The sequence below is a fragment of the Geminisphaera colitermitum TAV2 genome (assembly GCF_000171235.2).
Taxonomy (GTDB): Bacteria; Verrucomicrobiota; Verrucomicrobiia; order Opitutales; family Opitutaceae; genus Geminisphaera; species Geminisphaera colitermitum.
This window is the reverse complement of sequence record NZ_ABEA03000007.1, coordinates 1-40,602: the sequence shown is the minus strand read 5'-3', so window position 1 is coordinate 40,602 and position 40,602 is coordinate 1. Positions and strand designations below refer to the sequence as shown.

The following is a 40,602-nucleotide window of genomic DNA, read 5'->3' as shown; positions in this document are numbered from 1 at the left end:
AACATCCTCCCTCCCCCCCCCCCCGCTGTCGTGCCTGCGTCCGCCGCCAGTGGATTTTTGGAAATCGCCATCACCTCCATCGCCCCGAGTCCGTATCAAGCGCGCAAGGACATCGCGCCCGAACAACTCCAGGAACTCGCCGAAAGCATCCGTGCGGAAGGACTCCTGCAACCCGTCGTCGTGCGCAAAACCGGTGAAGGCAAATACCAGCTCATCGCTGGCGAACGCCGCTGGCGCGCCTTCCAACTCCTCAAAATCAAGACCATCCCCGCGCGCCTCGTCGTGGCCAAGGACGCCTCCGCCGCCACCCTCGGCCTCATCGAAAACCTCCAGCGCGAAAGCCTCAACCCGCTCGAAGAAGCCTTTGGCTACGCCAGCCTCATCCGCGACTTCGACCTCACGCAAGAAGCCGTGGCCGAGCGCGTCGGCAAGAGCCGCGCCGGCGTCGCCAACGCGCTGCGCCTGCTCTCGCTCGACGAAGAGTTGCGCGGATTTGTCGCCAAGGGACTGGTCTCCGTCGGCCACGCCAAAGTCCTCCTCGGCGTCGAAGACTCCGCGCAACGCGCCGTCCTCGCCCGCCGCGTCATCGAAGGCGGCCTCAGCGTCCGTGCCACGGAAAAACTCGTGCAGACCCATAAGGCCGCCGCCTCGCCCGTCCCCCCCGTGGCCGGCGCCAGGACCGGCAGCAAACTCCCCCCCGTCGAAGCCGCCGCCGTGGCCAGCATCGAGAAGCGCCTCATCTCCCACCTCGGAGCGCGCGTCGCGCTCCAACACACGCCCAAGCGCGGCAAGATTGTGATCGAATACGCAGGCAACGACGACCTGCAACGCATCCTCGAAAAACTCGGCGTCGAGGCATGAGCAACGCCACGATGGACAGCGCTGGTGGCACGACGGCTTTCCAGCCGTTGCGACGAGGAGATGCGAAGCACCTCGCCCGCCCGGCGTCCGGGTTGCGTTATTTTCCAAACGGGCGACGTTGTGCGTCGTCGCGACGGCTGAAAAACCGTTGCTCCACTGCATGAGCGCTCCGCTGATTTCATCGCAAACCCGCCAGGCCGCCGCCTCCGTCGCCCGCAGTTCCGGGCAGTGGCTGCGCGACCGCTTTCCGCTCGGCGCCGAACTCCGCAAATACTCCTGGGACAAACTCCGCGCCGACGGACTCGCCGCCGCCACTGTATCGCTCGTTTCAATACCGCAGGCCATCGGCTTCGCCCTCATCGCCGGACTGCCGCCGCTCATGGTCATCATGTCCGTGATCGTCGGCGGCTTCGTCGCCGCGCTCTTCACCTCCTCCCACCACCTTGTTTTTGGCCCCAGCAACTCGCTCAGCATCGTGCTCGCGGCCACCATCTATTCGTTCACCAGCACCGACCTCACCCCGGCCCAGATCACGATCGTCCTGGCTGCGCTCATCGGCATATTTCAACTCACCGCCGGCCTGGCCCAGTTTGGCAAAATCACCCAGTTCATCTCGCGCTCCGTCATCATCGGTTACGGCACCGCCATCGGCATCCTGCTCGCCGCGGGGCAGGTTTCCCACTTCTTCGGCATCATCGATGTCGGTTCGCGCGGCAGCTTCATTGGCACCCTCTGGGCGGCGCTCGATCGCATCGTCCACCTCCAGTTCAACGGCTGGGCTCTCGCCATCGGCGTGCTCACTCTCGTCATCTTCGAAGTCTGCGAACACTACATCCGCCGCATCCCCGCCGAATTGATCGGCCTCGTCATCATCGCGCTCATTACCAAATACGGACACCTCAACGAACTCATCGGCCTGCGCACCATTGCCGACGAAGGCGTGCTCTCCGTCACCATTCCCTCCTTCATCGGCATGCCCCTCGGTCCCGAGACCTGGGGCATCGTCCCTTCGCTGCTTGGCGCCGCCCTCGCCATCTCGATCCTCGGCATGCTCGAAGCCGTCTCCATCGCCAAGACCATGGCGGCCAAGTCGGGCCAGCAGATCGACGTCAACCAGGAACTCATCTCCATGGGCACGGCCAACATCGTCACCAGCGCCTACGGAGCCATGCCCGGCTCCGCCTCGTTCGCGCGCAGCGGAGCCAATTACCAAAGCGGCGCGCGCACCCAGATGTCGGCCCTCATGAGCAGTTCGATCGTGCTCGCCGCGCTGTTTTTTGTCGGGCCGTTGATCAATTACATTCCCGTTGCCAGTCTGGCCGCGCACCTCATCCGCATCGGCCTGCGCATGATCAACCGCGAACAGTTGCGACTCGCCTGGCGTGCCACGCGCTCGGACGCCTTCGTGCTCGTCACCACATTTGCCTCGGCGTTTTTCCTCAAGCTCGACGTCGCCATCTACGTCGGCGTCGGACTCTCGCTCGTGCTCTTCCTGCGCAAAGCCGGCGCGCCCTCGCTCGTTGAATACACCTTTGACGACGCCGGACAACTCTCGCAACTCGACGAGGACGCCGCGCGCAAGAACTCCGCCATCTCCATCGTTCACGTGGAAGGCGAATTGTTTTTTGGCGCCGCCGACTTGTTTCAGGAACAGGTGCGCCAACTCGCCTCGGATTCCAAAATGCGCGTCGTCATCCTGCGCATGAAAAACGCGCGCCACCTCGACGCCACCTCTGTCATGTCGCTGCTCCAGCTTCACGACTACATGAAAGGCTCCGGCCGCCATCTCCTTGTCAGCGGCATCAATCCCGACGTCGAACGCGTGCTTCGTCGCAGCGGTGCATGGGCCGCCATCGGCAGCGACAACATTTTCCCTGCCGAGGCCAATCTCACCATGAGCACGAAACGCGCCCTGCTGCGCGCCTCACGCCTGCTCCAGCAGGATGGGGAGAAAGCTCGTGCGGCATCCGGAATCCGCATCTTTTACGACAAAAACAAAACCCAGGAAACCGCCGCCCCCTTTGGCGATTCGCGCGAGCGCGACCGCCCCGGCGATTTCCAGATCTGAAGCTCAATAATGAGGGAAAAAAACAACGGCGCGGAAACGCCTGGGACCGCCGGCATCCTGCCGGCGGTCAGAAAAGTGGCGCGGGCGTCCCGCCCGCAGGTAGGGGCGTCGCTTGCGACGCCCGCGCACGCCATTCGAGGCCACGTCCTGCATACGCGGGCTTCGCAAGCGAAGCCCCTACTTATGCCCCTGTTCTCTGTAGTTAAAAACTGGATATTCAGGCATCTCCTTGGGGTCGATTTTGGGGCCGGTAAAAAAAAGAATATGATATCTCCATGTTATTCATGGGAATCGCAATTTTTACAGGGGTTTGCCTAGCTTTTCAAAAGCATAAAAAACTGGCAGAATGTGTGTCTGACGCATCCAGCACCGCATTCACGCCACATGAGCACCAGCAACCACAACTTCATCACGACAACCGGGGCCACTGCTTCGGTCAAGGTCGATTCTGAGATGCAAGTGGACGTTCGCCTGATGTTCGCAAGCGGAGCGAGGAACGCCCAAGGAACGCCCAAAGAGTGGCGCGGGCGTCCCGCCCGCTGTAGGGGCGTCGCTTGCGACGCCCGCGCACGCCATTTGAGGCCACGTCCTGCATACGCGGGCTTCGCAAGCGAAGCCCCTACATGTGGCGCGGGCGTCTCGCCCGCTGTAGGGGCGTCGCTTGCGACGCCCGCATTCCGATGTAGCGCAGGCGTCCCGCCTGCCATCCAGCCTGCTGCGCGAAGCGCCGCACTCCATAAAAGTCACCGCGCTTCGCGCTATAGACAAGATGGCAGGCGTCCCGCCTGCGCTACGCACGGAGCGGGCGTCCCGCCCGCATCTGCTGCGACAGGACTTTTTTTTAGACAAAATTAACAGAATTTTCAGAATCAACAGAATTATTTTAGAGCATTATAAATTCAATTTTTCGCAAGATTTAAGAGATCACGCAGAGACACAGAGACGCAGAGAAAACCCATATTATAAGTATAAATAAATTAAAAACATTACATTTCCATTCCTCTGCGTTCTCCGCGCCTCCGCGTGAGACAAAATAAACCGAAATCATTCCAACAACAAATCATCAACTCAGCCAACTCAACCCATTCCGTTAATTCAGCAAATTCTGTTAATTCTGTTAATTCTGTCTAAAAACAAGAATCCTTAATATTAACCCCCGACTCCCGACTCCTGATTTTACAGGCGCTACTTGTCATTTTTATGAAAACAAAACCAACAAATAATACAGGCACGCTCCGACGGGTGCTCCTCACCCTCGGCATTGGCCTGCTCACCGGCCTGCCCGCCTTCGCCACCGCCACCTGGATCAACACAGCCGGCGGCACTTGGGACGGCGGCGACTGGATGGACAGCGCCAACTGGAGCGGAGGCACCCCGTGGGCTGACCCGGAGGGCGTTGTCATCAATAACGGGGCGACTGCACAACTCCGCGCCAACGCGTCGAATCCTGTCCGCACGAGCACTCCGGGGCCGGTGACGATCTCCGGTGCCAGCACTCTGCAACTCGGCGGGCAACTGACCGTAGGGGGTGACCTCATTATCGGCGCGGGTGACAGCAATAATACAGTGAATTTTACTGGCGAAACTCTCATTGGCACAGGGGCTGTTACAGGCAGTCTGATCGCGGGGGATATCATCATCGGCCAGGGAGCCGGTTCCACCAATAATACCCTGTCCATACCCTCCATCGGAAGCGGCCCGGTCTCCCTCACGGCGAACAACATCTACGTGGGCACAGCGGGCGCGGCCGGCAACCACCTTGCCATCTTTTCCCCGGCCAGCGCGATCCTGAACATCGGCACGGTCTGGCTGGCGCAGGACAACGGCATCATATTCCTGGGCTCCCAGAGTTTCGAGGGCATGCAAGCCTTCTTTAAGGACAGGAACATCGACCTCTTCGGAGGCACCACGCTGGTGAACGGACTCGATGTTTCCGACTGCGCCGCCCTCTTCACACGGACCGAGATGTACGAGGGGCTCATTACCGCCTTCATCTACACCCCCTCCTCCTCCGTGCCCGAACCCGCCACGTATGCCGCCCTCGCTGGGCTCGCGCTGCTCGCCTTTGCCGTCATGCGGAAACGAAATAAATAATAAAATCCACACTCTTTAGTCTCTAGAGCATTGTCGGTTCAATTTTTCGCAAGATTTAAGAGATCACGCAGAGACGCAGAGGCGCAGAGAAAACTCATATTATAAGTATAAATAAATTAAAAATATTGCATTTCCCTTCCTCTGCGTTCTCCGCGCCTCCGCGTGAGACAAAATAAACCGAAATCATTCCAATAACAAATCATCAATTCAGCCAACTCAACCCATTCCGTTAATTCAGCAAATTCTGTTAATTCTGTTAATTCTGTCTAAAAACAAGATCTTTAGTCTCTAGCTTCAACTCTCAACTTCCGAATATCAATCACCGCCTCACTGCCGGGCGCAGCCCTTGTGTGCCCATATAATCAACCATACCAACATATAGACGCTGTACAGGATATTATACCGCGTGTCTATTATGCCTAACAAACATCACGCCCTCCGGCACCACCCTCTCTCTGTCTGAAACCTGAAATCCCAAATTTATCATTCCTATGAAAATAAAATCAAACGATAACTCAGGCACGCTCCGGCGCGCCTTCCTTACACTCGGAGCACCCGGCGCCCTCGGCCTCGCACTCCTCGCTCTCGCCGCTCCCCACGCCCGCGCCTCCAACCTCACCGCCTCCGACGGCGCGCAGAGTGACAACTTCGGCATTTCGGTGAGCGCGTCGGGCGACAGCGCCTTGGCCGGGGCTAGTCTCGCCGATGGCAACGTGGGTTACTCGGGTGCGGCGTATTATTTCAGGGGGCTGGGCAACGAAACCGGCCCCACGGTGACCGAGTTCGTGAAGCTCCTCGCCTCCGACGCCGCGGCGCAGGACCGGTTTGGCTATTCGGTGAGTCTATCGGGCGACAGCGCCTTGACCGGGGCTAATTCTCATGACGCCAATGGGGAAGGTTCGGGAGCGGCGTATTATTACAAAGGGCTGAACAACGCGGTCGGCCCCACGGTGACCGAGGACGTGAAGCTCCTCGCCTCCGACGGCGCGGTGAGCGACACCTTCGGCGAGTCGGTGAGCTTGTCGGGCACCCGCGCCTTGGTCGGGGCGTGGGGGGATGACGACAAGGGGCTCCAGTCTGGCTCGGCCTATTATTTTAAGGGGCTGGACGGCAAAGCAACCGGCTCCACGGTGACCGAGGACGTGAAGCTCCTCGCCAGCGACGGCGCGGGGAATGACTACTTCGGCAAGTCGGTGAGTCTATCGGGCGACCGCGCCTTGGCCGGGGCTTATTGGGATGACGACATGGGGGGCAATTCCGGCTCGGCGTATTATTTTAAGGGGCTGGACAGTAAGACGGGCCGCCCGGAGGGCTACACCGGTCCTGCCAGCGTCACCACCGCCACCTACGAGAACGTGAAGCTCCTCGCCAGCGACGGCGCGGCGAGTGACCTCTTTGGCCGTTCGGTGAGCCTATCGGGCGACAGCGCCTTGGCCGGGGCTCAAAATGGTGATGGCAACGTGGCCAATACGGGTGCGGCGTATTATTACAAGGGGCTGGACAGTAAGACGGGCCGCCCGGAGGGCTACACCGGACCTGCCAGTATCACCACCGCCACCTACGAGAACGTGAAGCTCATCGCCTCCGACGGCGCGGCGAGTCACTACTTCGGCGGTGATTCGGTGAGCCTGTCGGGCGAGTGCGCCTTGGTCGGGGCTACCAGAGGTGACGGCAAGGAGGCCACTACGGGAGCGGCGTATTATTATGTGCAGCTCTCCGGTAAGAGCGGCACGGTGACCGAGGCCGTGAAGCTCTTCGCCTCCGACGGCGCGAAGAATGACGCCTTCGGCTATTCGGTGGGCCTGTCGGACAACCGTTTCGTGGTCGGTGCGTATAACGCCGATCCCAACGGCGTGCTTAACGCCGGCAAAGCCTACGCGGGCGACATCCGGGCGTTCACGACGCTGGATAACTACTATGGCACCCCGCTGGCGACCGACGGTTTGAGCTTCGAGTCGCAAGACGACTGGATCATCGGCGTGAACACCGCCGGCAATAAGGTCACGCTCAGTGCAGGCGACACGGCGACCGTCTCCACCGTTTACATCGGCCAGGATTCGGGATACAACAACACCCTCGTCGTCCAAGGCACGCTGAATGCTGGCAACGTCCAAGTCGGCAACCCACACGGCGCAGTCAACAAGCTCCAGATCGACAGCACCGGCACCATCGGCAGCACCGGCACGATTGCCCTGTATCGTGGCAACATCATCGCCGTTGAAGGTGACTACACCGCCGATGTCTCCAGTCTGCTCACCCGCATTGGCGCAATGATCATCGCCTACGATGCGCTTGATGTTTTTCAGCCGGTCAACATCGAAAGCTACCCCTATCTCATCACCATCAGTTATGAGGATGGCTATACGGTGATAAACACGAATAATATCGTCCCCGGCACCGTGACCCCCGCGACGCTGGGTGAACCGGTCATCAGCGGCAGCACGATTACGATCAATGCACTCGGTACCGCAGGCAACTATTATGCCCTGTATGCCTCGCAAAACCTTCTCGGCAATGCCGCCTCATGGGGTTTTGTGGCCGGCACCGCCAGCCAGTTCGACGAGAGTGGCACCGCTACGATCACCTTCACCAAGAGCGCGGCCACCGCCGAGTTCTACCGCCTCGTCACCAGCGCCACCGCGCTTGATGGAGTGACGATCAACGACGACGCCAAGTATTCGACCAATGTGGACGGACGCTATGATGTGACGATCCCGGCCAACGGTGCAGCCCTTGTGTCCCATCTTCTGGAAAGCAGCGCCGGTAATCTCGTTACCAGCCTGTTCGCCAACGTGCGGGCCAATACCCGAATCAACGTGCAACAACCGGATGGTTCATTTGCATCTGTCTCAAAGGGGGTTGTCGGTTGGGCTGGGACGACCACCTTGGAGCTTCCGTTGGGACAAGCCGCCTATGTAGTCAATGGTGGCGCGGCCACGACCTTGACCTTTGCCGGGTTGGTGCAGACAGGGAACCGGAGTTACAGCCTCCAGAATAATGTCAAGACCCTGCTGGCATCCAGTCTGCCTATCGCCGTCGCCGATCCCGTTGATATTGGCTATACACGTGCCACGAACGAATTGTTCAATTGGTATAACACGAGCGGGGCAGCCGTTTCTGGCACAGTCCCGTTCATCGGCAGCGGATGGACTGGAACGCAACCTTCCTTTGCCATCGGCCAAGGATTCTATCTTACGCCCAGAAGCAACAAGACTTGGGTGCAGCCGGGCGTGGCTGTCAGCACTGATAATTTGGAGATTACCCAATAATCACCAATCCGTAAAATCGAAACCAAACATTGATTAATAATATTATGAAAAAGACATTAATTGGACTCGGAGCAGCCTTGGCGCTCTCCTTTCAGCTACATGCTGAACCGCTAAGTTTATCCATTGATGGGGGTGTAAACCTCATCATGGATAACACTGGCGCACCAGTATCCGGCAATGATGGATATATTATCACATTCTGGTATGGAGCCTCAGATACCGGGCCGTTGACGTTGGCCGAGTGTGCCGCGGGCTTTCTTGATGCAGATTATGGTTCGGAATACATCGGTCTCTTCAATACGCAGATGTTCCTTACACAGGGGCTGACTCGTAATACTCCGTTCTATGCAGAGGCACGGATATTTCAGTATGAGATTGGAACACCGATTGGTGAAACTTATGTCGAGGGTCTGGGAAGTTCCGATTTCACGGCTTTGGCTGAGTATTGGGATCTGATTCAGGGCACGCAGGTGTCTAAGGGCGTGCTGACCTTCTCCGGTATGCTTGATCCAGATGGTGGCGCGACTGGCGTCACGTTTGGTCCTGCCGAGTTGCAGCTTAGCGGTATCAAGGACACGCCCGCACCCAGCGGAGTCCCCGAGCCGAGCACGTATGCCGCACTCGCAGGCTTGGCGATCCTCGCCTACGCCGCCGTGCGTCGCCGCCGGTGACGGAGCCGTGGAGGGCGGGTTTTTATTGCCAATCCCCGCCAGACGCGGCGCAAGCCGCGCCCATCCGAAAAAAAACGGAAGGGCGGTGCTTCGCACCGTCGGCGGGTCGGGAGACCCGCCCTCCTTAGAGAATTACCACGGAGGCAACGGAGAGCCGGGTCGCAGTAGTAAATACATAATGAAAAATTAGAGAAGGGTTCCCTGCTCTCTGTGCCTCTCGTGGTTCCTTGGCGACAGATGATAGCGGAGGGCGGGGTTTGGTGGAAATAAACCCCCGCCCTCCAATGTTCTTTCACACTTTTTCGGAGGATGCACCGCGTCTCGCCCGACTCAAAATAAACCGCATCCCTCGAAATACTGGACGGGGGGCGGGGCTTGCTGGCGTGTAATGACTGACGAGGGTTCTTGTTTCTTGTGTTTGTTGAACCTTCGAGTCCTGAAACTGGCAAACCGTTCCCTGTCCTTTTACCTATTGGAGGGCGGGTCTCCCGACCCGCCGACGGCGTGCAACGCCGCCCTTCCGATTCCGGATGGGCGCGGCTTGCGCCGCGTCTGGCGGGTCAGGAGACCCGCCCTCCAATATTTTTCTCCGCGCCTCCGCGTCTCCGCGTGAGACATTTCTGATCTTATGTCCGATGCACAGACTTTTGCTGATAATCCTGCCGGTGCTTGTCGCGTTCGGCTGTTCCTCATCAGGATACAAGAAGGAGGCGAATATAATAACAGAACGCCATCCCTATGCGCTGGTGTTCCGTGCGCCGTATGGAGCCAAAAACACCTTCAACATCATTCTACCGAGCGGCGAGCGCCGCCGCATCACTTTTAATGGATACCAAATCATCAAAGACGAACTACGTTAATTTTCACAAGCCAACAAACCAACCGCGAATGGACGCTAATGGACGCTAATAAAGGCAGAGTTTTCCGCTGCGGCGCAACGAGCGCAACGCTGAGAGGCAAAGAAAATCTCACGCAGAGTCGCAGAGGCGCAGAGAAAACAGATGGTTCTAAAAATTGCACAAAAGGTAACGAAGAAAACGAAGACAACCAATTGAAATGGAGCTTTTGTTTTTAACGACCTATTGAAAATAAATAAATTAAATCAAATTACACTCCCTGTCTTTATCTTCGTTTTCTTGGTTATCTTCTGTGCAATTTCCGGAACCACCCTTTATTATGTTTTTCAATCCAACAAACCAACCGCTAATGAACGCTAATGGACGCTAATAAAGGCAGAGTTTCACGCTACGGCGCAACGAGCGCAACGCTGAGAGGCAGAGAAAATCTCACGCAGAGTCGCAGAGGCGCAGAGAAAACAATTATAAATAAAAATTACAAACATTGTATTTTTCGGCTCTGCGTTTTCTGCGTCTCCGCGTGAGACAAAATAAACCGATTTAGAATGAATAAATTAACATACGGGCACTTTGGAAAAGTCATTTTTTGAACAGCGAAGACGCAAAGTCGCAAAGCACAAGCCGTGACATTTAATTCATAATTCATTGTTTTCCATGAGAATAAAATTTCATTCATTTTTCCGACCTTTGCGACTTCGCGCCTTTGCTGTTCAAAATCTTGTTTTGGGGAGTTTTTCAAAGTGCCCATACATTCCCTTCTCCTGTCTTTGTCTTCGTTATCTTCGTTTCCTTCTGTGCAATTTCCAAAGCCACCCTTTATTGTGTTTTTATTCGCGTCTATTCGCGTCCATTCGCGGTTAAAAATGTATTTAATCTCCCTAGTATAAGAATACAACAATGACCCATTCCCATTCCAAGCCGAGGCGGACGTTTGAGGAGCTTTATTGCGAACAGAGGGAAATCCCGAGAGGGGATTTTGCCCGGCATGTGCTGCTGGAGTCGTTGCACCCGACGGCGCGGGTGTTGTATCCGCTGATCGTGCGGATGTCGCCCGACTACTTCGAGGCGGATTTAGAGTTGGTGGAGTCGGCGGGGGAACTGCGGAGCATGAGGGGCTTCGGAGTGGAGGTGGCGAGGTTGTTGTGTCATCCGGGGCACCGGGGGCTTTGGAGGGGCCTGCTGGATTTGAGGATTTCGGTGAGCCGGTTGCAGCGTCTGATGCGGCGCACGCTGTATCCCGAATTGTTTAATGTGAATGTCAGATTTGGCGGGGAGTGGAGCGAAACGGTGGTGAGCCTTGCGGCCCAAAAAACCCGGAGGTCCTCCGGTGAGGATGGGAGGCTGACGCAGATGGAGCAGAGGCAGGAATGTCACCGCTCCGACAAGACTTAGGAGAACAAAACCAATGAGAACCACGAACAATGAAGGGACAGGAGCGGTCATCGCCGCGCCGGAAGCGCCGGAGAAGGACTGGATGGGAGCGGTGAGGAAGAGGATGGCGATGCTCAAGAAGAGGGAGGAGAAGGAGAGGCATTGGCGTGGGGGGGTGGCGATGCCGGTGGAGCCGGAGGTGGCGGCGCTGGCGGTGAAACTGGCGGCAAGGCCGAAGAAGATAAAGTTCAAGGAAATCCGGGACGAGTTGACGAGGAGGTTCGGGAGGGAGCTTTCGACAGCGACGGTGGTGAACATTCTGACGAGGCATGGGGTGAGGGGGTATTGTGACATGAAGCGGACGCTGGCGATGGAGGAGCGTATTTTGGAGGGGGAGGTGTTGGCACCACGCACGTTGGCGAAGGCGTTGAAGCTTAATCCTGTATTGTGCGAGCGGGGGGGGCCGGGAGAGGGCAGGGAACCGGGAGAGGTGCTGACGCAGACGATTTTTCCCGTGGAGCCTGTAGCGGGGGAGGGAAAGTTGCAGGTGCATGCGGTGGTGGATACGTATGGGGTGCTGGGTTTCGCCGAATTGTATGAGGATGCGACGACGGAGACGGCGGTGAGTTTTTTGGATAAGCGAGTGCTGCCGTGGTATGAGGAGCGGGGTGTGAGGGTGAGGAGGATGGAGACGAGCCGACTGCAGGTTTTTAGCGGGTGTGAGGGTGAGCATGTGTATGGGGTGTATTTGGATTTGCATGGGATAGAGCAGCAGGTGATCCCGATGGGGCGTCCGTCGATGAATGGGAGCATGGCGAGGTTCAAGCAGGTGTTCACGAGCGAATGGTTGCTGCCGTTGCGTCTGAACCGGGGAGTGCCGCCGGGCCAGTCGAGGCAGGGTCGCAAGCCGAATACGCCGGGGGATTTTGCGCGTCGGTTGGAGAGGTTGCGCGAGTATCTGGCGCAGTGGCTGGATTACTACAACCGCGAGTATCTGTTGCACGGATACCGCAATGAGGGGAAAACGCCGATGGATTTTTGGGAGGGGTGAGTGGTCTCACGTGGAGGCGCGGGGACGCAGAGAAACAAACGAAGCAGACAAACCAACCGCTAATAGACGCTAATGGACGCTAATAAAGGCAGAGTTTCACGCTACGGCGCAACGGGCGCAACGCTGAGAGGCAGAGAGAATCTCACGCAGAGTCGCAGAGGCGCAGAGAAAACAGATGGTTCTAAAAATTGCACAGAAGATAACGAAGAAAACGAAGACAACCAATTGAAATGGAGCTTTTGTTTTTAACGACCTATTGAAAATAAATAAATTAAATCAAATTATACTCCCTGTCTTTATCTTCGTTATCTTCGTTGCCTTCTGTGCAATTTCCGGAACCACACTTTATTATGTTTTTCAATCCAACAAACCAACCGCTAATGAACGCTAATGGACGCTAATAAAGGCAGAGTTTTCCGCTACGGCGCAACGAGCGCAACGCTGAGAGGCAGAGAGAATCTCACGCAGAGTCGCAGAGGCGCAGAGAAAATAATTATAAATAAACATTACAAACATTGTATTTTTCCGGCTCTGCGTTCTCTGCGTCTCTGCGTGAGACAAAATAAACCGATTTAGAATGAATAAATTAACATGCATTCCCTTCTCCTGTCTTTGTCTTCGTTATCTTCGTTTCCTTCTGTGCAATTTCCGGGATCACCCTTTATTGTGTTTTTCAATCCAACAAACCAACCGCTAATAGACGCTAATGGACGCTAATAAAGGCAGAGTTTCACGCTACGGCGCAACGGGCGCCACGCTGAGAGGCAGAGAAAATCTCACGCAGAGTCGCAGAGGCGCAGAGAAAATAATTATAAATAAAAATTACAAACATTGTATTTTTCCGGCTCTGCGTCTCTGCGTGAGATTCTTTCTGCTTCTGCGTGAGACTTCTCTTTGCCTCTCAGCGTGGCGTCCGTCGCGCCGTGGCGGGAAATCCTGCCTTACTGTCCTTTTTTCAATGAATTAAAAAATCAAAGATTTACCCATGAACACAAAATCAAAAAACAACTACGGCAGCCTGCTATTGCGGGTGTTGCCCATCCTCGTGCTGGCGCTGTCTGTTTCCACCCCTGCCGGAGCCTATACCGCATGGACTAACAGCGGTCGCGGCGACTGGTCCGATCCCGGCAACTGGAGCAATGGCGTGCCCGGACCTGCCGAAGACAACGTGAATCTCACCATGGGCACCGCCGTCATGACGAACCAAATCGTCACCACCCTCGTGGTTAAGGATTCCGTTTGTCTTGGCGTGAGTGGCGGTCTGGAACTCCATAATTCCACCCTGACCGCCTATGGCCTGCACACCTTTAATGGGGGCAGTATCACGCTCTACGCCGGGTCCGTGCTGGATACGGATATTCTTCAGGTCAGCGAATATGGCGGAGGGACGTTTTCCCTGCTGGAGTCATCCACCCTGCATGCCTCCGATTACTTCCAGCAAAATCAGGAAGGCATCCTCACGCTCGATCTGACCGGCTGGCGCGGCAGCACCGCTGCCCTCATTACAGCGGACTCGACCCTCCTGAACGGCGGCACGCTCAATCTGCTCTCGCTGGAAAACCTCCAGCAGGACGACAGGCTGGTGCTGATCGACAGCAACACTTTCAACGTCGGCCACTGGCAGACGCTGAAGGTCGGTGGCGTGGAGCAAACCCTGAGCGAGATAGCCGATGGCATGTGGCGGTTCGCCTACGATGGCGGGCTGTATGAACTCGACTATAACTACGGCGGGAATGACATTACCCTCTCGGCCCTCATCGTGCCGCGCTCCGCTCCCTCCGTGCCCGAGCCTGCCACGTATGCCGCCCTCGCCGGTCTGGCGATGCTGGCGTGGGCAATCATCCGCCGCAGTCGCGGCGCCTGATAGAGCATTGTCGGTTCAATTTATCACAAGGTTTATGAGATCACGCAGAGGCGCAGAGAAACAAACGAAGCCAACAAACCAACCGCTAATGAACGCTAATGGACGCTAATAAAGGCAGGGTTTCACGCCACGGCGCAACGGGCGCAACGCTGAGAGGCAGAGAAAATCTCACGCAGAGTCGCAGAGGCGCAGAGAAAATAATTATAAATAAACATTACAAACATTGTATTTTCCCTGCTCTGCGTTCTCTGCGTCTCTGCGTGAGACAAAATAAACCGATTTAGAATGAATAAATTAACATACATTCCCTTCTCCTGTCTTTGTCTTCGTTATCTTCGTTTCCTTCTGTGCAATTTCCAAAACCACCCTTTATTGTGTTTTTTAATCCAACAAACCAACCGCTAATAGACGCTAATGGACGCTAATAAAGGCAGGGTTTCACGCCACGGCGCAACGAGCGCAACGTTGAGAGGCAGAGAAAATCTCACGCAGAGTCGCAGAGGCGCAGAGAAAATAATTATAAATAAACATTACAAACATTGTATTTTTCCGGCTCTGCGTTCTCTGCGTCTCTGCGTGAGACAAAATAAACCGATTTAGAATGAATAAATTAACATACATTCCCTTCTCCTGTCTTTGTCTTCGTTATCTTCGTTTCCTTCTGTGCAATTTCCGGAACCACCCTTTATTGTGTTTTTCAATCCAACAAACCAACCGCTAATAGACGCTAATGGACGCTAATAAAGGCAGAGTTTCACGCTACGGCGCAACGGGCGCCACGCTGAGAGGCAGAGAAAATCTCACGCAGAGTCGCAGAGGCGCAGAGAAAATAATTATAAATAAAAATTACAAACATTGTATTTTTCCGGCTCTGCGTTCTCTGCGTCTCTGCGTGAGACTTCTCTCTGCCTCTCAGCCGTTGCGTCCGTCGCGCCGTGGCGAGAAATGCGGCCTTACTGATAGCTGAAATGAAAACCGTGTCATCACACCAGCAGCCTGGGAGGTCGTTCAGGGAGCTTTATTGCGAGCAAAGGGGCATCTCTGAAAGGGTGTTCGTGGAGGTGGTGTTCAAGAAGTCGTCGTATGTGATGGCGCGGGTGCTGTATCCGTTGATCGTACGGATGCAGCCGGATTTTTTCAGGGTGGATATTGATTTGGTGGCGTCGGCGGGAGAGTTGCGGAGTATGCGGGGCTATGGGATGGTGATGATGAGATATAATTATCTATCGCCTGAAGATGGTTTTGGGCGGGAGTGGTTGAGGTTGAGAATTTCGAGGGGGCGTTTGCGGGAGTTGTTGCAGCAGACGTTTGAGATGGAGCGCAGCAGGGAGGCGAGAATTCAGGCGCTGTTGGGAGCGGGGGAAAAAATCGCCACGCCATGCGAAATCCAATTACCATGAAAACAACGACAACAACAGGATACGATAAAGCGGAGGCGAGGCAGGGGTGGCAGAAGGCGGTGCGGGAGAGGATGGAGTTGCACAAGAGGATGGCGGCGAGGGAGAGGCAGCAGAGGAATCGGAGATGGAGGGCGGCGTCGGTGGAGCCGGAGGTGGCGGCGCTGACGGTGGAGTTGGCGAAGAGGTCGGAGAAGCTAAGTGTTGACGAAATCCGTGTTGGGTTGGAGGAGGGGTTGGGGAAGGTGTGTTCGCGGACGACGGTGAGCAGCATTCTGGCAAAGCATGGGGTGCGGAAGCAGCGTGACAGGGAGCGGGCGCTGGAGGTGGAGTCGAGGATAGTGGAGGGGCTGGAGGTAGGGCCGCGAATGTTGGCAAGGGCGTTGAGGCTGAACGCTGCCTTGGGTGAGCGGGGTGGGTCGGGAGAGGGGAATGAACCGGGTGAGGTGCTGACGCAGACGTTATTCCCGATAGAGCCGGTGGAGGGAAAGAAGAGGTGGCATGTGCATGCGGTGGTGGATACGTATGGGGTGGTGGGTTTCGCGGAGTTGCATGAAGATGCGAGGATGGAGACGGCGGTGGAATTATTGGATCGTCGTGTGCTGCCGTGGTATGCGGAGCGGGGTGTGAGGGTGGGGAGGATGTTGACGAACCGGCAGAGGGTTTTTTGGGGTTCGGAGAGTGAGCATATTTACAGGGTGTATCTGGACTTGCACGGGATAGAGCAGCAGTTGATTCCGGTGGATCGACCGACGATGAACGGGAGCATGGTGAGGTTCAAACAGGCGTTGACGAACGAGTGGTTGTTGCCGTTGCGGGGGGTGAGTCGTGGATTGCTGCCGGGCGAGTCGAGGGAGGGAAGCAAGCGGGACGCGGTGGAAGGGGGGGCGCATCGGTTGGAGCAGTTGCGCGAGCATTTGGCGCAATGGCTGGAGCACTACAACCGGGAGTATCCGTTGCAGGGTTACAGGAATAACGGGAAGGCCCCGCTGGAGTTCTGGAAGGGAAAGCATTCCCAATGACGGAACGAATGTTACGCGGACTCCTCTACGGAGCGGCGGCATCTTGCCGCCGGACGAGGCGCAACGCGCCTCGCCCCTCATGGAGCGGCTGGCCTTCCAAACTGGCGACGCTTTACTGCCTGATCCGTCCCGCGGTTTTGCTGCCAATCCGTCGGGCCGTTGTCATGACTCTGCGAAACTGGCGTCTTGCCATGACCCAGTTGGGGAATTGTATTGGTTCCACTACCACACGGCCCAACCACGCCGCCCGACTTTGATGCAAAATCCGTCGCATCCCGCAACCGCCATCATGTGGCCCGACTCTCCATCGCCTCCTGCTTCCGTCACGGCTGCCGGTGACGCGCCGCCGTTAAGGGTGGTGATGGCGGATGATCATCTGATCCTTCAGGGGGGGATCATAGCAATGCTGGGTCAGGAGCCCGACTTGGTGTGCGCGGGTCTGGCGCAAAACGGGGATGACGCCCTCGCGCTGGTGCGGCGCGTGCGGCCCGATGTGCTGGTCGTCGATCTGAGCATGCCCGGCCTGCCAGTGCTCGACCTGCTCAAGATTTTGCAGAAGACGATGCCGGCGTTGCGCATCGTCGTCCTCACCATGCACGCGACTCCTTTCGCCATGTCCGAGGTGTTCAGGGCGGGTGCCCATGCTTTCATGGCCAAGGATGATCCGTTCAGCGTGCTCGTGTCTTTCATCCGGCGCGTGGCGCGGGGGGAGTCGGGCCTGCACAGCAAGGCGCTGGGCGAGGTCATCTGCGCTCCGAAGATCACCGTCCGGGAACGCGAGGTGCTCGATGGTCTCGCCAGGGGCCTGTCGGGGAAGGAGATCGGCGAGCATCTCGGGATCAGCCGCAAGACCATGGAGATGTACCGCACCCGGTTGATGAAGAAGTTCAACGTGGACAAGGCCACCGAACTGGTGCGCGTGGCCTTCGAATCCGGCGTGACGCGGGTGGCTCCGGCACAGCACGCCTCCCCGCCCGTCATCACCAGCAGGAGGACCGGACGCGCTTCATCCTAAACACCATAGTAGGAATGGCCGCAAAGAGGCACAAGAGGCGCAAAAAGAATACAATGAAACCTGCTTTATGAGAAATTTATTCACCTACAGGATGAGGGAGGAAATTTTCAACCCAGGCATTTCCCTGTTTTTGCGCTTCTTGTGCCTTTTTGCGGCCATCGGATTGAGGAATTCAGGTTCATGACGGCGAACGGGCGAGTCCATGGCCTCTGGTTCGACTGGCGGGGGCAGCTTTGGGCCACGTTGGTGACGGCGGCGGTCATGGCGGCGAGCTTGGCTTACAGGTGGCTGGTCATCGGGAATCCTTCGGTGGAGGAGGGGTATCTGATGTTCCGGCCGGCACCCGGCATCCTGCTCGCGCTCGTGATCCTGCGCCGGGGCACGCATCTGGCGGCGGGAGTTTTCGCGGGCAGCCTTTTGGTCGGGTTACTGGTAATTCCTTCGGCGGGGCGGGCGCTGGTCTATGCGCTGAGTGGGGGAGCGCATGCCGCGCTGGCCGGCGTGTTGGTGCGATGGTTCTGGCCGGTCTCCCGGCCGTTGATCCCGAGCGCGCGGTTTTTTTCGATCATGCTGGTGGCGGGAGGTGTCGTGCCCACGTTCGTCACCGCCCTGCCCACGTGTCTGCTCGTCGCGGAGGCGAGGTTCGGGGACGTGCCGTTCTGGACCGGCTATATCCAGTGGTGCTTGGGCGAGTTCAAGGGGACGTTGATCCTCACGCCTTTGGTGTTGTTGCTGACCCGCCGGGGCGCCTTCCGGGAGAGTCTGAGCCGTCCGTGGGAACTGGCCGGGCTGGTCCTTGCGGAGGTGGCGGTGATGGTGCTGTGGGTCGTGCCGTCGATGGTGGACGCGAAGATCGTGCTGGCGTCGGTCGCCGGCTGGGGGTTGACGATCTTGATCGGTTTTCTCGTCGTGGTGCGCTGCGGGGTCGGCGGCATCATCCTGGGCAATCTCGTTCTGGCAACCGTCATGGGGCAGATGCAGGTCCATATGGCGCAAGAGGGGTCGGCGCTCTCGAATGCCGTGTTGATCGGATTCCATGCGGAGATATGTTTCGTGGCCGGTCTGGCGCTCATCGTCGCGGGCGGTTTTTACGACTACCAGCGGGCCGAGCAGGCGCTGCACGAGGTGTCGGCCCGCATGCTCAACGCGCAGGAGGACGAGCGCCGCCGTCTCGCCGCCAGCCTGCACGATGGCGCCAGCCAGACGCTCGCCAGTGCGTTGATGCGGCTGCGCAGTGTCATCGCGCCCGATCCGCGACTGGCCGCCAATGAGAGGCTGGAGCAGGTGGTGCAGGACATGGCCCGCGGGATCGGCGATCTGCGCCGCACGCTCACGGGCTTGCGCCCCGAAATGCTCGAACAAAGCGCTTTTGCCGATGTGCTGGGCAATCATTGCGAACAGGTGGAGGCGGGCTCGGAGAGCGAGGTGCTGTTTTTCGACGAGGTCGGCGGTCTGGCGGACGCCCTTCCGCTCGGTGTGCGCGAGCATCTCTTTCGTCTGGCGCAGGAGGCGCTTTCCAACGCCGTGCAGCATGGCCGGGCTCCCCACATCGAGGTCACGCTGGCCCGCCGTCCCGGCAAGCCGGACAAGCAGGACTGGCTCCGCCTCGAAATCAGGGACGATGGCGCGGGGTTCGACCCGACGGCCAACGAGAAACGCGACCGGCCCCACCTCGGGTTGCGCGTGATGCGGGAGCGCGCCTTGCTGATTGGTGCCCGGCTGGAAATCGAGTCGTCCCCGGGAGGCGGCACGCAGCTCGTTATCGAACTGCCGGTCGCCAAGGGCAAACCGGCCTGACTCGTCTGCCCGTCCGAGGGTAACTACGCGAGGGACAGGCAGGCCGGGGGGGGGGGGGGGGGAGGACGCCCGCGCCACTTTGACTAGCAGTTTCATTTAAACTGTAGCCATTTTATACCTGGTAGGGAGGCCTCTCCGAGGCCTCCGCCGTGCGTAGTGTGAGGGTGAATACGAAACTCATAGGTGCTTGGAGCGTGGTTTCGGAGGCCTCGGACGGAGCGCAGCAGCGCGCAGATGGCATCGCCAAAGGCGATGGCCCGAAGGGCTGCCCTCGGCAGAGGGCACAAAGGCCTCCCTACCGTTAAGAAAACGGCTACATCTCAACTTTAAATGCTCTAACTCATCACGAGTTCATCGCCCTTGAGTTTGAAGGTCACCGTGGAGCCCTCCTTCACCTCGCCGCCCACCAAGGCGCGGGCGAGGCGGGTCTCGATCTGGCGTTGCAGGAAACGCTTCAGCGGACGCGCACCGAAGACAGGATCGTAGCCCTTCTCACCCGCCCAGGCTTTGGCCTTTTTGTCGAGCACCACGGTCACGCGGCGGTCGGCAAGGCGCTTGTTCAGGTCAACGAGGAGCAGGTCCACGATCTGCGTGATTTCATCGAGCGTAAGCGGCTTGAAGAGGATCGTCTCGTCGATGCGGTTCAGGAATTCAGGGCGGAATCCGCGTCGCAACTCAGTCATGACGGACTCGCGCACGCTCTCAGGAATCTCGTCGCCCGTCACGCCGTCGAGCAGGTGGCGGCTGCCGATGTTGGACGTCATGATGATGATCGTGTTCTTGAAATCAACGGTGCGCCCCTGCGAATCGGTGATGCGTCCGTCGTCGAGCACTTGTAGCAGAACGTTGAATACATCCGGGTGCGCCTTTTCGATCTCGTCGAACAACACGACGGCGTAGGGCTTGCGGCGCACGGCTTCCGTGAGCTGGCCGCCTTCGTCGTAGCCGACGTAGCCCGGAGGCGCGCCGATGAGGCGGGCCACGCTGTGCTTCTCCATGTATTCCAAGATGTGCAGTTACACCAGAGTAATTTGACCAAGGATCCGAATCGAAGTCCGGCATGGCTCAACGATGGCCACCAAAAACGATCAGCCTTAGTCCATCAGCGATCTGATCTTCTGTTTCTTTTCTTCGATGAGTTCATCGAGAAATTCATCCAGCTCTTCCGAGGCGCTTTTTCCAAAGAAACTCGTCTGCCGTTCCAGCATAACCTGCATCTGACTCGGCAGAGCGTCATAGAGCTGTCGCAAGTCTTCGATGTGCTTGGCCAGTTGGTTTGCGCTCGTGCTGTCGTGTCCACTGGCGATGCGCCGACTAAGAAGCGCCTGAAGCTCATCGTAATTTACCTCGACCGATTCCGTCTTTCGCCGGACGAAAATTGAGCCACGCCGAATCTTGTCGCCGTCCGCTTCGCACAGATAGGGCAATTCTCGATCGTTCCGCTCGACGACGAGCAATTGGAATTTCTTGCCCTGCAACACGGGGTATTCAGAACTAGAATAAGAAAAATCCAGCAGCTCCCATTTCAGGGTTTTCGGGAGAAACTTCTCGATACCGCGGCCCACGACGGCCTTGTCTTTCAGCTCGTTCAAGCCGACGGGACACATTTCCCCTCCGTCGACTTGTTCGACGCCAAGGACCAAGACTCCACCTCCGGAATTACCGATCGCGAGGACGTGCTTCGCAATCTGCACATCACTGGGCCAAGCCGCTTTGAAATCGGCTGGATCGGTCTCCCCGAAATGATTGCGCATGAAATCACGGAAAGACTCCCGAGTAGGTGCTTCCAGCAATTTGGAGAAATGTTCGTGGAATGTCTTCTTCGGGGTCACTCATCAGGGCTATAGGCAGCTTCTGGGATTTTCGAGGACGAACGAATTCCGGGCCATTTTGCATTCGGGAATTCTATCCGGTTTGCCCGGACCGCTGATTTCCTCCATACGGGTTTGCATGCCCTCCTTCGCGTCCGCCCAAATCGATTTCCAAAAAATCCGTTCGATCCGAGGAACCCAACACGGAGGATTCGAGGAGCTGTGCGTAACCTTGTTTCGCGCGGAGCTGAACAATCCGCCCAATTTGGTGCGAATCGACGGCGCAGGCGGAGACGGAGGCGTCGAGGCTTATGTGCAGACCAATCCTCGGACAACCGTTGGCCTACAGACGAAATATTTTGCCCAGCTCCGCGACCCGCAATGGAGGCAAATCGAGAAATCCTTTCGTTCAGCTCGAAAAAACCATCCTACCCTGACGCGTTACTTCGTGGCGGTGCCGCTCGACCTGAACCCGCACACCGCGAAAAAGTGGAAGGGGATGCAGGCGAAAGCGCGCGCGCTACACCCCCCGCTCCAGATGCAATGGTGGGGGGCATCGGAACTCACCCATCGTTTAACGACCACGGTGCACGCCGGACGGGCGGCCTACTGGTTTGGCACTCCCCAGTTTGACCTAGCTTGGTTGGCCGCGCGCAATCAGGAAGCGCGTGACGCCCTCGACACCCGCTACACGCCGGAGCAGCACATCCGCGTAAAAGCCCAGGATACCCTGTCGGCCTTCGCGCGCGAACCGCATTTCGTCAGCCGGTATTTCGCAGAGGCTAGTAAGGTGTGGAAAGCGATGCGACGGGCGACCGAATATCCGCCTCCGAAGGAAGTGACGAACATCCTCGGCGGACCATTCGGCGCGGTGGTTGCCGCGACCGTAGAAGAACTTCCGCGGTTGGGAGACGGCATCACGGTCCCGGAATTGGCCACGGCTCACGACGCCACGCAAAAAATGTTGGCGAGCCTCACTGCATTTTCCACCGCCGTTTCTGAAGCCCAGGATGCAGCCAAGGCGTTGCCGAAGCCGACCCCATCGCCCACCGGTGCACACCAGTCGAGCGTTGCTGATCGGCTTGGCTACCGGGATCACGAAGTCAGAACCGCTTCCGATACTCTCTACAATTTCAGCCATTTCCTCCGCGAACAGATTGCCGCCGACCGGAGGCGCCTTTTGGTGAGCGGCGAAGCTGGCGCAGGGAAGAGCCATCTACTCGCCCGAGTGGTGGAAGAGTGCCTCGGGCGTTCGCAGGCTGCGCTTTTTCTCCTCGGCGAGTTTTTCACCACCTCGGCTGATCCATGGACTCAGTTGGTCGCGCGTCTCGGGTGGAATGGAAGCACCGACGATCTTCTCGCCGCGCTCAACCACACGGGAGAAGTCAGAGGGCTGCCGTCACTGATCGTGGTCGATGCGATCAATGAAACGACAGATCGAACGGTGTGGGCACGCCACCTGGGAGCGTTTTCCAAACGCATCGACCAATGGCCTTGGATCCGTCTGGTGATAAGCTGCCGGTCCGACTTCATTCCAATCTGCATTCCCCAGAATATGGTGAGCCAAGGTCAGTCGTATTGGGCTACCACGCAGCATCGGGGATTCGGAGAAACCACATTCGAAGCGACCGCGCGCTACTTCACCGCGTACAACGTGCAAGCGCGCGATCTCCCTCCGCTCCTACCGGAGTTCCAAAATCCGCTCTTCCTCAAAACGTTTTGTGAAGCGTTCGAAAACGCACAGATTCCGTCCGGGCCCTTGAGCTTCGATCTAGTCATGCGCAAGCGCATCGACCGAACAACAGCTTTGCTGGTCCAGAGCATCGAATGTCCTTCGGATGTCACACAGTCCGCCATCGACCTGTTGGCGACATTGTTGGCAAACGCAGACGGACAACCGATTCCAATTGCTGAGGCGCGATCAAAAATCGACGCCTTGTTCCCGGGTAAGATTTTGAGTCGCTCGCTTTTCCACCATCTTTGTTCAAGCGGACTAGTAACCGAAGTCGGCCACTATGACCACAACACCAAAATCACCGACGTGAGGGTCCGCTTCGCCTACGAAAGATTTTCCGATTACTTCATCGCCCAACGCCTCCTCACGGGCGCCAAAACGTTCTCGCAACTTCGAAAAGACTGGCAGAAAGGGGGCTTAATCGAGTGGTGGAAAACGTACCGAGGATACTACACGCACCGGGGTCTTCTGACCGCGCTGGCGGTGCTGCTGCCCGAAAAGTTCAAGGTCGAGATGGCTGAGGTGATCGCCGGACGTGACGTGCAACAACCAGTGCTGGAGGATTTCCTCGCGTCATTACCTTGGAGAAATCCGGCGAGCATCACTCCTAAAACCCATGCGCTGCTTGCCCGCGCGCGCCAGCATCTCTCGGCGGACCGAGTGCTGGAGGTTTTGTTTAGGATAGCCGCGGTCGTCGATCACCCCTTCAACGCCTTTTACCTGGATCGTTGGCTCCGCGAGATGCCCTTGTGGCAGCGCGAAGAGGAGTGGACGATTGCGACGAGTCAGCAACTCATTGAACGCGGTGAGTCCTCGTTGCCCGCGACGATCGTGCGTTGGCTCTTCGGCGTGGACACCACCCGAGTGCCAAGCGATCAGGCGCAGCTTGTCGCAATCGTGCTTTGCTGGCTATGTTCCTCGAACGACCGTGGTTTCCGTCGTCGAGCCACCTTGGCCGGCATCCACGTCGTCGCGGGTCGGTGCGAACTCGCCGCAGATTTGGTCAACCGGTTTCACTCGGTCAATGATCCCTACGTCGTCGAACGCATGTTCGCGATAGCGGCTGGCGCCGCCGTTCGGGAGAAGGAGGCCACAAAGCTCGCGCCGCTCGCCCTCGCTGTGTGGAAACACGTGTTCGCGCGCGCTCAAGTGCCACCCCACGTGCTGATGCGGGATTTCGCGTTTACGATCATGGAGTGCGCCCGCAACCTCGGCTGCCTGCCCAAGGGCGTTACGCCGAAGGACTACCGACCGCCATACCGGTCGCGCTGGCCGAAAATTTGGCCTGAGAAAAAGGCGCGCGCGTTCGGGAAACCAGACGGCTGGCGCACCATCGTCCACTCCATTGAGCCCGAATACGGAAACGGTATCGGCGGCTACGGCGACTTCGGGCGCTACACGATGGAAGCCCACATGAAGTCATGGATCAACGTCCGACGCAACAAGCCGATTCCCGCCAAGGATAAACGGAGGGCATTCGATGGCCTCGTGGCGCGCGCCTGGACGCTTCAACGCGTAGCCGAGCTGGGTTGGACGCCGAAGCGGTTTAAAGAATACGAAGACAATCTTCGCGACTACGGCCGCAGTGCAAACGACGACACCAAGCAGGAACGGATCAGCAAAAAATACCAGTGGATCGCCCTGCATGAACTCGAAGGCTATGCGTCGGACCACTTTCACTTCGGATACTGGTACAACGATTCGCCTGAGAAGTTCGAGGGCGCGTGGCAGTTGTTTTCCAAGAATTTCGACCCAGCTCAGCCGCTACGAGACCCGCTGGCCAAGGACGCGGAAAATCTGGACGATGACAACCTGTGGTGGCGAAACTGTCCCGACCCTTTCGCCGACCGTGCCCTGCTCAAAGACCAGTCGACTTGGGTCGAGACTCTGCCGCAAGGAGTCGAACAAATGCTCCGACTGGATTCCGTCCCGAGCCTGAGCGGTCCGGCGTTTCTCCTCAACGCGTGGTTTGATTGGGATGAACCAGATTCCTATCCGCCCCGCACGCGCGACGACGGAAAATGCCATCAGTGGATCCATGTTCGCTCATGGGTTGTGCCGACTAGCGAGGTGAAGGAACGGCTTCGCTTTTTGGAAAAGAATCACTTTTACGGCACGGGGGTCGGCTTGCCAAAATTCGGGAGTGAAGGCTTGGGAGAGTACCCCTGGTCATCACGTTTTGACTCGCTGCGCAAAACGTGCGCAAACGAAGGCCGATTTGGAGTGGAATTTCCGCCGGGCTTCACGCACACCGTTGCCGACTACTCAGAGGACGAGACATCGGCGTCGGTGCCCTCCCCTCAACTTGCGAAACTGTTGGACGTGAAATGGACGGGGAAAGATTTCATCTTCGCTGACGGCAGTGGCACCACCGTGGCGTTCGCACCACGTCGCCCGCCCAAAGCGGGCGCCACCTCATGTCTGGTCGACGCCGGACGGATGATCGAAACGCTGAACAAAAACGGCCTAACTTTGATTTGGGCGGTTCTCGGCGAACGCAATTGCTTCGACGAGATGGCTAATGGAAGCGTCGCGGATAAGCTCATGTCGTTCAGCGGAGTCTACCGCCTGCAGGCTGACGGAAAAATCGTCGGTGGATTGACGATCCACGATGTTACTTTGCTCGGTAAAGAGCCCTCGGGCCGATATGCTGGCGCGACGAAGGAAACGTTCGTACACATTCCGACAGGCAAAGTCTTGGCCCGCTATGATAGTCCGACTCGGCGTGGGCAACTCGAACCGCCAAAATCCAAGGAGAAACGTCCGCGGAAAGTAGCCAAGCTTCAGAAAAAACGACCTGCGACGCGCCAAAAGCAAAGCGGTCCGAGACCTCCAGCTAAGCGAATTTGATTCCGCTCACTCGTCGACGATAAGGACGGACTACAGCGATTCTGAAAATGGAATTGCGCGCCCAGCCCTCGATTGTAATCGTCGCCGTCAAGGCTCGCATCGCGGGGAAGAGGCTCTTCGTTTCTACATCGAAGATGTCGCTATCTTGACAAAGGCTCCATGCAATACCTCAACCTTCATCTATGTTGGCATTGAACTTAGTCGCGAATGCTTCGACGGTCTTCAGCACCGTTTTGAAATCTGGCGGATCGTTGAAGAACATTTCACGGCGCATCGCCGAGTAATCCTTTTCCCAATCCGCCATGTGCTCATCCTTCGGGATGGGATTCATCGTGCCGCGCTTGAGGGTTTCGTAGTCCATCCAACCGAAGCGGAAAAATTTCATGCGGTGATCCCGAACCTGATCGAAGAGCGCGTCATCTTTCACGGCCTCGTCAGCGATACCGCGTTCAATCAGGCGGTGTAGATCGTAGTAATGCCGAGCCAAGCTCTTATCTTTGCTGCGCTTTTCGTCGGGCTTAAGACGGAGCTCATGCACCGCCATAAATTTTTCCCAAAAGGTCCGACGGGCTAGCACAGTCCGGATGGTGAAAGTCGCGTCGGGAGCGACGCTTGGATAGTCCTCAGCAAGATAGGGCCGGATGACGGCGTCAGCGTGAGGTTCGATGTGAGAGCGGGCGCCCATTTCGATTTTCACGAGGGGCCGCAGATATTCCGCGGGAGCCTCGAACACACTCGGATATTCAAAAAGGAGTGTCTGACGGTCGGGATCTTGGTCATCGACTCTGAGCACTGCCTTACCCTTGATTCCGTCCGGCAAGGCCGCCGTGAGCTTTTCCCGCAACGCCGGCTGCATTTCGTCCAAGATGCGGCGGCTGCATTCTGCGCGAAGTTTTTCAATCTGCTTGTTGCTTAGCTTCTCACCGCCAAAGCCAAGGAATTCGCGATCGATAACGACATCGATGTCTTCGGAGAAGCGATCGATTAAGCCCCAAGCCTTTGAAAGCGAAGTGCCGCCCTTGAACGTCAGGTGCCCGATCCAGCCCGGCAGGTTGAAGAGGTCACGCAGGGTCCAGCAGACCCAGAAATCCTTCTCGATACTGTGAGCGGTCACGCCGCGTGTGTTGGCTGTTTCCTCGAAGACGAGTCGCTGACGGTCCGGCTTTTCCTTAATGAATGTGTTCATGCTTGGATCGGAGTGCGCGCCAGTCGCTGGAAGATCGGCACCATCCATTGGGGAGCATAGGCTAGGTCCGCTTGGAGTTGGGCCTTATCCGAGTCGGAAAGTTTAGCGTCCAGCTTTTGGATCACGTCGTCAGTTACGCCACTTTTTCCAATCTGGCGGAGAGCTTGGATAACGAGGCCGCTGATGCGCCCGGCTGTCGCCAAGTTCTTTGGAGTGGTGCGGCGGAACTGGATTATCTGCCGACCGAGCTTGACGTTTCGGGTGCTGCCATCGGTTTGATAGACGAGGCGCATGGGAACTTGGGTGGAAAGGCCAAGGAGATTGGCTGCATGTGCACCTGTAGGTTGGATGCGAACTGCGTCGCGGCCCCGCAAAGCTTGCACGACTGAATCGGGTGAAGTGGACAAAGTCCCCAGTTGAGGATCGGTTCGTGGATAGTCGTAGACTCCACGGGCGATTGGTCTGATCTGGCCGGCCTTTTTTAGGCGAAGGAGGGCAAGGCGGACCGCAGTTGGAGTTCCCAAGTCGACAAAGGAAGCTCGCGTAAAGCTCCAGCCAGGGCCGTGCTGCACAATTCGGTCCCATACTAAAGTCTGCGTAGACTGTGAGTGACTGCCCATTTGAAACAAAAAAATGCATTTTTTTGTTTCAAAAACAAGCCAACAACACGATTTTCGAAACAAAAATAGCCTAGAAATTGTTTCAAAAAAGCCCACTTTCCCTAGGGCGTGTAGTCACGAGATTGAAGCCCAGAGGATGGCACACCTGAATTGGACGGCAGCGAGGAAAGAGGAGGCTCGTTTTGCGTATCGGGTTGCGATGCCGCGCCATTGCTTGAGTCGTAGGAATGCATTTTCTACCAGATGCCTGATCCGATAAAGATAAGGGTCATATTCGCGTTGTTCTATGCGATTGGTCTTTGGAGGAATCTGCGGGCAGATGCCTGCGGCCTGCGCCATTTCGATGATGGCGTTGGTGTCATATCCCTTGTCGGCGATCAGATGGTCTGCGGCAATGCCTTCAATCAACCTGCCAGCCTGTGTGCAATCAGCCGTGGAACCCGCTGTAACAATGACTCGCACCGGCATACCATGCGCATCCACGGCCAAATGTAGTTTGGTGTTTCGCCCCCTTTTGTCAGACCGATCGCCTCGTTTCCACCTCTGGCTCCCGCCGCATGCGGATGGATTTTGACATGACTGGCATCAATCATCAGCCACTCAAAATCGGGCTCGTTCATCAGTTCCGACAACAGGCGCTCCCAATGCCCCTTGTCTCTCCAGCGACAAAAACGCCTGTGCGTGTTGCTCCACCCTCCGTAATCCTCTGGAAGATCCCTCCAAGGCGCACCAGTGCGTAAAATCCACAGAACCGCGTTGAGGAACTTGCGGTTGTCCTCCGCCACCCCTCCCCACGCTCCTTTCCTTCCAGGTAGCAGCGGCTCCAGAACGCTCCAAACTCGGTCCGAAATGTCGTGACGGTGTTGATCTTTCGCCATGCTGACATTCTCCATCACAAAAAAACTCAGTCAATCTTATCTCGTGACTACACGCTCTAGGAGATCGCACTCTCTTAATTCGAAGATCAAGGGTAGCAAGACCTAGAGCGTGTAGTCACGAGATTGAAGCCCAGAGAATGGCACACCTGAATTGGACGGCAGCGAGGAAAGAGGAGGCTCGTTTTGCGTATCGGGTTGCGATGCCGCGCCATTGCTTGAGTCGTAGGAATGCATTTTCTACCAGATGCCTGATCCGATAAAGATAAGGGTCATATTCGCGTTGTTCTATGCGATTGGTCTTTGGAGGAATCTGCGGGCAGATGCCTGCGGCCTGCGCCATTTCGATGATGGCGTTGGTGTCATATCCCTTGTCGGCGATCAGATGGTCTGCGGCAATGCCTTCAATCAACCTGCCAGCCTGTGTGCAATCAGCCGTGGAACCCGCTGTAACAATGACTCGCACCGGCATACCATGCGCATCCACGGCCAAATGTAGTTTGGTGTTTCGCCCCCTTTTGTCAGACCGATCGCCTCGTTTCCACCTCTGGCTCCCGCCGCATGCGGATGGATTTTGACATGACTGGCATCAATCATCAGCCACTCGAAATCGGGCTCGTTCATCAGTTCCGACAACAGGCGCTCCCAATGCCCCTTGTCTCTCCAGCGACAAAAACGCCTGTGCGTGTTGCCCCACCCTCCGTAATCCTCTGGAAGATCCCTCCAAGGCGCACCAGTGCGTAAAATCCACAGAACCGCGTTGAGGAACTTGCGGTTGTCCTCCGCCACCCCTCCCCACGCTCCTTTCCTTCCAGGTAGCAGCGGCTCCAGAACGCTCCAAACTCGGTCCGAAATGTCGTGACGGTGTTGATCTTTCGCCATGCTGACATTCTCCATCACAAAAAAACTCAGTCAATCTTATCTCGTGACTACACTCCCTAGGGAATAATGGAGATATGTGCTACTTTAGGAGCAAAAAGAGTAGCTCCTAAAGTAGCGGCTTGGCCTCCAATGATCTTCGTCCAATTCCGAAAGCAATCCTTCGGAATCGCCGGCGAGCATCGTGTTTTGCATACGAAAAGGCCGAACCACCCGTCAGTGATTCGGCCCGCTTTCGAGAGAACTATGCGAAGCTTAACGGCGCGCTGGCTCCGCAGGCGAGACCGGCTTCAATTCGTCTTGGACGGTGAAGGTGATGTCGGTGCCTTCGGCGACTTCGCCAGCGATCAAAGCTTCGTCTCGACGTGGCGCTGCAGGAAACGCTTCAAGGGACGGGCATCGAAGACCGGGTCGTAACCCTTTTCGGCCACCCCATCCTTTGCCTTCGCATCCAGCTTCACCATCACGCGGCGATCCGAGAGCCTCTTGTTTAAGTCAGCCATCAGGACGTCACCGAGATAACGCGCCAAATCGTTCGGATCATTGACAACCTTCGCCCCCACCGACCTATCGGAACCGCCGATTTGACCGGAGGATGAACCCAACGTCGCCCGACGGAGGGCGTGCAGATCGGCTCTCAAGGCTTTCTAACTCCCATGGCTCGTGATGCGGGATGAACGACTCGAATCCAGTAGGGCGCTCAGCGTAGAATTTTCGCGACCTCACTTGCGTGAAAGTCCGTGAGCGTCCGCTCCAACTGCGCGTAGCCCTTAGAGAAATCTACATTTTGGAAATTTGGTAGCGCTCGAATCCGATCAAACGCCTCCCACACCAGCCAAGGCGCGAACCTGGTTCTTCGATAGGGATCGCTGAGCCCCCAAAGGTGACCGCCCTCCCGTCCCATTGCCGCCCCGCGAGCCGTCAATGCTGCTGACGGAAGAATTTCGCGAATTCGCCGCGACGGTCAAACTCCGGGTAACGCTTGAACTTCTCGTGCATGCGGCGAGTCCCCAAGTGACTGAATGTCTTATTCACCGCGCGACGAGTGTCAGGCGAAACCGCAAGATGACCGTGGCCATCGAGCCCTCGCACGAAAATGGCGCCCGGCACGATGCTGGGCTTGTAGGTCATCGTGTTGCCCTCGCGCGCGCTGATCAGGCCAAGGCCGGGATCCCAATCCTCCACGAGCAGGTGGTGGACGGGGTGCGGGTGCATAGTGAACTCAACCCTGCCGGGTTTGCTCTTCCGCCCCACTGCCTCGAAAGGCTGTCCGCTCCGTTCCAAGGCGTAAAGAACATGGAACTGGACCTCCCACTTACCACCTAGATATTTCTGGATGCGGGTGAGCAGTTTTGCGAGCCGATTGCTGCCATTGCCACCGATGCGGCATCGACAACTGCTAACCGAAGGTTGGGATTTACTTTGGCGTATCGCGCCAAGATCAGCGCTAGATTTCCTTCGTAGGTGCTAAAGAGATCTGGATCCGAATTATTGGTGTAAGCAAAACGCTCAAAAGGGATTCTTCGATTGAGCATCGCATCAAGAAACTCGCACGGCTTGATCCCTCCCCGCATCGGTACCAGCACGCAGCACGGCGCGAAGCGCGTGAGCTCGGCCGCAACGTCTACCAGCCCGTCGGTGTAGCTATCGAGCGACTTGAGTTCGAAAGTCTTGAGGTTCTCAACGGTCGCTTTCTCGTAGAGAATACTCTCCACCAACTGGTGAGCCAATTGTGTAGTGACGTTATCGAAAGTATAGACCTGATCCGTCGGGGCGGTCGCGACATTGAAGAAAATGAACGTTGGGTCGGGAACCGCCGGTGCCGGGGCCGCAACGGGGCCGAGGTTCAAAGGATGCGGAGTCGCGCCGAACGCGCCCGAGGCAAAACAGAAAAGCGTCGTGGTATCCACGTAACCGGATTCCAATACTGTTTATTCCACCACGTCGGCGTGTTCGACGACTAATTCGTCGTCCTTCACTTGGAAGGTGACGCTGCTGCCCTCGGCGATCTCGCCAGAGATGAGGGCGCGCGCGAGCTTCGTCTCGATGTTACGTTGAAGGAAACGCTTCAGCGGACGAGCACCGAAGACCGGGTCGTAGCCCTTCTCCGCCGTCCACTCACGCGCTTTCTTATCGAGATTCACCGTGACACGGCGGTCAGCCAGACGCTTGTTGAGGTCGATCAGGAGGAGGTCGACGATCTTCGTTATTTCTTCGAGTGTGAGCGGCTTGAAGAGAATCGTCTCATCGATGCGGTTCAGAAATTCCGGCCGAAACGATTTGCGTAGCTCCGCCATGACGCTCTCTCGCACGCCGTCGGGTATGGCGTCGCCCTGCACGCCGTCGAGCAGGAATCGCGAGCCAATGTTCGAGGTCATAATGATGACCGTGTTTTTGAAGTCGACTGTGCGGCCCTGACCATCTGTCAGCCGCCCATCGTCGAGGACTTGGAGGAGCGCATTGAAAACGTCGTGGTGAGCCTTCTCGATCTCGTCGAAAAGGATTACCGCGTAGGGCTTGCGACGCACGGCCTCCGTGAGCTGGCCACCTTCCTCGTAACCGACGTAGCCAGGGGGCGCGCCAATGAGTTTATTTACGGAAATCGGCTCCATGTATTCCGACATGTCGAGGCGGATCATGGCGGCTTCGCTGTCGAAGAGCGTTTCGGCGAGGGTTTTGGCGAGTTCCGTCTTGCCGACGCCGGTGGGTCCTAGGAAAAGGAAACTGCCCACGGGGCGGCGCGGATCTTTGATGCCAGCGCGGGCGCGCAGGATGGCCTCGCTGGTGAGTTGCACCGCCTCATCCTGGCCGATGACGCGCTCATGCAGCGTGTCGCCGAGGCGGAGGAGTTTTGCTTTTTCGCTCTCGACGAGGCGCGTGACGGGGATGCCGCTCCACTTGGCCACGATCTCGGCGACTTCTTCGGCAGAGACTTCTTCTTTGAAAAGCTGGTTGTTTGAACCGCCATCGGTCGCGACGGATTCGCTCTTTTTCAATTCGGCTTCGAGTTGCGGGATGCGGCCGTGCTGGAGTTCGGCGAGCTTGTTGAGGTCGTAGGCGCGCTGGGCTTTTTCCATTTCGACGCGCGCGGCGTCGAGTTCCTCGCGGATTTTGCGCACGCGGTCGATGGACGCCTTTTCGCGTTCCCACTGGCGCTTGAGCGCGCCGGCCTGTTCGCGTGTATTGGCAAGTTCCTTACGGAGGGTTTCGAGGCGCTGTTTGGAGGCGTCGTCCTTTTCGAGTTTGAGCGCGGTTTCCTCGATTTCGAGTTGCAGGGCGCGGCGGGTGAGGGCGTCGAGTTCCTGCGGCATGGAGTCCATCTCGGTGCGGATCATGGCGCAGGCTTCGTCCACGAGGTCGATGGCCTTGTCGGGCAGGAAGCGGTCGGAGATGTAGCGGTTGGAGAGCGTGACGGCGGCGACGAGGGCGTTGTCCTGGATGCGCACGCCGTGGTGGAGCTCGAAGCGTTCGCGCAGGCCGCGCAGGATCGAGATCGCGTCTTCGACGCTGGGGGGCTCGACTTGCACGGGTTGGAAGCGGCGTTCGAGCGCGGCGTCTTTTTCGATATGCTTGCGGTATTCGTCGAGCGTGGTCGCGCCGATGCAGTGGAGTTCGCCGCGGGCGAGCATGGGTTTGAGGAGATTGCCTGCGTCCATCGCGCCCTCGGTCTTGCCCGCGCCGACGATGGTGTGGAGTTCGTCGATGAAGAGGAGGATGCGTCCGTCGCTTTGTTTGACTTCGTTGAGCACGGCTTTGAGGCGTTCTTCGAATTCGCCGCGGTACTTCGCGCCGGCGACAAGCGCGCCCATGTCGAGCGAGAAGATGGTTTTGTCCTTCAAGCCTTCGGGCACGTCGCCGCGCACGATGCGCTGCGCGAGTCCTTCAACGATGGCGGTTTTGCCCACGCCGGGTTCGCCGATGAGGACGGGGTTGTTTTTTGTCTTGCGGGAAAGGATACGGATGGTGCGGCGGATCTCGTCGTCGCGGCCGATGACGGGATCCATTTTGCCCTTCTTCGCCTGTTCCACGAGATCGATGCCGTATTTTTTGAGGGCGTTGTAGGTGGCCTCGGGGTTGTCGCTGGTGACGCGTTGCGCGCCGCGAAGTTCGCGCAGGGTTTTGAGGACGGCGCGGCGGTCGATGTTGAAAGAGCGCAGGTATTTGGCGAGGGCGTCGGGCTTGGCGACTTCGACGAGCGCGAGGAAGAGGTGTTCGACGGATACAAATTCGTCGGTGAGTTGCTTCGCCTCCTCCTCGGCGCGGGTGAGCACTTCGTTGACGGCCTGCGTCACGTAAATTTTTGATGTATCCACGCTGCCACTCACACGCGGCAGGCGGTCGAGTTCGCGGTTGGCGGCGAGTTGCAGGGCCGGCGTGGTGAGGCCGAGTTTTTCGACGATGGCGGGCACGATCCCGTTTTCCTGCGCGAGCAGGGCGTGCAGCAGGTGCCAGGTTTCGACTTCATTGTTGTTGCGGCGGCGGGCTTCCGACTGGGCATCGGTGATGGCCTGACGCGACATTTGGGTGAATTGATTCGGGTCCATGATTAGGTGGAGTTCCTGCAGATGCCGGGCCAGCGGAGTGAGCGCAAAGAATCAGAGGGCGACGGAGCGGAATGGCCGGGGCGGGGTGAGCGGGAGGTGCGGCGAGAGGCGGACATTGCGGCACAAGGTGCGTCAATTTTTCCCTGAAATCCGGGCTCGAAACGCGGGCGTAAAAAAGCCCGCGGCAGACGCCTGAAAAGCCAATAACATCCCCTATGCATTCGCTTTCAAGGCTTGCGCCCACCGCGGGCAAACTTGCTTGGGACTCAGGAGAAAGAACGGTCTGATAGAAACTGGGTAAACTGGGTTTGGGTATCGAACTGGACAGTCCCTGTTTGGACTGGTTTTTCTGGAATCACAAAGTAAATCGTTTGTCGAGCCTTCATCAAGTAATGCCATAAATTTGCTTACGGCCCGAATCATCGCTGATTTTCACGCCTGCATCCCCTTTCCTTTTCGCGAATTATCAGCTCCTTGCCCCCTATCCAATATGCCCAATCGTCTCGCTTTCGCCCGTTCGCCCTACCTGCAACAACACGCCGGCAACCCGGTCCACTGGCAGGAATGGGGCGAGGCGGCCTTCGCCGAGGCGCACGCGCGGCAGGTTCCCATTTTTCTCAGCATCGGCTACTCGACCTGCCACTGGTGCCACGTCATGGCGCGCGAGTCGTTTGAAAACGAGAGCGTGGCCGCCGTGCTCAACGAGCATTTTGTCTCCATCAAGGTGGACCGTGAGGAGCGGCCCGACGTGGACCGGATTTACATGGCTTACGTCCAGGCCATGACCGGGCGCGGCGGCTGGCCGCTGAGCGCCTGGCTCACGCCGGACCTGAAGCCGTTTTACGGCGGCACGTATTTCCCGCCGCACGACCAGCAGGGTCGGCCAGGTTTCCTCGCTGTGCTCCACGCCATCACGGAGGCGTGGAGCGACGAGGCAGAGCGCCACAAGCTGGTCGCCGAATCCGCGCGGGTGATTCAGGCGCTGACGGATTACCACGCCGGCAAACAACACGCCTCCGTGCCCGCGCACACCCGCCCGCTGCACGACCGGGCGGCGGATGCGTTTGAGCATTGCTTTCTGCAACTCCGCGAGAGCTTCGATCCCGCGCACGGCGGATTCGGTGGCGCGCCCAAGTTTCCCCGCGCCTCCAATCTCGATTTTCTCTTCCGCGTCGCCGCCATTCAAGGGACGCAATCCGAGGTTGGCCGCGAGGCCGTGAAGCTCGCCACCACCACGCTCCGTCACATGATCGCGGGCGGCATTCACGATCACGTGGGCGGAGGCTTCCACCGCTACGCCGTCGATGAGACATGGCTGGTTCCGCACTTCGAAAAAATGCTCTACGACCAGGCGCAGATCGCAGTCAACCTGCTCGACGCCGCCCTCGTCACCGGCGACGAACGTTATGCGTGGGTCGCCCGCTCCACGCTCGACTACGTGCTCCGCGACCTGCGCCATCCCGCGGGCGGATTTTTCTCCGCCGAGGACGCCGACTCCGCCGTGCCGCATGACGACGGCGACGCCAGCCCCCGCGCGCACGGCAACCACGCCGAAGGCGCTTTCTACGTGTGGACCACCGCCGAACTCCGGCGTATCCTTCCGTCCGATACGGCAGACCGGTTCATCCTGCATTTCGGCGTCGCCGGTTCACACGACGCCAACGCCGCCGAAGCCGGCAACGTCCCGCCCGCGCACGACCCGCACGGCGAACTCAGCGGCAAAAACATCCTCCACCACACGCGCCCCATCGCGGAAACCGCCGCCGCCCTCGGCCTCGACCCGGCGGCACTGGCCGCGGAATTTGCCCGCGCCCTCGAAACCCTGCGAGCCGTCCGCGCCGCCCGCCCGCGTCCGCATCTCGACGACAAGATCATCACCGCGTGGAACGGCCTCGCCATCACTGCCTTCGCCCGAGCCGCAGCCTCCCCTGCCGCCTGCCTCGACGACCGCCGGGAGTTTTACCTCGATGCCGCCCTGACCGCCGCTCGTTTCATCGAACGCGAACTCTACGACGATGACGGCGGCGACGCCCCCGCCCGCTGCATCCTCTGGCGCAACTGGCGCGATGGCCGCGGCGCAAGCGAAGGCTTTGCCGAAGACTACGCCTTCCTCATCGCCGGCCTCCTCGACCTCCACGAAGCCACTCTCGACCCGCACTGGCTGCGCCGGGCCGCGCGCCTGCAAGAAACGATGGATCACCTTTTCTGGGACGACGCACACGGCGGTTATTTCAACACCCCCGCCGGCTCGCCGCACCTCGTTCTGCGCCTCAAGGAAGATTACGATGGCGCCGAACCCGCCCCCGGCTCCATCGCCGCCGCCAACCTCCAGCGCCTCTCCGCACTCTTTCAGGATGACACCCTGCACGCCCGCGCCGTGCGCACCGTCGAGTCCCTGCGCGGCCAGTGGGAAACCACGCCCCACGCCCTGCCCGCGCTCCTTTTCGCCTTGGAACGCATCCTCGAAGAACCCGCTCAAATCATCCTCGCCGGCGACCCCCGCAGCCACGACTTCCGCGCCCTGGCCGCCGTCCTGCGCGCCCGCGATAAAACCCTGCGCCGCCACACCATCCTCGCCGCGCCCCTCTCCCCCGCCCTGCCCACAACCGACTCCCCCAACTCCGACGAGGCATGGCTGCTCGAACGCGCTCCGTGGCTGGCCGGCATGAAGCCGTCTGACGGCTGCGCCGCCGCTTATGTTTGCCACGGCCGCACCTGCCACCCTCCAGTCACCACCCCGTCAGCGCTGCGCCAGTTGTTGGCATAATGCCCCTCTCCTCACTACCGTCTTGCGTCGCAGGCACATGCGCGGCTTGCATCGCCTGAAGCATGAGGCCGCCTCACTCCTGCAATCCACGCTACCACGAAGGATTCCGGGGCCGGGAAACCACGCATTCCCCCTGCCCGCCGCCTGACGCTTTGCCGTGCCCTCACTGCATCGGCCACCAGGCTCTCACGTCCGTACACCCATGATTCCCTCTCCCCTGCCATCCTCCCCGCTCCGACTCCTCCTCGTCAGCGACAACGCAACCGATCTCCCTCTCATCCGTTCGCTCCTCGCGCGCACCTCCCTCGCCACCTCCACCCTCTCCAACATCGACGACCCCGGCGCGGCCCTGGCCACCCTCACAATCCGGCGCCACGACCTCGTCCTCATTTTCCTTCCTTCCACGAATGACGGTAACGTCGCCGACTTCGCCACGCTTCTCCAGGAAATCCGCGCCCGCCGCCACACCGCCACTCTGCTCTTCTCCCGTGATCGCGACGCCGCCCCCGACATCCAACTCCTCGCCGCCGACGCCGACGAACACCTCTTCATCGAAGACATCACCCCCGCCCTTCTCGAACTCGCCATCCGCCACGCCACCGGCCGGCACCGCATGGCGGAGATCAACGAGGAAAGCGAAGAACGCTTCCGCCTCCTTGCCAACGCCACCCCCGCCCTCCTCTACGTGACCGACGAACACGGCGAAGGCATTTTTTTCAACCGCAGTTGGATCGAGTTCTGCGGTACCGAAAACACCAATACACCCGCCTCCGCTCCATCCGTCTCCTCCACGCCCCCCCCCCCCCCCCCGGTCCCGCCTGTTCCGCCGTCTTCCGCCACTGACGCCGCCGGCATACCCGTCAACTTTCGCTGGCTCGACCACGTTCACCCCGACGACCTCTCCCGCGTCCTGACCCGATTCTCCTCCCCCCCCGCCACCCGCCACGTCCGCACCCAGATCGAATACCGCCTCCGTCGTCAGGACGGCGAGTACCGCTGGGTGCTCGACACCGGCCTCCCCCGCATCTCCCCCCGCGGCGCCTTCTGCGGCTACGTCGGCTCCGTCGTGGACATCACCGAGCGCAAACGCCAGGAGCAGGAACTCGCCACCGCCCGCGACCAGGCCGTGCACGCCTCCCGCCTGAAGTCCCAATTCCTGGCCAACATGAGCCACGAAATCCGCACGCCCATGAACGGCATCATCGGCATGAGCGGCCTCCTCCTCGACACCCGCCTCTCCCCCGAACAACGCGAATTTGCCGAGATCGTCCAAAAAAGCGCCGAAGCCCTCCTCGCCGTCATCAACGACATTCTCGACTTCTCCAAGATCGAATCCGGACGCCTCAACATCGACGAAGTCGAGTTCGACCTTCGCACCGTCGTCGAGGACACCCTCGCCCTCCTCGGCGAACGCGCCATCGACAAGGAAATCGAACTCACCTGCGAATTCCCCTCCGGCCTCCCCACCGCCCTCCGCGGCGACCCAGGACGTATCCGCCAGATCATTACAAACCTCGTCGGCAACGCCATCAAGTTCACCGAACGCGGCGAAGTCTCCGTCACCGTCACCCGTATCCAAGAGACAAATACCACCCTGCATTTCCGCATCTCCGTACGCGACACCGGCATTGGCGTCGCCGACGACATCAAACCCCACCTCTTCCAGCCCTTCGTGCAGGCCGACGGCTCCGCCACCCGCAAGTTTGGCGGCACCGGCCTCGGCCTTGCCATCAGCCGCCAGCTCATCGAGATGATGGGCGGCCGCATCGGCTTCACCACCAAGCCCGGCCGCGGCTCCACCTTCTGGTTCGACCTCTGCCTCCCCAAGCTCCTCGAAGCCACCCCCCTCCCCCTCCAGCTCGACGTCCCCCCCGGCACCCGCATCCTCGTCGTGGACGACAGCGCCACCAACCTGCGCATCCTCGACGGCCAGCTCCGCCAGATGGGCCTCGGCGTCGAAACCCTCTCCGACCCCACCCGCACCCTCGCCCGCCTCCACCACGCCAGCCAGACCGGCTCTCCCTTCCAGATCGCCATCCTCGACCGCTACATGCCCGTCCTCGACGGCATCGAACTCGCCCGCCGCATCCGTGCCGACTCCATCCTCCAGCGCATGAAAGTCGTCATGCTCACCTCCGCCAGCCACCTCGGCGAACTCGACCGCGTGCGCCAACTCGGACTCGACGCCTTCCTCGTCAAACCCACCCGCCAGCTCCAACTCCGCCAAAGCCTCGCCCGCGTCCTCGGCGCCCCCATCACCGCCGACGGCAGTTCCCCCCACCCTGACGAATCCGACACCCGCCAGATCGTGCTCCCCGACGCCCACACCCCCCGCGTCCTCGTGGTCGAAGACAACCTCATCAACCAAAAAGTCGCCCAGCGCCACCTCGAACGCCTCGGCCACACCTGTGACGTCGCCGAGCACGGACGCCGCGCCCTTGAGATGCTCGCCCTCCATCACGACTACGCCCTCATCCTCATGGACTGCCAGATGCCCGTCCTCGACGGTTACGAAACCACCCGCCGCATTCGCGCCGGCGCAGTCCCCGGCCTCGATCCCCGCATTCCCATCGTTGCCCTCACCGCCTACGCCATGGAGACCGACCGCCAGAAGTGTCTCGACGCAGGCATGGACGACTGCCTCATCAAACCCGTGCGCCTCGAAGAACTCCAGGCCATGCTCGACCGCCACGCCCGCCCCCCCGTGCCGGACGACGTCCTCCAACCCGCGATCGACCCGGAACAATTCGCCCAACTCCGCACCCTGCAAGACGCCGACAATCCCGAATTCGTCAACGACATCATCCGCCTCTTTCTCTCCGAAGCCCCCCGACTCGCCACCTCCCTCCACGCCGCGCGCGACGAATCCGACCTCGGTGCCATCGCCGCCAATGCCCACTCCCTCAAAGGCTCCGCCGCCAACCTCGGCGCCCGCGCCCTCCAAGCCGCCAGCGACCGCCTCGAACTCGCCGCCCGCGACCTCTCCGACACCCCCCGGCGCGCCGGAGCCGTGGCCTCCGCCCTCGCCCTCGTTGACGCCGAACTCGCCCGCCTCACACCCGTGTTGCAGGAAATTCTGAATACAAAAAACCCTCCAACTCCCTCCTAGGCATCATCTGCTTATCAGTGACCATTAACGCGCATTAGCGGTTAAAAAAACCAACCGGATGAACATACTCACCGTCGAAGACGATCCCGTGGCCCGCGCCATCCTGCGCCAGTCGCTCCAACGCCTCGGGCACACCGTCGTCGAAACCACCGACGGACACGAAGCCCTTGCCACCCTCGCCGCCCGGCCCGTTCGCGTCATCGTCAGCGACTGGCTCATGCCCGGCATCGACGGCCTTGAACTCTGCCGCCAACTCCGGGCCCGCCCCAAGGCCGGCTACATCTATTTCATCCTGCTCACCAGCCAGGCCGCCTCCGCCGAAAACCAGCGCGCCGCCATCGACGCCGGCGTCGATGACATCCTGACCAAACCCCTGCACCTCCAGGAAATCTGGATGCGCCTTCGCGTCGCCGAGCGCATCCTCCGCTACGCCACCCAAGTCCACCAGTTGGAAGCCTTCCTGCCCATCTGCGGCTACTGCAAAAAAATCCGCAACGACCACAACTACTGGCAGCAAATCGAAAGTTACATCAACGAACGCACCGGCACCGATTTCAGCCACTCGATATGTCCCGATTGCTATCAACGCCTGATCGTGCCCGAATTGGACAAACTCAAATCCCGATTACCATCCGCGCCGCCACATGTCCAACGCACGCATTGACCTACTCGAAGAACGCATCGCCTGGCTCCAGCGCCACTCCGTGGAGCAGGACAAAGTCATGCTCGCCCAAGGCAAGGAGATCGACCGCCTCCGCGCCGACCTGAAACGACTCATCGACCGCCTCCCCGACGCCTCGGATGCCGCCGTCAGCACCGATGCCGACCCGCATCAAGAGCGCCCGCCGCATTACTGACTGATGTTACGCACCCAGCCAAGGAGCGGCGG

The 40,602-nt window shown here is 58.8% G+C and carries 24 protein-coding genes and 4 pseudogenes; 18 read left to right on the top strand and 10 right to left on the bottom strand.

Features of this window, described 5'->3' with window-relative positions; genetic code table 11:
• The 13 genes from OBACDRAFT_RS01345 to OBACDRAFT_RS01280 all read left to right on the top strand — a co-directional run.
• The coding region (locus OBACDRAFT_RS01345) for a ParB/RepB/Spo0J family partition protein (RefSeq protein ID WP_043582241.1) at positions 1-861 on the top strand (861 nt) is incomplete at its 5' end.
• A gap of 160 nt (positions 862-1,021) precedes the next feature.
• A complete protein-coding gene (locus tag OBACDRAFT_RS01340) occupies positions 1,022-2,929 on the top strand; it encodes a SulP family inorganic anion transporter (RefSeq protein WP_043582238.1) in 1,908 nt (635 codons plus the stop codon).
• Positions 2,930-4,129: 1,200 nt separating this feature from the next.
• Positions 4,130-5,023: a PEP-CTERM sorting domain-containing protein gene (locus OBACDRAFT_RS01330; protein ID WP_043582235.1), complete on the top strand. Its 894-nt coding sequence runs from the start codon at positions 4,130-4,132 to the stop codon at positions 5,021-5,023.
• A 491-nt stretch (positions 5,024-5,514) separates the two neighbouring features.
• Positions 5,515-8,292 carry an FG-GAP repeat protein gene (locus OBACDRAFT_RS01325; protein WP_043582233.1) on the top strand — a complete coding sequence of 926 codons (2,778 nt, stop codon included), beginning with the start codon at positions 5,515-5,517 and terminating at the stop codon, positions 8,290-8,292.
• A gap of 44 nt (positions 8,293-8,336) precedes the next feature.
• A complete protein-coding gene (locus OBACDRAFT_RS28795; protein ID WP_043582230.1) occupies positions 8,337-8,963 on the top strand; it encodes a putative globular PEP-CTERM protein in 627 nt (208 codons plus the stop codon).
• Between the two features lie 635 nt (positions 8,964-9,598).
• Positions 9,599-9,823: a hypothetical protein gene (locus tag OBACDRAFT_RS01315; RefSeq protein WP_043582228.1), complete on the top strand. Its 225-nt coding sequence runs from the start codon at positions 9,599-9,601 to the stop codon at positions 9,821-9,823.
• Positions 9,824-10,717: 894 nt separating this feature from the next.
• Positions 10,718-11,212, top strand: a complete 495-nt coding sequence (locus OBACDRAFT_RS01310; RefSeq protein ID WP_052360824.1) for a hypothetical protein — start codon at positions 10,718-10,720, stop codon at positions 11,210-11,212.
• Between the two features lie 13 nt (positions 11,213-11,225).
• Positions 11,226-12,242, top strand: a complete 1,017-nt coding sequence (locus tag OBACDRAFT_RS01305) for a hypothetical protein (protein ID WP_052360823.1) — start codon at positions 11,226-11,228, stop codon at positions 12,240-12,242.
• Positions 12,243-13,227: 985 nt separating this feature from the next.
• Positions 13,228-14,106: a PEP-CTERM sorting domain-containing protein gene (locus OBACDRAFT_RS01300; protein WP_043582226.1), complete on the top strand. Its 879-nt coding sequence runs from the start codon at positions 13,228-13,230 to the stop codon at positions 14,104-14,106.
• Between the two features lie 968 nt (positions 14,107-15,074).
• On the top strand, positions 15,075-15,506 hold the full coding sequence (locus tag OBACDRAFT_RS01295) for a hypothetical protein (RefSeq protein ID WP_052360822.1): 432 nt from the start codon (positions 15,075-15,077) through the stop codon (positions 15,504-15,506).
• Positions 15,503-16,525 carry a hypothetical protein gene (locus tag OBACDRAFT_RS24770; protein ID WP_052360821.1) on the top strand — a complete coding sequence of 341 codons (1,023 nt, stop codon included), beginning with the start codon at positions 15,503-15,505 and terminating at the stop codon, positions 16,523-16,525. The genes OBACDRAFT_RS01295 and OBACDRAFT_RS24770 overlap by 4 nt, the downstream gene beginning before the upstream one ends.
• Before the next feature lie 256 nt (positions 16,526-16,781).
• Positions 16,782-17,540, top strand: a complete 759-nt coding sequence (locus OBACDRAFT_RS01285) for a response regulator (RefSeq protein WP_232766493.1) — start codon at positions 16,782-16,784, stop codon at positions 17,538-17,540.
• A gap of 180 nt (positions 17,541-17,720) precedes the next feature.
• Entirely contained in the window at positions 17,721-19,337 is a 1,617-nt protein-coding gene (locus OBACDRAFT_RS01280) for a sensor histidine kinase (RefSeq protein WP_052360820.1), read from the top strand.
• Positions 19,338-19,672: 335 nt separating this feature from the next.
• Here the strand turns inward: OBACDRAFT_RS01280 and OBACDRAFT_RS01275 are convergent.
• Positions 19,673-20,341 (bottom strand): annotated as a pseudogene (locus OBACDRAFT_RS01275) (AAA family ATPase); the annotation flags it as partial.
• A 90-nt stretch (positions 20,342-20,431) separates the two neighbouring features.
• Positions 20,432-21,091, bottom strand: a complete 660-nt coding sequence (locus OBACDRAFT_RS01270) for an AlbA family DNA-binding domain-containing protein (protein ID WP_198529831.1) — start codon at positions 21,089-21,091, stop codon at positions 20,432-20,434.
• A gap of 196 nt (positions 21,092-21,287) precedes the next feature.
• Here OBACDRAFT_RS01270 and OBACDRAFT_RS01265 point away from each other — a divergent pair, with 196 nt between their 5' ends.
• On the top strand, positions 21,288-25,733 hold the full coding sequence (locus OBACDRAFT_RS01265) for an ATP-binding protein (protein ID WP_043582220.1): 4,446 nt from the start codon (positions 21,288-21,290) through the stop codon (positions 25,731-25,733).
• 169 nt (positions 25,734-25,902) lie between these two features.
• Here the strand turns inward: OBACDRAFT_RS01265 and OBACDRAFT_RS01260 are convergent, their stop codons facing one another.
• The 8 genes and pseudogenes from OBACDRAFT_RS01260 to clpB form a co-directional block, all read right to left on the bottom strand.
• Positions 25,903-26,919, bottom strand: a complete 1,017-nt coding sequence (locus tag OBACDRAFT_RS01260; RefSeq protein WP_052360819.1) for a nucleotidyl transferase AbiEii/AbiGii toxin family protein — start codon at positions 26,917-26,919, stop codon at positions 25,903-25,905.
• A complete protein-coding gene (locus OBACDRAFT_RS01255; protein WP_043582218.1) occupies positions 26,916-27,539 on the bottom strand; it encodes a DUF6088 family protein in 624 nt (207 codons plus the stop codon). The genes OBACDRAFT_RS01260 and OBACDRAFT_RS01255 overlap by 4 nt, the downstream gene beginning before the upstream one ends.
• 114 nt (positions 27,540-27,653) lie before the next feature.
• A pseudogene (locus tag OBACDRAFT_RS26110) lies at positions 27,654-28,417 on the bottom strand (IS5 family transposase).
• Between the two features lie 115 nt (positions 28,418-28,532).
• Positions 28,533-29,296, bottom strand: a pseudogene (locus tag OBACDRAFT_RS26105) (IS5 family transposase).
• Positions 29,297-29,649: 353 nt separating this feature from the next.
• Positions 29,650-29,805 (bottom strand): annotated as a pseudogene (locus tag OBACDRAFT_RS31155) (hypothetical protein); the annotation flags it as partial.
• A 409-nt stretch (positions 29,806-30,214) separates the two neighbouring features.
• Positions 30,215-30,508: a hypothetical protein gene (locus OBACDRAFT_RS27755; RefSeq protein WP_157836863.1), complete on the bottom strand. Its 294-nt coding sequence runs from the start codon at positions 30,506-30,508 to the stop codon at positions 30,215-30,217.
• A 107-nt stretch (positions 30,509-30,615) separates the two neighbouring features.
• Positions 30,616-31,203 carry a hypothetical protein gene (locus tag OBACDRAFT_RS01215; RefSeq protein ID WP_043582211.1) on the bottom strand — a complete coding sequence of 196 codons (588 nt, stop codon included), beginning with the start codon at positions 31,201-31,203 and terminating at the stop codon, positions 30,616-30,618.
• 21 nt (positions 31,204-31,224) lie between these two features.
• Positions 31,225-33,837 (bottom strand): ATP-dependent chaperone ClpB, encoded by a 2,613-nt coding sequence (gene clpB, locus OBACDRAFT_RS01210; RefSeq protein ID WP_043582209.1) that lies wholly within the window; start codon positions 33,835-33,837, stop codon positions 31,225-31,227.
• Positions 33,838-34,327: 490 nt separating this feature from the next.
• On the opposite strand from clpB, the gene OBACDRAFT_RS01205 reads away from it, so the two are divergent.
• From OBACDRAFT_RS01205 to OBACDRAFT_RS01190, 4 genes are all read left to right on the top strand, one after another.
• A complete protein-coding gene (locus OBACDRAFT_RS01205) occupies positions 34,328-36,604 on the top strand; it encodes a thioredoxin domain-containing protein (protein ID WP_043582207.1) in 2,277 nt (758 codons plus the stop codon).
• A 202-nt stretch (positions 36,605-36,806) separates the two neighbouring features.
• Entirely contained in the window at positions 36,807-39,713 is a 2,907-nt protein-coding gene (locus OBACDRAFT_RS24765) for a response regulator (RefSeq protein WP_052360818.1), read from the top strand.
• 58 nt (positions 39,714-39,771) lie between these two features.
• The gene (locus OBACDRAFT_RS01195; RefSeq protein ID WP_052360817.1) at positions 39,772-40,377 is read left to right on the top strand and encodes a response regulator; all 606 of its coding nucleotides are present in this window, start codon (positions 39,772-39,774) and stop codon (positions 40,375-40,377) included.
• Positions 40,358-40,570, top strand: coding sequence for a SlyX family protein (locus OBACDRAFT_RS01190; protein WP_043582204.1), 213 nt, complete (start codon positions 40,358-40,360; stop codon positions 40,568-40,570). Before OBACDRAFT_RS01195 ends, OBACDRAFT_RS01190 begins: the two co-directional genes overlap by 20 nt.
• Positions 40,571-40,602 lie beyond the last annotated feature (32 nt).

Excerpts from the sequence above, each read along its gene's own strand:
- OBACDRAFT_RS01255 (WP_043582218.1), bottom strand. The coding sequence starts at position 27,539 with ATGGGCAGTCACTCACAGTCTACGCAGACTTTAGTATGGGACCGAATT.
- OBACDRAFT_RS01340 (WP_043582238.1), top strand. The coding sequence starts at position 1,022 with ATGAGCGCTCCGCTGATTTCATCGCAAACCCGCCAGGCCGCCGCCTCC.
- OBACDRAFT_RS01295 (WP_052360822.1), top strand. The coding sequence starts at position 15,075 with ATGAAAACCGTGTCATCACACCAGCAGCCTGGGAGGTCGTTCAGGGAG.
- OBACDRAFT_RS01265 (WP_043582220.1), top strand. The coding sequence starts at position 21,288 with ATGCCCTCCTTCGCGTCCGCCCAAATCGATTTCCAAAAAATCCGTTCG.
- OBACDRAFT_RS01325 (WP_043582233.1), top strand. The coding sequence starts at position 5,515 with ATGAAAATAAAATCAAACGATAACTCAGGCACGCTCCGGCGCGCCTTC.
- OBACDRAFT_RS01310 (WP_052360824.1), top strand. The coding sequence starts at position 10,718 with ATGACCCATTCCCATTCCAAGCCGAGGCGGACGTTTGAGGAGCTTTAT.
- OBACDRAFT_RS01280 (WP_052360820.1), top strand. The coding sequence starts at position 17,721 with ATGACGGCGAACGGGCGAGTCCATGGCCTCTGGTTCGACTGGCGGGGG.
- OBACDRAFT_RS01195 (WP_052360817.1), top strand. The coding sequence starts at position 39,772 with ATGAACATACTCACCGTCGAAGACGATCCCGTGGCCCGCGCCATCCTG.
- OBACDRAFT_RS01315 (WP_043582228.1), top strand. The coding sequence starts at position 9,599 with ATGCACAGACTTTTGCTGATAATCCTGCCGGTGCTTGTCGCGTTCGGC.
- OBACDRAFT_RS01190 (WP_043582204.1), top strand. The coding sequence starts at position 40,358 with ATGTCCAACGCACGCATTGACCTACTCGAAGAACGCATCGCCTGGCTC.
- OBACDRAFT_RS01305 (WP_052360823.1), top strand. The coding sequence starts at position 11,226 with ATGAGAACCACGAACAATGAAGGGACAGGAGCGGTCATCGCCGCGCCG.
- OBACDRAFT_RS01285 (WP_232766493.1), top strand. The coding sequence starts at position 16,782 with ATGCAAAATCCGTCGCATCCCGCAACCGCCATCATGTGGCCCGACTCT.
- OBACDRAFT_RS01270 (WP_198529831.1), bottom strand. The coding sequence starts at position 21,091 with ATGCGCAATCATTTCGGGGAGACCGATCCAGCCGATTTCAAAGCGGCT.
- OBACDRAFT_RS24765 (WP_052360818.1), top strand. The coding sequence starts at position 36,807 with ATGATTCCCTCTCCCCTGCCATCCTCCCCGCTCCGACTCCTCCTCGTC.
- OBACDRAFT_RS28795 (WP_043582230.1), top strand. The coding sequence starts at position 8,337 with ATGAAAAAGACATTAATTGGACTCGGAGCAGCCTTGGCGCTCTCCTTT.
- OBACDRAFT_RS01300 (WP_043582226.1), top strand. The coding sequence starts at position 13,228 with ATGAACACAAAATCAAAAAACAACTACGGCAGCCTGCTATTGCGGGTG.
- OBACDRAFT_RS01205 (WP_043582207.1), top strand. The coding sequence starts at position 34,328 with ATGCCCAATCGTCTCGCTTTCGCCCGTTCGCCCTACCTGCAACAACAC.
- OBACDRAFT_RS01330 (WP_043582235.1), top strand. The coding sequence starts at position 4,130 with ATGAAAACAAAACCAACAAATAATACAGGCACGCTCCGACGGGTGCTC.
- OBACDRAFT_RS01260 (WP_052360819.1), bottom strand. The coding sequence starts at position 26,919 with ATGAACACATTCATTAAGGAAAAGCCGGACCGTCAGCGACTCGTCTTC.
- clpB (WP_043582209.1), bottom strand. The coding sequence starts at position 33,837 with ATGGACCCGAATCAATTCACCCAAATGTCGCGTCAGGCCATCACCGAT.
- OBACDRAFT_RS24770 (WP_052360821.1), top strand. The coding sequence starts at position 15,503 with ATGAAAACAACGACAACAACAGGATACGATAAAGCGGAGGCGAGGCAG.
- OBACDRAFT_RS27755 (WP_157836863.1), bottom strand. The coding sequence starts at position 30,508 with ATGCACCCGCACCCCGTCCACCACCTGCTCGTGGAGGATTGGGATCCC.